This is a genomic window from Nocardioides humi (genome assembly GCF_006494775.1).
In the GTDB taxonomy this organism is placed as follows: Bacteria; Actinomycetota; Actinomycetes; order Propionibacteriales; family Nocardioidaceae; genus Nocardioides; species Nocardioides humi.
Genome location: NZ_CP041146.1, coordinates 5,069,431 through 5,124,963, shown reverse-complemented (window position 1 = coordinate 5,124,963; position 55,533 = coordinate 5,069,431). Strand labels below are relative to the sequence as shown.

The following is a 55,533-nucleotide window of genomic DNA, read 5'->3' as shown; positions in this document are numbered from 1 at the left end:
CAGGGCCGCGCGCAGCAGCTCGGAGCGGGCGCGGTACCACCAGTAGCCACTCTGCTCGATCGACGGCGAACCGCCTTCGGCAACCCGCGGCGTGGCACTCATCGCGCTCCCTTCCGGTTCGATTCGACCAAGGCCCCGGAGAAGACCTTGCCGGCTACATCATCCGCTGTGCGGTGGAACCCCGCAGGCAGGGGGGTCCGGATGTGGCGCTGCAGCTCGGGCCAGACCACGCTCCTCAGGCGCAGGTCCCGGACCTGGCCATGCGCGGAGCCGCTGATCACGCTCATCCGCGCCCGGCGGTGGAAGATCCGGTTCGACTCGCCGATCAGCTGCGCGACCGTCGTGCCCTGACCGGTCGCCATCACCTTGACGACCGATCGCTCGCCGGTCGTCTCCGCCCGCTCCCTGAGGCCGGCGAGGCCGGCGACGACCATGTCCGCGCAGTCCTCGACGTAGAGGTAGTCGCGGATCGTGTCGAGCGAGACGCGGACCGCCAGCGGCTCCCCGGTCAGGTGCACCACGCACAGGCGCGACATCAGGCCCTGCGGCTTGCTGAGGTCCTGGCCCGGCCCGTAGAGGTTGGCCAGCCGCCCGATGAGCGCCACCCCTGCCAGGTGGTCGAGTCGCTCGAGCAGCGCGTGCTCCATGGCGAGCTTCGCCTCGCCGTACGGCGTGAGCGGCTTCGGGACGGTCTCCTCGGTGAACGGCGGGCGCACCGAGCCGGCGTACACCCCTCCGGCGGAGGAGGCGAGGAAGAACGCGAGGTCGCTGTTCGCCGGCAGGACCTCGGCGAGGTCGTCGAGGATCTCGCGGAAGAGCAGGACCTCGGCCTCCAGCGCCTCCCTGGGCGTGGCGACGACGCCCGCGCCCGCGCACCAGAGGACGTCGATCGGCCCGCCCGCGGCCCGCGCCGCGATGTCCTCGAAGGACTGGCGCAGCGCCGCTCGCGCAGCATCGTGGTGGCTCCACGGCACCGGCACGCCGACGGCCGGGATCCCCTCGGCGCGCAGCGCTCCCAGGACGTGACTGCCGAGGAGTCCCCCGCCGCCGACGACGAGGGCGTGTGGCCGCTCAGTCACGACGGGCCTGCGTCGGACGAGGTCCCAACGGGCCCTCCGCAGGGTCGCCGACGATGACGTAGAGCGGCTTCCCGAGGGCCATGTTGACCGCCACGCCGAGGTACTCGGCGATCACGCCCAGCGACATCATGATCGCGCCGGTGCACAGGAGGATGGCCACCATGAGCGCGGTCCAGCCCTCGACCTCGATCGCCCCGACGACACGGGCGACGACGAGGTAGATCGCGAACACCACGCCGACCAGGGCCAGCGCGGCGCCGGCCAGGCTCACCACCCGCAGCAGGCGGGTGCCGCTGGTGAGCACCATGCGCCAGAAGTGCGAGAGGAGCGAGCGCAGGTTGTAGCCGGACGGGCGGTCGCCCTCGGCGCGCAGCGTGACCGGACTGGTCGCGACGCGCCCGGCGACCCAGCCGAGCGCGACGTCGAGGTAGACGCCAGCGGCGGCGTATGCCGACACGCTGCGGGCGTACTCGCCGGCCACGAGGCGGAAGCTGTGGAACAGGCGGGTGTCGTGCCCGCCCAGCAACGAGTCCACCACCCGCTTCGCCCCCTTGGACAGGAGGTTGCGGAGCGGTCCGTGCGGCGCCGGGTTGGTGGGCTCGGCGTAGACCAACGGGGCGTGCTCGCGCAGCGCGGTGTCGAGCATCGGACCGATGCCGGCCGGGTCGTGCTGGCCGTCCTCGTCCATGGTGACGATCCACTCGCCTCCCGACGACGCCATGCCCGCGAGTGTCGCGGCGTGCTGGCCGAAGTTGCGGCTCAGCCACACCGGACGCACGGCGTCGTGGGTGGCCGCGAGCTCGCGGATCACGGCGTCGGACTCGTCCGGTCCGTGGTCGTGGACCAGCACGATCTCGCTGATCTCCGCGTCGTGGCCGTCCGGCGTGCGGAAGCCTGCGGCGAGCCCGATGAGCTCGTCGACCACCGACGGGAGCGTGGTGGCGCCTCGATAGACCGGGACGACGACGGAGATAGTATGTGCGCGCGCGTTGGTCATGATGCGCCAAACTACAGGCTCATCGCCACGGTGCCGGCCGTGCGGACCGCTAGAGGAACCTAGAGAACGAGGGCCATGCCGACACCGACGAAACGCGACCTGACGTCGATCGCCCGTTCCGGTGTGTGGCCCGCAGGGATCGTTCTCGTCCTCGCCCTGGGGCTCGCCGCCGGCGTCTCGGACGTCCGGCCGGTCGACCTCGTCAAGCTGGTCGCGTACGTCGCCGTCTTCCTGACCCTGCCCGGCTCGGTGCTGTGGCGGCTGGCGGGCGGTGCCGGCCGTCCCCTGTTCGAGATGCTCGTCCTGGGCACCATCGTCGGGCTGGCCGCCGAGCTGCCGGTCTACCTGATCGGCCGCGCGATCGGGTTCCCCTGGCTGGTCGCGGCACTGCCGGCGGGCGCGATCGCGTACCTCGCGGCGACGCGGGGCCGCGACGTCCGGCTGACGCTCCGCGGCCCGGATCGCGAGGCGGACGACGGCGACGCGTCCCACGGCGGCTGGTGGACGTGGGCGTTGGGCGCACTGCTCGGGCTCGTCGCGGTCGTGACCGCCCGGAGCGTGTGGGCCGCGGAGCCGGTGACCCGGCTGCGGGCGCCGTACGTGGACGAGCCCTTCCACCTGGCGCTCGCCGGCGAGCTCAAGCACCACGTCCCGGCCGACTTCCCCTGGGTCGACGGAGTGCCGCTCTTCTACCACTGGCTGACGTACGTGCACGTGGCTTCGGCCAGCACGGTCACCGGCATCGAGCCGATCGTGCTGCTCCGGGTCGGATCGATCGCATTGTTCGTGTCGCTGACCGTGCTCGGCGCCGCGGCGGCGGTCAACCGGCTCACCCAGCGGCCGTGGCTCGGCGTCCTGGCCGCCGGCGTGCTCGCCTTGTCGGGAGCACCGGACGCGTTCGGCTGGACGACGGCGGTCGCTCCGCTCGCGTGGCCCGTGTACGCCGTCGACATCGCGTTCCAGAGCCCGACCCACGCGTTCGCGTCGGCGTTGGTGATCCCTCTGGTCGTCCTGCTGTTCGAGGCATTGCGTGACGATCGACTGAGCTGGCGGTCGTGGCTCCCCCTCGCCGGCCTGATGATCGCCGTCTCCGGCGCCAAGTCGTCGACGCTGCCCCCCATCGTGGCCGGCCTGTTCCTCGCGCTGGTCGTCCAGCTGGTGCTGCGCACCGGGCGGTGGCGCGTGCCGCTGGCCCTGTTCGGCACGTCGGCTGCGGTGTTCCTCATCGCGCAGCGCGTCTTCTACGGCGGCAACTCGCGCTCGATGGAGTTCGCTCCCCTGGACACCGCCGAGCAGATGGCGCGCGTTCTCGGCTGGACCGACGTCGACGAGGTCGTGCCCGGCTCGGTGACGGCGATCGTCGCCGTCACCTTCGTGGTCGCGCTGCTGCTGTCGGTCGTCGGCTTCGTCGGCCTGCTCCCCGGTGGCCGGTGGCGGCGGGCCGAGCACCAGCTGCTGATCGGTGTCATGGCGGCCGCGATCGGCGCGGGCTTCTCGTTCGGCCACCCGGGCTTCGCGCAGGTCTACTTCATCCGCGGGGCGGCACCGACGATGGCCATCACGTGCGCGATCGGGATCTCGGCGATGCTCGGCGACCGGTTGCCGCGCGCCCGGGCGTGGGGACTTCTCGGCGCGGGCGTCCTGGGTGCGCTGCTGACGGCGCTGGTCGCCGCGCTCACCGGCGACCAGGGGCCGAGCGGCGGCGCCGACGTGGTGTCGTCCGTCGCCCGGGCCATCGTGCTGCCGCAGGTGGTGGCCGCCCTCCTCCTGGGCGTCGCCGCCCTCGTCATGGCTCTCGTCGCCCACCGCCGCGGGTGGTCCCGCGGCCCGGTCGCCGCGCTCGTGGTCTTCACGATCCTGGGAGCGGGCTTCGTCCGCGCCGGCGGCGTGGTCGGGCAGCTCGGCGACTGGCCCGAGCCTCGTGCGGCGGACACCATGATCGCCAACGGCGGCATCGTCGCGGCGCGCTACATCCGCGACCACTCCGACCCCGACGACCTGGTCGCGACCAACGCGCACTGCCTCCGAGGACCGGAGCCGAACTGCGACCGGCGCAACTTCTGGATGTCGGCCTACACCGAGCGCCATGTCCTCGTCGAGGGTTGGGCCTACATCCCGCCCGAGATCGTCGGGCTGGAGTCCACCGCGATCAACAACTCGTCGTTCCTGCCGTTCTGGGACGACGAGCTGCTCGCGATCAACGACCGGGCCTTCGCCCAGCCCTCCGCGGAGTCGATCGCGGCCCTGCAGGAGCGCGGCGTCCGGTGGATGCTGGTCGACAGGCGCTACGAGTCGAGGGTCGGCCGACTGCGCGAGCTCGCCGAGCTTCGGTTCCGGTCGGGCGACTACGTCGTGTTCGAGATCGGCGGATGAGGCACGCCACTCCGGCGCCGCTGGCGGGCGATCATCGATCCGGAGCCTGGGAGATCGCCTCCCGTACGGCGTGGGCGGCCTCGGCGGCCCGGGTGTCCGACAGTGCGCCGGCCGCGGACTCCTGCACGTAGAACACGTCCACCGCCTGGGGGCCCAGCGTGGAGATGTGGGCGGAGCGGACGGTCATGTCGAGGGCGGCGAGGGCCGCGCTGACCAGGTGGACGACGCCGAGCCGGTCGGCCGCCCGCACCTCGATCACGGTCGCGTGGTCGCTCGCCTCCGGGCGCACGACGACCGCCGGGTCGAGGTCGCCCGGCCGGTGCCGCGGGGCGAGCCGGGCGGCGGGGTCGACCCGGCGCGAGGTGATCGCGTCCAGCTGGTCGCGCACTGCCCCGGGGTCGAGGCCGCCGTCGGCGACGTCCCAGACCGAGACGGCGTACTCCCCCTGCGCCCACAGCCGCGCCGCGCGCACCGTGACCCGGCGCAGCGCGAACACGGCGGCGACGTCGGCGAGCAGCCCGACCCGGTCGAGGGCGACGACCGTGACCCGGGAGCCGTCGGCCACCGGCTCGACGACGACCGACACCTCGCCGTCGGCGACACCGGGTGGGACGGGGATCTCGTCGACGCTGAACGCCGGCGGCACGCTCCCCCGCTCCAGGGCCGCGCGGGCGCGCCGGGAGAGGTCGAGGACGAGCCCGGCCCGCCACGACGACCACGCCTTGGCCGAGGCGGCCTTCGCGTCGGCCTCGGTGAGCGCGGTGAGCAGCGCCAGCGCGTCGAGGCTGTCGACGTGCTCGAGGAGCGCGTCGATGGTGGCGGGATCGTCGGGGTCGCGGGTGGTGGCGACGCCGGCGAGCAGCAGGTGCCAGCGCACGAGTCCGCCGATCAGATCGACCTCGGCGGGCCCGAAGCCCATCCGGGTGGCGATCGCCCGGGCGATCGGCGCGCCCGCGACGCTGTGCTCGGTCAGCTCGCCCTTGCCGATGTCGTGCAGCAGCGCCGCCACGACCAGCACGTCGGGACGGGAGACGTCCCGGATCAGCGTGGACGCCTCGACGCAGGTCTCCACGACGTGCCGGTCGACCGTGAAGCGGTGGATGGCCGAGGCGTGCGGCAGCAGCCGGATCCGCTCCCATTCGGGGAGGATCCGCGCCAGCGCGCCGGTCTCCTCCAGCGTCTCCCACACGGGCAGCAGGCCGGGCCCGGCGGCGAGCAGCCGGACCAGCTGCCGGCGCGCCTCGTCCGGCCAGGGGTCGGGCAGCGGCGGGCACTCGCGCACCAGCCGGGCCGCGGTCGGCGGCGCGAGGACGAGGTCGCGCACCGCCGCCTCGGCAGCGGCGCGCAGCAGCAGCACCGGGTCACCGGCCGGCTTGGCGGTCCGCTCCAGCACGATCTCGCCGCGGGAGAGCGCGATGCCGGGTGCGACCCGCTCCAGCTCCGGACGCCGGGGGCGCGCCGCCGGGGTGCGCCGCAGCGCGTCCTCGGTACGCCGCCAGGCCAGCCGCGAGAGGTGGGTGACCCGGCGCCCGAGCTCGCGGACGTACCGCTGCGCCGCCGTCTCGTCCGGCAGGCCCAGGCCCTCGGCCAGCGGAGCCCAGTGCTCGGGGGCGATCCGGTCGGTCGCGCGTCCGGCCGCGGCGTGGAGCACGTCCCGGACGTCGAGCAGCTGCTGTCGGCAGCGCTCCAGGTCGGCGGCCGGGACGTCGACCAGCCAGGTCGCGGTGAGGCTCTTGAGCACGGTGGCGTCGCGCAGGCCGCCCTCGGCCTCCTTCAGGTCGGGCAGCGAGAGGTGCGCGAGCTCACCGACCAGCCGGTGCCGGCTGCGGACCAGCTCGTGCAGCTCGGGCAGCCGCTCGCGGGCCTGCCGGCGCCACTGCGTCAGGGTCGTGGTCCGCAGCCGCAGCGCGACGCTGTGGTCGCCCGCGACGTGGCGGACGTCGAGCAGCCCCGAGGCGACCCGCACGTCGCCCTCCGCGGCGGTGAGCATCTCCGGCAGGGTGCGGACGGCGTGGTCCAGCCGCGCGCCGGAGTCCCACAGCGGGTACCACACCTGGCCCGCCAGCGCGGTCCACCGCTCCTCGTCGACGCCCTCGTCGGCCACGAGCACCACGTCGAGGTCGGAGTACGGCGCGAGCTCACCGCGACCGTAGCCGCCCACCGCGACCAGGGCCACCCCGGAGTCGGGACCGGCCGCGGAGTCGTACGCGCTGATGCAGAGGGTGTCGGCGGCCTCGGTCCGGGCCGCTCGCTCGCTCGCGGTCAGAGAGCGGCCGCGTCCGTGTCGCCGGTCCGCACGCGGACGACGGACTCGATGGGGCTCACCCAGACCTTGCCGTCGCCGATCCGGCCGGTGTGGGCGGTCTTGGTGATGATCCCGACGATGTCGGTCGCGTCGGCGTCGTCGACGACGATCTCGATCCGGATCTTGGGCACCAGCGCGATGTCGTACTCCGCGCCGCGGTAGACCTCGGTGTGGCCCTTCTGCCGGCCGTAGCCGCTGACCTCGCTGACCGTCATCCCGGTGACGCCGAACGCCTCCAGCGCCTCCCGGACGTCCTCCCACTTGTGCGGCTTGATGACCGCGGTGACCAGCTTCATGCGCTTACCTCCGAAGGGGTGGACGTGCTCAGGAGCGAGGTACGCCGGGCGGCGCCGCCGCCGGTGGTGAGATCGTAGGCCGCCTCGCCGTGCTCGACGAAGTCGATCCCCTCGACCTCGTCCTCCTCCTGGATCCGCAGGCCCACGACGGCCTTGACCAGCAGTGCGGCGATCAGGGTGGCGGCCGCGGACCAGACCATGGCGAAGAGGGCGACCACGACCTGCACGACCAGCTGGCGCGGGCCGCCGCCGGTGAGCAGGCCGCCGCTGTCGGAGGCGAGGAAGCCGACGCCGATGGTGCCGATCAGGCCGCCGACGAGGTGCACGCCGACGACGTCGAGCGAGTCGTCGTACCCGAACCGGTACTTCAGGCCGACGGCGAGCGCGCACACGCCGCCCGCGACCAGGCCGAGCACGATCGCGCTCCAGGGCACGAGGTTGCCGCAGGACGGGGTGATCGCGACCAGGCCGGCCACGACGCCGGAGGCGGCGCCGAGGGAGGTCGCGTGGCCGTCGCGGAGCTTCTCCACCAGCAGCCAGCCCATCATCGCCGCGCAGGTGGCGAGCGTGGTGTTGAGCCAGACCAGGCCGGTCTCGGTCGTGTAGTCGTCGAGGTTGACGATCGAGCCGACGTTGAAGCCGAACCAGCCGAACCACAGCAGCCCGGCGCCGATCATCGTCAGGGTCAGGTTGTGCGGCTTCATCGGCTCCTTGCCGAAGCCGAGCCGCTTGCCGAGGAGCAGCGCGAGGACCAGGCCCGCGACACCGGCGTTGATGTGGACGACCGTGCCGCCGGCGTAGTCGATCGGTGCCACCGCGGCCGCGCCGTCGCCGGCGAACAGCAGGTCGGCCAGGCCGTTCTCGACGTCGCTGAGCAGGCCGCCGCCCCAGACCATGTGCGCCAGCGGGAAGTACGACAGCGTCACCCAGATCGGCAGGAAGACCAGCCAGGCGGAGAACTTCATCCGGTCCGCCACCGCGCCGCTGATCAGCGCGGCGGTGATCACCGCGAAGGTCAGCTGGAAGGCGACGAAGACGTAGTTCTCGGGGTCGGTGCTCTCGAGTCCGAACTGCGTGAACGGGTTGGCGAAGAGCTTGCCGATCTCCGCGCCCGTCGCGCCGTCCGCGGTGGCGGTGCCCGAGCTGTAGGACATCGACCACCCCCACAGCGCGTACACGATGCCCACCACCCCGAGGGCGCTGAAGGACATCATCATCATGTTGAGCACCGACTTGGTCCGGCTCATGCCGCCGTAGAAGAGCGCCAGGCCAGGGGCGGTCATCAAGAGGACGAGCGAGGCCGACACCAACATCCAGGTGTAGTAGCCGTTTTCCACACCCGAACCCTCGTCGGACGAGATTTCGCGGCAGGCGACGCCATGTTTCAGGCAGGTAACGGGTGCGCCCGCCCGGTTACGGCGCCGTGAACTCCCCTCCGGCGCCGCGGGTCAGCCCAGGAGCGCGTCGACGAAGGCCGCCGGGTCGAACGGCGCGAGGTCGTCGGGGCCCTCGCCGAGGCCGACCAGCTTGACGGGTACGCCGAGCTGCCGCTGCACCGCGACCACGATCCCGCCCTTCGCCGAGCCGTCGAGCTTGGTGAGCACGATGCCGGTGACGTCGACGACCTCGGAGAACACCTTGGCCTGGATCAGGCCGTTCTGGCCGGTGGTGGCGTCCAGGACCAGCAGCACCTCGGTGACGGGCGCCTGCTTCTCGATGACCCGCTTGACCTTGCCGAGCTCGTCCATCAGGCCCTGCTTGTTCTGCAGCCGGCCGGCGGTGTCGACCACGACGGTGTCCACGCCGCGGTCCACGCCCTCCTTGACCGCGTCGAACGCCACGCTCGCCGGGTCGCCGCCCTCGGGACCGCGGACGACCTCGACGCCGACCCGCTCGCCCCAGGTCGCGAGCTGCTCGGTCGCGGCCGCCCGGAAGGTGTCGGCCGCCGCCAGCAGCGCCGTACGGTCGTCGGCGACCAGGATCCGGGCCAGCTTCCCGACGGTCGTGGTCTTGCCGGTGCCGTTGACGCCGACGACCAGGACCACGCCCGGGGCGTCGCCCTCGCCGCTCACCCTCAGCGCGCGGTCCAGGTCCTGGTCGACCAGGGCGATGAGCTCCTCGCGGAGCACGGCGCGGGCGTCCGGCGCCTGCCCGCCCTCGACGCGCAGCCGGGTGCGCAGCCGCTCGACGAGCTCCTGCGTCGGCGCGACCCCGATGTCGGCGCCGAGCAGCAGGTCCTCGATCGCCTCCCAGGTGTCCTCGTCCAGCTGCTCGCGGCTGAGCAGGCCGAGCAGTCCCCGGCCCAGCGCGTTGGACCCCGCCAGCCGCTGCCGCAGCCGCACCAGCCGCGACGCGGGCTTCTCGGGTCGCTCCAGCTCCGGGGCGGCCGGCTCCTCGACCTCGACCTCGGCGGTCGGTGGCACAGGGGTCGTCGGGGTCGCGGGCGCCTCGACGGTGTCGCTCGGCGCCGGCGTGATGACATCGGTGACGCCGGTGACGTCGGCGGGGGGCTGCTCGGGCGCGTGGCCGGGGCGTCGTACCCGCGTGGTGACGAAGCCGGCGACCGCCAGCACCGCGAGGACGGCGAGGCCGATGACGAGGTAGAGCCACTCCTGCATGCGGTCATCCCATCACGCCGCGCCACGGACGCGGAAGCGGGCGCGGTGGGAGCGAGCGACGCGCTCGCGGACGCGCTCGCGCCGGCCGGCTCAGCGTGTGCGAAGAGCTCAGCGTGTGCGGAGCAGGTCGCGCTCGTCGTCCTCGAGGACCGGCGCGGCGTCGACGGCGCGCTCCATGGCGCTGCCCAGCCACGGGACGACCGGCATCCGCTCCCCGCGGTGGGGGTAGGCGACGTAGAGCGCCACCACGGCGGAGACGACGAGGCTCAGCAGCACGGCCAGGGCGACGAACAGCACCTTCGACTCCTCCGAGTAGGGATCGGCTCACGATGGATGGCGCTTCCTCATGGTACCGACCGCACCAACCCGGCAGGCCCGCCGACGGGCCGGTGGTTCGGGGCTCGACGGGCTGGGGATGCTAGCGTCGATGGGTCGGATTCGACGGAGCAAGCGCATGGCGGAAGCGCGACGAAGAGGTCAGTACACAGTGGAGCCGGGTATCCCTGCGAACAGCGAGCACCAGACGTCCAGGCTCCAGGAGGCCCTCGACACCTGCCAGCGCGAGCTGGCGGCCGTCCGCAAGCAGCAGGAGGCCGACCGCGAGCTGATCGCGCGCGGCGCGCGGGCCGAGGAGCAGCTCGTCAAGCTGTCGACGGTCCTCGACGCGTACCTGGTCCAGCGGGAGCGCCGTGCCCGGTGGTGGGGACCGCTGCGCCCGCTGGTCCGTCCCGACGCCCCCACCCGGTCGGAGCGCGCGGACCTGGCGCTGATCCACGGCTCCGGCCTCGTCGACGGGCCGTGGTATCTCCGGACCTACCCGGCGACGGCGGACAAGGGGCTCTCCCCCGCCCTCCACTACCTGCGCCGGGGGCCGCCGCGGGCAAGGATCCCGGGCCCGGGTTCAGCACCCGCGCCTACCGCCGCCAGCACCCCGAGCTCCCCCTCGACGTCAACCCGCTCGTCCACCACCTGCGCTCGCGCCGATGACCCCCAGGAGTTCACGAGCGCCTGGCACGCCTTCGTCGCACGGTGGCACGCGCTGGCTCGGGACGACCGGCGAGCGGCGGCGGCGCTGGTGCGCGACGCCGTACGCTCCGGCCTGCCGTCGGACGGCCCCGACGCCCCGAACGCCCTCGACGCCCCCGACGCCGAGGCCCTGCTCGCCTGCGAGGTCGCCGTGATCAGGGCGGCCCGGGCGATGAGGGGCCGGCGCTACGCCAAGGCCAATGCGGACCTGAAGGTGCTGCGCGACAAGACCCTCGACCCGGTCGAGCACTTCTGCCGGATGGGCTGGCGGTGGCTGCGCAACCCGCGACCCGACTTCGACGTGTGGTGGTACTGGAACGAGTACCTCGACCCGACCCGGGACGACATCGACCCGCTGCTGTTCCACGTCCTGGTGGGCCGCCACGCCGGCAACGCCACCACGCCGCCGCCCACGCCGGAGCGGCACGACTCCGCCGCGCTCGCGGAGGGCGCCCGGCGGATCTGCCTGTACGCCGCCTACGACGCGGACGGCGTCATCGACGACTACGTCCTGCACTACCTGCGCGAGCTGAGCCGCCACGCCGACGTCTACTACCTCGCCGACGGCGTGATGCCCCGCGCCGAGCTCGACAAGCTCGCCGACGTGACCGTGGCCGCGTGGGCGATCCCGCACGCCCGCTACGACTTCGGGTCGTACTCCATGCTCGCCACCGAGCTGGTCGGCTGGGAGACCATCGAGCAGTACGACGAGCTCCTGTTCGCCAACGACAGCTGCTACCTGCTGCGCAGCCTCGACGAGACCTTCGCCCGGATGGACCGTCGGCCGGCCGACTGGTGGGGCATGCAGGCCACCAAGATGGACTTCTCCCGCGGCGAGGGACACACCCGACCCATCCCGCTCGCGGAGGCCAAGCGCCTCCACACGCCCGTCGAGGAGTGGAACCCGCACTACCGGATCCACCTGAGCTCCTACCTGCTCGCCTTCCGGCGGCCGGTGTTCACCGACCCCGGCTTCCGCCGGCGGCTCGGGGCCGTGGTCAAGCAGGCCTTCAAGGACCTCGTCATCTTGAAGTACGAGATCGGGCTCAGCGACTACCTCATCGACGCGGGCTTCGACTTCGACACCTTCATCCCCGACCTGTACCCCTTCCACCCGCTGTACTCCAGCGACTACTTCGACCTCCTGGCGCAGGGCTTCCCGCTGCTCAAGCGGAACTTCGTCGGCGAGTCCACCGGCACCCCCGACCTGGGGCGGTGGAAGGAGCGCGTCCTCGAGCACGCTCCCGACGCGCCGGTCGAGATGTTCGAGCGGAACCTGCGGCGCGTCGCTCCCGCCGACAAGCTGGCCCGGACCGCGCAGATCCGGACCGGCGAGGACGGCCGCATCGACTACCGGAAGCTCCTCAACCGCAAGGAGTTCCGCCTCGAGGACCGGATCGCGCCCAAGTTCGACCACTGGTGGGCCTTCCCGGTGTCGACGACCGAGCACGCCCTGACCGGCAACGAGCGGGCGGTCTTCGAGGAGGTGCGCCACGACCCGTCCGTCAAGAAGATCGTCCTCACCCGCTCGCGCGAGGTCGACCTCGACGGCGAGAACGTCGTCGTGCTCCCGCTCGCGAGCCGTGACGGCCAGGAGCACCTCGCCCGGGCCGGCCAGGTGTTCGTCCGGCACGCGGCCGACCTCACCCTGCCGTGGGAGATCGACCTGAGGCGGCACCGCGTGATCGACCTGGGCGAGGGCCTGCCGAAGCCCGGCGCCCCGGCCCCCGACCCGCTCTCCCCGCGGGCGTCCTCGGGCAAGCGGCCGGGACGCCACGTCGTCGTCTCCTCCGCCGGCGACACGCCGGGCGGCGAGGGGCGGGAGGCGAGCCAGGTCGAGGTGTGGCCCACCGGCCAGCCGCGGCACGCCTTCCTGCTGCGCCCCGAGAGCGACCTGCCCGACGACCTGCGTACGGCGCTCGCGGCCCTGCGGACCGAGCTGGCCGGGCGACGCCTGGTCCTGTGGCTCCCCGCACGGGCGGCGTCCTCCGACCTCGGCGACGCCGGCGTCGCGGCCCTCGGCGACTGGCTGCGCCGCCACGACGCGGTCGTCGGCGTCCGCGCGCCCCGCGACGCCCACCGGCTCGCCGATCTCGATCCCCTGCTGCTGATGCCGCGCCGGTGGCCCGACGTCGAGGTGCTCTACCGCGCGTCCGCGGTCCTCGTCACCGACGACCGCGCGCACCACCGCGCCGACTACGCCCTCACCGGCCGGCCGGTGGTGCTCCTGGACAAGGCGACCCGCGCCGACCTGCCGGCGGCGCTCGACCGGGCGCTCGAGGGGGCTCCGCCCGGCCCGGCGACGCCCCTGACCTCCGCGCCGACGACGGGGCGGCCTGGCGGGTGGTCCAGCGGGTCCGGCAGGCGGGTCTCAGCGACCCGGCTCCACCACCAGCGGCTCGACGGCCGAGCGGACGAGCGCGGGAACGGGCGTGACCGGACGCGCGGGATCGGTGTCGTCGACGTACACGTGGACGAAGCGGCCCTCCGCGCACGCCAGCGCCCCCTCGCCCTCCGGGTCGCCCTGGAAGAGGCCGACCCGGTAGACGACGGAGGAGGTGCCGAGCCGCTCGACCGCGAGCCCGAGGTCGATCGGCCGCGGGTAGCCCATCTCGGCGAAGTAGCGGCACGACACCTCCGCGACCACCCCGATCGCGGGCAGGCGGCGGATGTCGGTGCCGGTGGCGTCGTGCAGGTGGGCGTTGACGGCGGTGTCGATCAGGTCGAAGTAGCGGGCGTTGTTGAGGTGGCCGTAGACGTCGTCGTCGGACCAGCGCGTGGTGGCCGTGCGCCAGGCGACGTACGCCGACCGGGCGGGGCGCTCCTTGCTCAAGCGGACTCCTCGCGCAGCCGCTGGCTGATCACCGCCGAGACGCCGTCGCCACGCATGGTGACGCCGTAGAGCGCGTCGCCGACCTCCATGGTCCGCTTCTGGTGGGTGATGACGAGGAGCTGGGAGTTCTCGCGGAGCTCCTCGTAGATCTCCAGCAGCCGGCCGAGGTTGGTGTCGTCGAGGGCGGCCTCGACCTCGTCGAGGATGTAGAACGGCGAGGGCCGGGCCTTGAACAGGGCGACCAGGAAGGCGACCGCGACGAGCGACCGCTCGCCGCCGGAGAGCAGCGAGAGCCGCTTGACCTTCTTCCCGGGCGGGCGGGCCTCGACCTCGACGCCGGTGGCGAGCATGTCGGAGGGGTCGGTGAGGACCAGGCGGCCCTCGCCGCCGGGGAAGAGCCGGGCGAAGGTCTGGTCGAAGGCCCGGGTGACGTCGGCGTAGGCCTCGGTGAAGACCTGCTCGACCTTGTCGTCGACGTCCTTGACGATGTCGAGCAGGTCCTTGCGGGTGGCGCGCAGGTCCTCGAGCTGCTCGGAGAGGAACTGGTGGCGCTCCTCCATCGCGGTGAACTCCTCGAGCGCCAGCGGGTTGACCCGGCCCAGCATGCTCAGCGCCTTCTCGGCGGTCTTGAGTCGCTTGACCTGCTCCTCGCGGACGTAGGGCACGGTGCGCGGCGCGGGCTCGCCGGCGGCGTCGTCCGCGTCTTGCTCGGCGCTGCCGGCCGGCGTCTCGCCGGGGGCGGGCGTCTCGCCCTCGGCGGGCGGCTCGAGGACGGGCACCGGCTGGTCCGGGCCGTAGTCGGCGACCAGGCCGTCGGGCTCGAGCCCGAGCTCCTCGAGCGCCTTGGTCTCGATCTGCTCGATCCGCATCCGCTGCTGGGCGCGCGCCATCTCGTCGCGGTGGACGGAGCTGACCAGCTCCTGGTGCTCGCGGTCGAGGTCGCGGAGCGTCTGCCGGACGGTCATCAGCTCCTGCTCGCGGCCGCGGCGGGAGTCCTCGACGGACTGCCGGCGCTGCGTGGCCTCCTCGATGGAGGTCTCGAGCCGGGTGAGCACGTGGGTCACCGCGGTGGCGACGGCCTGGCCGGCGCGGCCCTCGGCGATGAGCCGGGCGCGGCGCTCGGCGGCCCGGGCCCGCGCCTGCCGCTCGGCCTCGGCGGCCTTGCGCATCTGGTCGACCCGGCCGTGGAGGGCGCGGGCGCGCTCCTCGGAGGTGCGCAGCGCGAGCCGGGCCTCCATCTCGCTCTGCCGAGCGGCGCGGGTGACCTCGACGAGCCGCTCCTGCTCGGTGGTGTCGGGCTCCTCCTCGGTGTCCTGCTCGGCCGCGGCCAGGCGCTGCTCGAGCTCGGCGAGGCCGACCAGGGCCTGCTCGCGCGAGGTCTCGGCCTGGGCGATGGCCTCGGTCATCCGCTCGGCCTCGGCGCGCGCGGCCCGGGCGAGGGAGCCGTGCTGGCCGAGCTCCTCGGCGACCGCGGCGAGGGTGGCGTCGGACTCGTGCAGCCGGGCCAGCGCGACGTCGACGCGCTGCTGGGCCTCGGCGCGCTCGCTCTCCAGCCGCGACAGGTCGAAGCCGAGCCGCTCGGCGGAGGCCACCGCCTCGGCGAGCGCCTCGGTGGCCTCGTCGACGGCGGCCTGGATCTCGATCAGGCTCTGGGTGGCGTGGGAGCCCCCGGAGGCGAAGTGGGCGCCGAGCAGGTCGCCGTCGCGGGTGACCGCGACGACATCGGCCAGGCCGGCGACGAGGGACCGGGCCGCGTCCAGGTCGTCGACCACGGCGACCTTGCGCAGCAGCCGGTTGAGGGCGGGACGGACCGTGGCGGGGCACTCGACCACGTCGACGGCGTACGACGTCCCGGGGGGCAGCGCGGGCCAGGACGCCGTGGTCTCGGCGGATCCCCCGCCGAGCAGCAGGCCGGCCCGGCCGAGGTCGTCGGCCTTGAGGTGGTCGATGGCGGCGACCGCGGTGTCGGCGTCGGTGACGGCCACGGCGTCCGCGGCGGCGCCGAGCGCGGCGGCGACGGCGCCTTCGTAGCCGCCCCGCACCGCGACCAGCGCGGCGACGGAGCCGAGCAGCCCCGAGATCGTGTCGGAGGCGGCGAGCAGGGCGCCGGCGCCGTCCTTGCGAGCCAGGCCGAGCTCGAGGGCCTCCTTGCGGGCGCTCAGGCCCGCCTTGTCGCGGTCGGCCTGCTGGGCCTCCTCGCGGACCTTGGTGAGCCGCTCGTCGAGGTCGTCGAGGGCCGCGACCGCGGCCTCGTGCTCGGCGTCGAGGCCCTCCTCGCCGGCGTCGAGGCCCGCGACCCGGGTCTCCAGCGCGGTGAAGTCGCGCTGCGACCGCTCGGCGCGGGTGAGCGCGTCGGCGCGGGCGGCCTCGAGCCGGCCGATCTCCTCCTGCGCGGCGTTGGCGCGCGACCGCAGCGTGTTGACCTGGCCGTGCAGCCGCGCCAGCCCCTCGCGACGGTCGGCCGCGGCGCGGAGCAGCCCGGCGACCCGGCGCTCCTCGTCGGCCGCGGCCTCCTCGGCGGAGCGGCGGGCGGCGACGGCCTGCTCGAGAGCGGCCTGCTGCTCGGTGACCTGGCCGCTGATCTCGGCCTCCTGGGCGGCCAGCCGCGCCGCCTCGGCCTCGATCTCGTCGGGATCGCGGCCGACGCCGGCCTGGTCGTCGTCGGCCTCCGCGCCCGCGGCGTTGCGGACCCGCTCCGCCGCCAGGCTCTGGGTGCCGCGGAAGCGCTCGCGCAGCGCGGTCAGCGACGACAGCGTCTCCTGCGCCGCCGAGAGCGCCGGCAGGTCCTCGCGCAGCGCCGCCTCGAGGGTCGCCTCCTGCTCCCGCGCGGACGCGATCCCGCTCTCGACCTCCGCGCGGCGGGCGAGCAGCACGCTCTCGTCGGCGAGCTCCTGCTCGAGCGACGTGCGCGCCGTCACCAGGTCGTCGGCCAGCAGCCGCGCCCGGGCATCGCGTACGTCGGCCTGGACCGTGGCCGCCCGGCGCGCCACCTCCGCCTGCCGCCCCAGCGGCTTGAGCTGGCGCCGGATCTCGGTCAGCAGGTCCTGCAGCCGGGTCAGGTTGCCCTCGGTGGAGTCGAGCTTGCGGAGCGCCTTCTCCTTGCGCTTGCGGTGCTTGAGGACGCCGGCCGCCTCCTCGATGAACCCGCGCCGGTCCTCGGGGGTCGCGTGCAGGATCGTGTCGAGCTGGCCCTGGCCGACGATGACGTGCATCTCACGCCCGATGCCGGAGTCGCTGAGCAGCTCCTGGACGTCGAGCAGCCGGCAGGAGGTGCCGTTGATGGCGTACTCCGAGCCGCCGGTGCGGAACATGGTGCGACTGATGGTCACCTCGGAGTACTCGATCGGCAGCGCGCCGTCGGAGTTGTCGATGGTGAGCACGACCTCGGCGCGGCCCAGCGGCGGGCGGCCGGACGTGCCGGCGAAGATGACGTCGTCCATCTTGCCGCCGCGCAGGCTCTTCGCGCTGGCCTCGCCCATCACCCAGGCGAGCGCGTCGACGACATTGGACTTGCCCGAGCCGTTGGGGCCGACGATGCAGGTGATGCCGGGCTCCAGCTGGAGGGTGGTCGCGGAGGCGAAGGACTTGAACCCCTTGAGGGTCAGGCTCTTCAGGTACACGCAGTCTCCCTTCGGGGTCGGGCAGTGGGTCCGACGCGGGGGAAGCTCGGCCGTCTCAGGCTACCCCGAGGGGTCGACGGATCCACGCAGGCCGGACCGACGCACGTTCACCCGAGACCGTCGGCTGACCGCCAAGCAACCCGGCACTGCGCGGACGTCAACCGCGTGGCCGACAGCGTGGCGGACGGCGGCGCAGCCGCATCGAGCGAAGCCCGTGGTCCGAGCGCAGCGAGGACCGGGCGGCGAGCTCGATATCCGACACGCTCGGCCGCTCAAGGGAGTCCTGCGTCAGGCCGGCTGCATCTCCGCGTCACCGGTCAGGATCTCGGCCGCGCGGGCCGACATCAGCTTGTCGTTCTCCTCCGAGAGGCGGAGGACGAGGGACTCCAGCTCAGCGACCCGGTTGCGCAGCCGAGCGTTCTCGACGGCGAGACGGGGGTCGCGGAGGTCGCTGTTCAGGTGACCGATCAGCGCCTTGGCCATGAAGTTGAGCCTTCCGGTTCGACAGGGGGTCGGCCCGAGGGGGCCGTCTCCAAGAGTCCCACTTCGAGGCAGCGGGGTCAAACCCGGGGAGACGGTGATGTCGAGCGTCGTGCTGAGTGCCGGGAAGGCCGCGGTCGCCGCAACGGGGAAGGCCCGGAGACCGGGCCTTCCCGACACGTTCAGGGGAGCTGCGCCCGGATCAGGGGCAGCTCTGCGTCACCTCGCCGCTGCAGCGGTCCTTGCCGCGACCGCCGTACACGATGTCGACGCCCTTGCCGCCCTTGAGCACGTCGTCGCCGCCCAGGCCGCGGATGATGTCGTCACCCTGCTTGCCCTTGATGGTCTCGGGACGCTCGCTGCCGATCAGGGTGTCGGGGCCGTCGCCGCCGGTGTACACCTCGAACTTGGCGAACGTGAGCTGGCCGCCCTCGTAGGAGGCGAGGCCGAGCCCGGCGTCGAGCCGCACGGGGACGGTGAGCGCCTTGAGGATCAGCGAGTCCTTGCCCTTGCCGCCCTTGAGCAGGGAGGTGGTCGTGGTGTTCAGCGCCGGCTCGTCGTCGGCCCGCTCCTCGTCCGGCGGGAGCGGCTGCTGCGCGGCCGCCGCGAACTTGTCGTCGCCCTTGCCGCCCTTGATCAGGCCGGAGGTGCGGTCGAACAGCACGGTGTCGTTGCCGGCGCCCATGCTCAGGGTGCTGGTCAGGAAGCTGACGACGGCGACGTCGTCGCCCGGGCCGCCGAAGATGTCGGAGACGGGGACGGTGATCCGGAAGGTGTCGTCGCCCGGGCCGCCGAGGACGCCGTCGTGGCCGGCGAAGACGCTGATGTCGTCATTGCCCTCGTTGCCGTTGACGAAGTCGTCGCCCTTGCCGCCGTTGATGATGTCGTTGCCGAAGCCGCCGTCGATCCAGTCGTTGCCGTCGCCGCCGAAGATCGTGTCGTTGCCGACGCCGGCGTCGATCCAGTCGTCACCGGCACCGCCGAAGATCCAGTCGTCGCCCTCCTCGCCGTAGATCGTGTCGTTGCCGTCGCCGCCGCAGATGGTGTCGTTGCCGCCGAGTCCGTGGAAGACGTCGTCACCGGCGCCCAGCCAGACGACGTCGTCGCCCGCCGTGCCGGTGAGGTTGTCGGCGTCGTCGGTGCCGACGATCGTGGCCGGCTTGCCGTTGCACAGCGGCGGGTCGTCGTCGGCCGCGGTCGCGGCGCCGGGCACGACCGCCGTCGCCCACAGGGCGCCGCCGGTCACGAGGGCGAGCACGCCCGCCGTTCGCCGAAGATGAGGGTGCATGGTTCGTACTCCTTGGATGTCGTCGAACATGACACCCTGCGCAGCGGATCGCAGCAGGGAGGGATTACAGCGTCAGCAGGAGTGCTTGGCCTCGGCCTTGCAACTGTCGCGCCCGGCGCCCCCGTAGGCGATGTCGGAGCCGGGACCGCCGCGGAGACGGTCGTCGCCCGCCTTCCCGCGCAGGACGTCGTCGCCGGCCTTGCCGCGGATCGTCTCGCCGCGCTTGCTGCCGAGCAGGATGTCGTTGCCGAGGCCGCCGACGTACTCCTGCATGCCCTTGAGGCGTGCCACGCTGCCCTGCCAGGTCGCGAGGCCGAGCTTCGCGTCGATGCGCACGGGCACCGACTGGGACGCCAGCGTGAACGTGTCGTCGCCCGCCCCGCCCTTCATCAGCGAGGTCGTCGCGGTGTTCAGGGTGGGGTCGTCGGTGAAGATCGGCTCCGGCGGGGCCGCGAGGAAGACGTCGTCGCCCTTGCCGCCCTTCAGCTCGCCCGAGGTGTTGCGGAAGACGACGGTGTCGTCCCCGGCGTTCATCCGCAGCGTCGAGGTCAGCCAGGTGGCGTAGACGATGTCGTTGCCGCCTCCGGCGTGGACGTCGGCCACCGGCACCCGCACGGTGATCGTGTCGGCGCCGTCGCCCCCGAACACGGTGTCGGCGCCGGCGAGCACGTTGACCTTGTCGTCGCCGGCTCCCGCGTCGACCCAGTCGTCGCCCACCCCCGGGTTGACGATGTCGTCGCCGTCGCCGGCGAGGATGACGTCCTTGCCCTCGCCCCCGCAGATGACGTCGTTGCCGGCGAGACCCTCGATCCGGTCGTCGCCCTTGCCCGCGAAGACGACGTCGTCGCCCGCCGTGCCGACGAGGGTGTCGTCGCCGTCGGTCCCGACGACGGTCGCGGGCCTCCCCCCGCACTCCGGCGGCGCGGCGGCGCCTGCCGTGGACGGGAGGCCGACGGCGGCCCCGAGCGCCCCGCCCGCCAGGAGGGCGGCCAGCCCCACGATGGCCCGAGAGTGACTGCGCATGGTCCGTGCTCCTTCGTGTCGTCGATCCCGGCGCGCGGCCCGGAGGGCCGGCGGTCGTCGAGGACCTTCCAGGCCCCTACCCCGGACGGGGCCGCCACACACCGGCACCGACACGCAGGCCGGGTGTAACGAAACGAGTGCGGCGTCCGCTCACCGGGATGTGTCAGGATCGATGGCGGTAGGCCAGCTGGGTGCAGTCCCCGAGCTGGGCTCCCTTCGTCTCCTGACCGCCGAGCGAGGAGGAATCCTGAGTCCGTCGGAGCGCAGGCGCGCCGTCGACCCACTCGGCGAGCCCCTGGCGCGAGCCCTCGACGGGGACGAGGACGCCTTCTCGGAGGTCTGGCGCCTGCTGCACCCGCCGCTGCTGCGCTACCTCCGGGTCCGCGACCGCGACACGGCCGAGGACATCGCCGCGGAGACCTGGCTGCACGTCGTGCGCGACCTGCGGCGGTTCACCGGCGGTCCCGCGGAGTTCCGGGCCTGGGTGTTCACGCTCGGGAGGCACCGGGCGATCGACGCCGGCCGGGCGCGCGCCGCCCGGCCGAGCACGCCGACGGCCGAGGTGATCGACATCGGTACGGCGCCGAGCGCCGAGGCCGCCGCGCTGGAGCGGGCCGACACCGACGCCGCCGTCCGCCTGGTGGCCACCCTCCCGGCGGCCCAGGCCGAGATGGTCATGCTGCGCATCGTCGCCGGCCTCTCGGTGGCGGAGGTCGCGGCGATCGTCGGCAAGAAGCCCGGCACGGTCGCCGTCAACGTCCACCGGGCACTGAAGAAGCTGGCGCACAGCCAGCAGGCACGGGCGGCGAGGGGGTGAGCATGGAGCACGACGGTCTGGAGGAGTTCGAGGACTCCCCCCTGGTGCAGGCGCTCCGCGCGCCCGGCACGCCGGCCGAGCTGGCCGGCGAGGCCGAGGTCGTGGCGGCGTACCGCCGCACCTTCCCGCCGCACCGCCCCCGCCGCCGGGGGCGGGTCGCCGGCCGGATCGGCGTCGGCGGCGCCGCGCTGCTCGCGACGGTCACCCTCACCGGCGGCGTCGCGGCCGCGGCCTACACCCAGCGCCTGCCGGACTCGGTCCAGGCGATCGCCCACGACGCCTTCGGGGGCGTCGGGGTGCCGCCGGCCCGGCCGCCCGCTCCCCCGACCGAGCCGCCGCAGGTCGCGCCGGCGCCCAGCGCGTCGCCCACCGACCGGCCGTCGAGCAGCCCGTCCGCCGCCCCCACCTCCGAGGCGTCCCCGTCGGGCCGTCCGGACGGACAGCTGGACACCGACGACCCGACGACGTCGTCCGCCCCCTCCTCCGACATCGAGACGTCGGACGCGCCGGCGACCGGCACGGGCGCGCCCGCCCCGGGACCGGCCCGTCCACGCCCGGCGGCTCGCCCGCCGGGCCCGACGAGCCGACCACCGGCTCGCCGGCGGACCCGGTCCCGACGACGGTGAGCGTGACCACCTCCGTACGACGGGTCGCCAGCGGCGGGCGCGCCACGGTGACCGGCGTGGTCCTCGACGAGGCCGGCAAGCCGGTCGTCGGCCGGCGGGTCTGGCTGTACCAGCGGCACCGCGGTGAGCGCTGGACGCGGGTGTCCAGCGCGGTCACCGGCTCGGGCGGGGGCTCGACCTTCGCCACCGGCTCGCTCGACGAGAACACCTTCTTCCGCTTCCGCGTCGACGCGGGCGACGCCGACGACCCGGACCGGGTGCTGCGCTCCCGGGTACGCCGCATCGGCGTGCAGCCGCTGCTCACCCTGACGGCGGACGGCACGGTCGTCTCGGCGCAGGTCGTCGGCGCCCGCCCCGGCGACGCGGTCACGGTGAGCCGGCGGATCGACGGCCGGCTGGTGCGCATCGGCATCCGCCAGCTCGACCAGGACGGCAACGCGAGCTACGACCTGTCGGCGTACTCCGGCCGGGTGCGGGTGCAGGTGCGGGTGCTGCGCACACCGACCCACACCGCCGTGCGCCGCTGGATCACCGTCCGGGTGCCGAAGCAGCCGCCCCCGACGCCTTCGCCCTCGCCGAGCGCGGAGCCGTCTGACAGCGCGGGCAGAAGTACGACGAGCGGTTCATGAAGGCGACCCGTCGGATCGGCGTTCCGCAGCGGTCGCAGGGCTGGTCCTCGCGCCCGTAGGCGTGCAGCGAGCGGTCGAAGTAGCCCGACTCGCCGTTGACGTTGACGTAGAGCGCGTCGAACGACGTGCCGCCCTGCCCGAGGGCCTCGTTCATGACGTCGCGGGCGTGCCCGAGCAGCGCGACCGCCTGGGCGCGGGTGAGCCGGTTGCCGGGGCGCTCGCCGTGCAGGCCGGCGCGCCACAGCGCCTCGTCGGCGTAGATGTTGCCGACGCCGGAGATCAGGCCCTGGTCGAGCAGCAGCCGCTTGACGCCGGAGGTGCGGGTGCGCAGCCGGGCGACGAAGGCGGCGTCGTCGAAGGCGGGGTCGAGCGGGTCGCGGGCGATGTGGGCGATCTCCGACGGCAGGTCGGCGCCGCCGACCGAGACGGACAGCCCGCCGAACATCCGCTGGTCGACGAAGCGCAGCTCCCGGCCGTGGTCGGTGCCGGTCAGCGCGAACCGCACCCGCAGGTGCCGCTCGGCCGGTGCGTCGACCGGCTGGACCAGCATCTGGCCGCTCATGCCGAGGTGAACGAGGAGCGCGTCGCCGCCCGCCGGCAGCGTGTCGGGAGGCGCCGACCGGGCAGCTTGCTGCCCCCCTTCGGCGCCGGAGACACGCTCGGCCTCCTGTTGATCAGTGAGGGGGAGCCAGAGGTACTTGCCGCGGCGGCGGGCGCCCTCGATCCGGCGGCCGGTCAGGGCGGCGACGAAGCCGGACGCGCCGGTCGGATGGCGCCGGACGGGCCGGTCGTGCAGCACCTCGACGCCGGCGATGGTCGCGCCGACGACATGACGCTCGAGGCCGGCGCGGACGACCTCGACCTCGGGGAGCTCGGGCATCGCGCGGAGCTCAGCTGCCGGGGGTGAGCGGACGGCCGTTGGCGTCGAGGCCGAGCGTGGTGGCGATCTCGCCGTACGCCGTCTCGGCGGCGCCCTGCTCGGCCTCCTTCTTGGAGCGGCCTGTGCCGTTGCCGTAGAGCTTGTCGCCCACCCGCACCTGGGCGGTGAAGGTCTTCATGTGGTCGGGGCCGTCGTCCTCGATGACGTACTCCGGCACGCCGAGCGACTGGTCGGCCGCCAGCTCCTGGAGCGAGGTCTTCCAGTCCAGGCCGGCGCCGAGGGCCGAGGCGGCCTCGATGAGCGGGTCGAACAGCCGGTGCACGACGGTCGAGGAGACCTCGATGCCGCCGCTGAGGTGGATCGCGCCGATCACGGCCTCGACGGTGTCGGACAGGATCGAGGCCTTGTCGCGACCACCGGTCGCCTCCTCGCCGCGGCCGAGCTTGATGTGGGCGCCGAGCCCGATGTCGCGAGCGACGCCGGCCAGCGCACGGGCGTTGACGACCGCGGCGCGCAGCTTGGCCAGCCGGCCCTCGGAGAGGTCCGGGTGCGCGAGGTAGAGGGTCTCGGTCACCACCACCCCGAGCACCGAGTCGCCGAGGAACTCCAGCCGCTCGTTGGTCGGGAGGCCGCCGTTCTCGTAGGCGTAGGAGCGGTGCGTCATCGCGCGCTCGAGCAGCTCGGGGTCCAGCGTGGGATCCCCGAGCGCTCGACGCAGCTCGACGTAGTTGGTGATGCCGCTGGCCTGACTCGACGGGCCTGGGTCGACCGGTGGGGTCAGAGGACCTGGCGACGGTCGGCGCGGGCGCCGTACTGGCCGCAGGTGCCGCAGGCGCGGTGCGGGAGGTGCTTGGCGCCGCACGCCGGGTTGGCGCAGGTGACCAGCACCGGGGCGACAGCCTTCCACTGCGAGCGACGGTGCCGCGTGTTGCTGCGCGACATCTTCCGCTTCGGAACAGCCACTGTCTTCTCCTTGGTTCGGGTGCGCTCGGGTCGAGCGCCTCTTCAGTCCGTGGGATCTTGCCTGAGCTCGGTCAGCGCCGCCCAGCGCGGGTCGATCGCAGCCTCGTGCCGGTGGCCCGGCTCGTCCGCCAGCCGCACCCCGCACTCGGGGCACAACCCGGGACAGTCGTCCTGGCACAAGGGCTGGAACGGCAGTGCGAGCACCACCGCGTCCCGCAGCAGGGGCTCCAGGTCGACCAGGTCGTCCTGCAGCATGCTGACCTCGTCGTCCTCCTCCGCCTCCGCGGAGTCCCGGATGTCGTCGTAGACGAACAGCTCCTGGAACGTCACCTCAAGATCGTCTCGGATCGGCTCCAGGCACCGTGCGCACTCCCCCTCCAGCACGGCCGAGGCCGTCCCGGTGACGAGCACGCCTTCCATGACCGCCTCCAGGCGCAGGTCGAGCTCGACCGGCGCGCCCTCGGGGACGGAGAGGACTTCGATGCCCAGATCTGCCGGGGCCGGCACTGTCCGCGACACCTGACGCTGGGACCCCGGGCGGCGGCCGAGCTCGCGAGTGTCGAGCACGAGCGGCGCTCTCGGGTCCAGGGTGTTCAGGGGTTCGCTTCCAGGTCCGGGCACAACAGATCAGGGCAATCGTAGTGGGGCGCCGGTGGGGCGACCAAATCAGACGCCGCGGGCCGCCAGCTTCAGCGTCAGCCGCGCGTGGACGGCCGGGGGCACCAGCTCGGCGACCTCGCCGCCGAGCGAGGCGACCTCCTTGACCAGGCTGGACGAGACGTACCCCAGGCTCGCGGTGGTCGGGATGAACACGGTCTCCACCCCGGTGAGGTGGGCGTTCATCTGCGCCATCGGCAGCTCGTACTCGTAGTCGTTGCCGCCGCGCAGCCCCTTCACGATCGCCTGGGCGTCGATCTCCCGGCAGAAGTCGACGATCAGGCCGGTGAACCCCCGCACGGTCACATTGGGCAGGTCCGCGCACGCCTCGCGGAGCATCTCCAGGCGCTCCTCGGGGTCGAAGAGGCGCGACTTGGAGATATTGGTGCCGGTCGCGACGACCAGCTCGTCGAAGAGCGCCGAGGCGCGCCGGAAGATGTCCAGGTGGCCGTTGGTGACCGGGTCGAAGGAGCCGGGGCACACCGCGCGGGTCATGGGGCGAGGCTATCGGCTGGCGTCGGGGCCGCCTCGGCCAGCCACAAGGTGGTCTCGCCGTACCTCTTCTGGCGGCGCTTGCCGGCCAGCGGCTCGAGGCCGTCCGGCCAGGACGGCTCGGGGCTGCGGCGGGAGCGCTCGACGACGACCAGTGCGCCGTCGGCCAGCCAGCCGTGGGCGGCGAGCGCGGCGAGATCGCCGGCGACGGCGTCGTCGGCCAGCGGGTAGGGCGGGTCGGAGAAGACGAGGTCGTACGGCGCCGGGGCGGGCTCGGCCAGCGCGGTGGCGACGGACCGCGCCAGCACCTCGGCGGCGTCGCAGCCGATGGCGTGGGCGTTGGCCCGGATCAGGTCGGCGGTGCGCCGGTCGGACTCCACGAGCGTGACGGCGACCGCGCCGCGGGACCACGCCTCCAGGCCGATCGCGCCGGACCCGGCGTACAGGTCGAGGAAGCGGAGGTCGTGCAGGGAGCCGGCCCAGGCCTCGATCGCCGAGAAGAGCGCCTCGCGGACCCGGTCGCTGGTGGGCCGGGTGGCGTCGCCCTTGGGGGTCTGCAGGCGGCGGCCGCCCGCGCGACCGGCGATGACGCGGGTCATGACTTGTCCACGAACTCGGCCTGCTGGGACTGCTCCAGGTCGCGGACGGCGGCGGCGAGCCCGGGCACCTGGCCGAGGTCGGCGTCCGCGTCGAGCAGCCCCTCGGCGGCGGTACGGGCGGCGACGATGGTGTCCTCGTCGCGGAGCACCCGGAGGTTCTCCAGGCTGGACCGGCGCCCGGCCTGGGAGGCGCCGAGCACGTCGCCCTCGCGGCGCTGCTCGAGGTCGACCCGGCTGAGCAGGAAGCCGTCGGTGGTGGAGGCGACCGCGTCCAGGCGCTCGCGGGCGGGCGTGGCGGCCTCGGCGTGGCTGACCAGCAGGCACAGCCCGGGCAGGCCGCCCCGGCCGACCCGGCCGCGGAGCTGGTGGAGCTGGGAGATGCCGAACCGGTCGGCGTCGAGGATCACCATGGCGGTGGCGTTGTGGACGTCGACGCCGACCTCGATGACGGTGGTGGAGACGAGCACGTCGAGCTCGCCGGCGGCGAACGCGCGCATGGTGGCGTCCTTCTCGTCGGCCGGGAGGCGGCCGTGGAGGCAGCCGATCCGCAGCCCGTTCAGGGGACCCTCGCCCAGCCGGGCGACCGTCTCCTCGACCGCCGCCGCGGGCGGGCGCGGGGTCTCCTCGGCGGGGGCCTCCTCGTCGGGGAGGTCGACGGCGTCGACCTGGCCGGCCTCGGCCTCGTCGCCGGAGATGCGGGGGCACAGGACATACACCTGGTGGCCCTTGCCGACCTCCTCGCGGACCCGCTCCCAGACCCGGCCGATCCAACCGGGCTGCTCGGCCAGCGGGACGACATTGGTCTGGATCGGCGCCCGGCCGGCGGGCAGCTCGCTCAGGGTCGACGTCTCCAGGTCGCCGAAGACGGTCATCGCGACGGTCCGCGGGATCGGCGTCGCGGTCATGACCAGCAGGTGGGGCGGCGCGGCGGCCTTGTCGGTGAGCGCGGCGCGCTGCTCGACGCCGAAGCGGTGCTGCTCGTCGACCACGACCAGGCCGAGGTCGGCGAACATGACCTGGTCCTGGAGCAGGGCGTGGGTGCCGATCACGATGCCCGCGTCGCCGCTGGCGATCCGGGAGAGCGGCTCGGTGCGCTGGGTCTTGGTCATCGAGCCGGTGAGCAGCTCGACACGGGTGCCCGCGCCGGAGCCGAAGATGGTGCCGCCCAGCGCGAGGTCGCCGAGCATCGTCACGATCGAGCGGTAGTGCTGCTGGGCGAGCACCTCGGTCGGGGCGAGCAGCGCCGCCTGGCCACCGGAGTCGACGACCCGCAGCATCGCCCGCAGCGCGACCAGGGTCTTGCCGGAGCCGACCTCGCCCTGGAGCAGCCGGTTCATCGGGTGCGGCTGCGCGAGGTCCTGTTCGATCTGCGCGCCCACCTCGACCTGGCCCGCGGTCAGCTCGAACGGCAGGGTCGCGTCGAAGGCCCCCAGCAGCGCCCCGTCTCCCCCGGTGCGGGCGGTCGCGCCCTGGGCCCGGACCGCGCGCCGGCGACGGCCGAGCACGAGCTGGGTGACCAGCGCCTCCTCGAACCGGAACCGGTGGTGGGCCCGCCCCACCTGGTCGCGGTCCTCGGGGCGGTGGACGTCGTCGTACGCCTGGCGGATCCCGATGACGTCGTACTCCCCGCGGAGCGCGGCGGGCAGCCGCTCCGGGATCTCCTCGACGACGTCCAGCGCGAACTTCACCGCGCGGGCGACGTCCCAGGTCTCCACGCCCTTGGTGAGCGGGTAGATCGGGTAGAGCGGGCCGAAGTCGAGCACGTCCTGGGCGCCGCCGTCCTCCGCTGCGTCGTCGGAGTCGCCCATGCCGAAGATGGTCATCGCCGGGTTGACCAGCTGCCACTGGTCGCGGAACCGGTCGGCCTTGCCGAGGAAGACGCCGCGGTTGCCCACGGCGACCCGGCGGGCGTGCCAGCCGGCGGTGCCCTGGTTCTTGGCGAAGAAGGTCATCCTCAGCCGCGGGCCGCCGGTGCGCAGCACCGCCTCGACGCGGTACGCCGGACGGCCGGTGCGGCGGTCCTTGTAGGTCTTGACGTCGCACTCCGCGATCTCGCCGACGACGCAGAGCATCTGGCCGATGCGCAGGTTGTCGACCCGGCTGAGCGAGCCGGTCTCGAGATAGCGGCGCGGGAGGTGGCGCAGCAGGTCGCCGACGGTGTGCAGGCCGAGGCCGTCGGCGAACTTCTTGCGCTTGGCCGGCGTGGTCGCGCCGAGGACGGCTGTCAGCGGGGAGTCGAGGGTGATCGCCACGGTTTCGCTCTCATTCGACGGACATCAGGAGCGGGTAGCGCTCCTGCCCACCGTCGTACACCACGACGTCGACATGGGGGTGGTACTCCTCGACCCAGGCGGTCGCCCGGTCGGCCAGTCCGGCGCTGTCCGCGCCGCTCACCAGGGTGACCAGCTCGCCGCCCGCGGCCAGCAGCCGGTCGAGGACGACGAGGGCGACCGCGCCGAGGTCCTCCCCCACGACCGCGAAGTCGCCGGCGATGACGCCCAGCGCGTCGCCCGGCTCGCACGGGCCGGCCATGGTCATCGCCTGGCGGGCGGCGATGGTGACGGCGCCGTGGCGGACGTGGCGGGCGGTCGCGGTCATCTCGGTGACGTCCTGGTCGAACGCGCGGCCGGGCTCGTGCACGGCGACCGCGGCCAGGCCCTGCACCTGGGCGTGGGTCGGGATCACCGCGACCCGCAGCCCGCGGGCGCCGTGGTCGGCCTCGGCGGTGCTCGCGGCGGCCAGCGCGGCCCGGACGGTCGGCTCGTCGTTGGGGAGCACGACCACCTCGCTCGCGCCGCAGGCCGTGATCGCGTCCAGCAGTTCCCCGGTCGAGGGCCGGCGGCCGGGCCCGCCGCGGACCACCTCCGCGCCCGCCTCCTCGAAGAGCGCGGCCAGCCCGGGACCGGCCGCGACGGCGACCACCCGGCGACCGGCCAGCGTGGGCAGGGCGGGGGTCTCGGCCTTCTCGGCCTTCTCTGCGATCTGCTCGGCGAAGTGGGTGACCCGGATCCGGTGCGGGCGGCCGATCCCGAGGCCGGCCTCGATCGCGGCGCCGACGTCGTCGGTGTGCACGTGGACGTTCCACAGGCCGTCGCGCCCGACCACGACGACCGAGTCGCCGAGCGTGCCGAGGCGCTCGCGCAGGCTCGGGGCCCGCGCGTCGTCGGTGTCGAGGAGGTACATCACCTCGTACGCCGGGCCCTCCTCGCTCAGCTCGTCCCCGGCGTGCTCGACGTGCGGCACCGGGATCGCGTGGCTGCCCAGCGGGGCGGTGACCGGGATCGGCCGGCGGCCGGTCAGCACCGTCTCCGCGGCGTCGAGGATCACCGACAGCCCGCGCCCGCCGGCGTCGACCACACCCGCCTGGGCGAGGACGTCGAGCTGCTCGGGCGTGTGGCCGAGCGCCTCCCGCGCCGCGGCGGCCGCGGCGGTGAGGACGTCGCTGCTGCGCGCACCGTCGGGAGCCGCGGCCGTCGTACCGGCCTCGGCGGCGGCGCGCATCACGGTCAGCATGGTGCCCTCGACCGGCTCCCCCACGGCGGCGTAGCTCGCCGCGGACGCCTGGGCCAGCGCCTCCGCCATGACCACGGCATTGCGCTCGTCGGGCCGGGACGCGCCGATCCGGCGGGCGGCGGCGCCGAGCATCTCGCTGAGGATGACCCCGGAGTTGCCGCGGGCGCCGAGCAGCGCTCCGCGGGCGAGCGCCGCGAGCGGCACGCCGGCGTCCGCCACCAGGTCGGGGCGGTCGGCGTGCTCGCCGAGGGCCGCCCGGATGGCGTCGCGGGCGGCGACCACGGTGAGGTACATGTTCGTGCCGGTGTCGCCGTCGGGCACCGGGTAGACGTTGAGCGCGTCGACCTCCTCGCGGGCGCCCGCCAGGGCGTCGACCGCGATGTCGACGAACCGGACGACCGACGCCAGCGCGATCCCGCTCCGCCCCTCCCCGGGCGCCGTACGCTCGTCCATCGAGGTCACCCTAGGGCACTCCCACCGGGCTGCGTCGATTTCGGCGTCGGCCGACGGGTCGGCTATTCTCTTCCGGTTGCCCGAAGCGCCTTCTTGCGCGCCCGGCACACCCGACTTAGCAACGAGCAATCTCCCAGGAGTGACAACCATGGCCGCCGTGTGCGACATCTGCGACAAGAAGCCGACCTTCGGCAACAACCGGCCGTGGTCGCGCAAGATCACCAAGCGCCGCTTCAACCCGAACATCCAGCGCGTACGCGCCGTCGTCAACGGCACCCCGAAGCGCCTCAACGTGTGCACCGGCTGCCTGAAGGCCGGCAAGGTCACCCGCTGACCTGACGCTCGAACCCAACCGACCCGTCGCGTCTGAACGCGACGGGTCGCTGTCTTTCCGCGACCCGGCGCATCCTGACCTCGGGATCGCACCGACCCGGCTCATCCTGACCCAGCGGCAGGTAAGGATGAGCCGGGTCGGCGGGATTTGCAGGGGAGGATGAGCCGGGTCGGCGTGTCAAAAATGCGTCCAGCCGGTGGGGCCGTCGTAGGCGGCGCCGTCGACGGTGACGGGGAGGTCGCCGGTGGGTCCGACGGAGCCGATCCGGGTCCAGCCGTCGGGCAGCGCGACGTCGGGCGGGAAGGTGGCGAGCAGGGCGTGGTCGTCGCCCCCGCCGAGGACGAACTGCAGCGGGTCGGCGCCGGTGGCCTGGCCGACCGCCAGGAGCGGCTCGGGGACCTCGAAGGCGTCGGTCTCGACGTCGATGCTCACCCCGGAGTCCTCGGCGAGGTGGCGGGCCTCGGCGAGCAGGCCGTCGGAGACGTCGATCATCGCGGTGGCGCCCGCCTCCGCGGCGGCCGGCCCGGCGTCGTACGGCGGCGCGGGGCGGCGGTAGGCGTCGACCAGGACGCGGGGCGAGCGGAAGCCGCGGCCGAGGACGGCGAGCCCGCCCGCGGCCCATCCCTGGCGCCCGCAGAGCGCGAGGACGTCGCCGGGCGAGGCACCCGAGCGCACCACCGGGGACACGGTGCAGGCGCCGAGGACGGTGACCGAGACGACGATCTGGTCGGCTCGGGTGACGTCGCCGCCGACCAGGCCGGCGCCGACCAGGGCGCACTCCTCGGCGAAGCCGCGGGTGAAGTCCAGCGCCCACCGGGCCGGGAGGTCGGCGGGGCGGCGAGCCCGACGGTGAGCCACTGCGCCCGGCCGCCCATGGCGTTGACGTCGGAGAGGTTCTGGGCGGCAGCCCGGTGGCCGACGTCGGCCGCCTCGGCCCAGTCGCGGCGGAAATGCCGGCCCTCGACCATCACGTCGGTCGACACGACCACATGGCCCTTGCGGACCCGGACCACGGCCGCGTCGTCGCCGGGTCCGAGCAGCACGTCCTCGCCCGGCGCGGTCGCGGCGACCACCTCGCCGATCCGCCCGATCAGCCCGAACTCGCCGAGGTCCGCCAGCGTCGTGTCCCCGTCGATCGCGTCAGCCATGGCCCCATCCCACCAGACGTACCCGGCAGTAGGGTCCTGCGGCTCGCGAGTTCTGCTCATGCCGTGGCGCGCGGTAGGTTGGGGCGTTCGACAAACTTCTCCGGCGGGAGCGTGACCCATGGTGGTTCAGGCCTACATCCTCATCCAGACCGATGTCGGCAAGGCGGCCGAGGTCGCCCGCGAGGTCGGCGCGATCAGCGGCGTCACGCTGGCCGAGGACGTCACCGGTCCGTACGACGTGATCGTGCGCGCGGAGGCCCGCAACGTCGACGAGCTCGGCAAGCTGGTGGTCTCGAAGGTGCAGAACCTCGAGGGCATCACCCGCACCCTCACGTGCCCCGTCGTCCACATCTGAGGCTGCTCGGGGGCGCCCTGCCGCTCGCCGCCGTGCTGGCCGGGTGCAGCGGACCGGTGCAGGTCGACGTACCGGAGCTGTCGGCGGCCGACCGTGCCGCCTGCGAGGCCGTGGCCACGGGCCTTCCCGACACGCTCGCCGGTGAGGAGCGCGTCGACATCGAGCCGGACGACGCCCCCGCCGCGGCGTACGGCGACCCCGCGATCGTGGTCCGCTGCGGCGTCGCGAAGCCGGAGGGCTTCGACCTGGCCGCGTCCTGCGAGTCCGTCGACGGCGTCGGCTACTACATCCCCGACGAGCAGTACGACGACCAGGGACTCGACGTCACCCTGACCGCCGCCGGGTACCGCCCCGGGTGGAGGTGCGGATCCCGTCCCGCTACCGGCCCAACGCGGTCCAGGCCGCGATGGCGGCCCTCGCGCCGCTGGTCGAGCAGCACCTGGCCCGGGTCGACGACTGCGACTGACTCCTGGCGTTCCCCGCGCTCCTAGCCTGTCAGGTTGAAGCAGGACACTAGCGCAGGCCGGTGTCGCGCTGCAGCGCCAGCGTCAGCAGCCGGTCGACCAGCTCGCCGTACGAGACGCCCGTGGCGGCCCACATCTGCGGGAACATCGACAGCGGGGTGAAGCCCGGCATCGTGTTGAGCTCGTTGACGACCAGCGCGCCGTCGGGCATGAGGAAGAAATCGACGCGGGCCAGGCCCTCGCAGCCGACGGCGAGGAAGGCCCGGGCGGCCATCTCCCGCATCCGCGCCTCGACGCCCTCGGGCAGCACGGCGGGGACGTCGAGCTCGGTGTGCTCCTCGGGGAGGTACTTCGCCTCGAAGTCGTAGAACTCGTGGTCGCCGGTGATCCGGATCTCCGCGGGCAGGCTGGTCTCGGCACCGCCGTCGAGGGACTCCAGGACGCCGCACTCGACCTCGCGCGCGCCCTCGGCGGAGACCTCGACCAGCACCTTCGGGTCGTGCACGAGCGCGCCCTCGATCGCTTCGTCGATCTCGTCGGGCGTGTGCGCCTTGGCGATGCCGATGCTGGAGCCGCCCCGCGCGGGCTTGACGAACAGCGGGTAGCCGAGGGCGCTGAGCCGCGCGCGTACGGCGACGGGGTCGCGGCGCCACTCGCGGGCGGTGACGGTCTCGCTCGGCATGACCGGCAGCCCGGCGTCCCGGAGCACGATCTTCATGAACGCCTTGTCCATGCTGACCGCCGACGCGAGCACCCCGGAGCCGACGTACCGGACGTCGGACATCTCGAAGAGGCCCTGGATGGTGCCGTCCTCGCCCCAGGGGCCGTGCAGCAGCGGGAAGACGACGTCGACCTCACCGAGCGCACGCGGCGTCTCGGCCGCGTCGCTGACGACGAGGTCGGTGCCCTCGGTCGTACGGGCCAGGGTGACCGGGGCGCGGTCGGCGTCGACCGAGGGCAGCTGCCCCGGACCGGTGATCCGGTGCCGCTGCGGGTCGTCGGCCTCCAGCACCCAGCGGCCGTCGGTGGCGATGCCGATGGGGACGACGTCGTACTTCTCTCGGTCGATGGCCTGGAGCACACTGCCCGCCGTCACGCACGAGATGGCGTGCTCGCTGGAGCGACCGCCGAAGACGACAGCGACGCGGACACGGCGGCCGGTGGGAGAGCTCATCGGCGAAGACCCTACCTTTGGGGCATGTCCTCCAGCCCTCGCACCCTCCGCCCGGCGACCGTCGCGGTGACCGCCGGACGGCCGCCGCACGACCCCGACGAGCCGCTCAACGTCCCGGTCACGATGACGTCGACGTACGTCGCGACGGGCGAGCTGGAGTACGGCCGCTTCGGCAACCCGACGTGGTCGGCGTTCGAGGAGACGCTCGGCGCGCTGGAGGGCGGCCGGGCGCTGGCGTTCGCGTCCGGCATGGCCGCGGTGACGACAGTCCTGGACCTGGTCGGCATCGGCGGCAGCGTGATCGCCCCGCGGCACGCCTACAACGGCACGGTGACCGCCCTCGGCGACGCCGAGTCCCGCGGCCGGCTGCGCGCGACCCTCGTCGACACGAGCGACACCGCCGCCGTCGTGGCCGCGCTGGAGGCCGACGAGGACTGCGCGCTGCTGTGGCTGGAGTCCCCGACCAACCCCGCGCTGGAGCTCGCCGACATCCCCTCGCTGTGCGCCGCCGCCCACGAGCTCGGCATCCGCGTCGTCGTCGACAACACCTTCGCCACTCCCCTGCTCCAGCAGCCCCTGTCGCTCGGCGCCGACATCGTCGTGCACTCCGCGACGAAGTACATCGCCGGCCACAGCGACGTCCTGATGGGCGCCCTGGTGGTGGACGACGACGAGGTGCACGCCGCGCTCAAGGGGCGCCGCGACCTCGCGGGCGCCGTACCCGGGCCGTTCGAGGCCTGGCTGGCGCTGCGCGGCCTGCGCACCCTGCACGTGCGGCTGGAGCGGGCCGCCGCCAACGCCACCGAGCTCGCCCGCCGGCTCGCCGACCACCCCGCGGTCGAGGAGGTGCGCTACCCGGGCTTCGGCGCGATCGTCGCTCCCGTCCTCGCCGGCGGCGCCGACGCCGGCGACTTCCTGGTCCGCGCGACCTCCCTGTGGGTGCACGCCACCTCCCTCGGCGGCGTCGAGTCGACCTTCGAGCGGCGCCGGCGCTGGAAGCTGGAGCCGTCGACCATCCCCGAGGGCCTGGTCCGGCTGTCCGTCGGCATCGAGGACGTCGAGGACCTGTGGGCCGACCTCCAGCAGGCCCTCGACCGCATCGACGCGTGAGCGACCTCGCGGCACGCCTGCGCGCCGACCTCTCCGCGGCGCTGCGATCCCGGGACCTGCCGCGCACGAAGGTGCTGCGGACGGTGCTCTCGGTGATCGCGAACGCCGAGGCCGTTCCTCTCGCCGAGGACCCCGGTGCCGGCCCGGCCGGCGAGGGACCGATCGCGGGTGCGGCGGTGGGCCTGGGTGCGGCCGAGGCGGCGCGGCGCGAGCTCACCGACGCGGAGGTGCGCGACCTCGTCGTGGGCGAGCGGGACGAGCTGCTCGCCGCGGCTGCGCAGGTCGGCGACCACGCTCCGGATCGTGCGGACGAGCTGCGGGCAGCGGCGGCGCTGCTGGCGTCGTACCTCTAGCGAGGGTTCGGCCGGAGCGGTCCCACTCGTCCCTCTGGTCACAGCGGAGACGTGTTTCATGCGCTTGTCAGGGGTTGCAACCCCTGACAAGCGCATGAATCCCCGGACATCCGGGGATCCATGCAGCAGCAGCGCCTCAGCTCAACTCGGCCTTCGTGTCCCGCGAGATGAACGCATCCATCAGCTGCGAGGTGGTGAGCCGGCCCTGGACGACCTCGTCGACGGCGTCGACGATGGGGGCCTCGACGCCGGTGCGGGCGGCGAGGGCGCGCAGGGAGGAGCAGGACTTGGCGCCCTCGGCGACCTGGCGGGTGGAGGCGTAGATCTCCTCGACGGTCATGCCCTGGCCGAGCTTCTCGCCGAAGGTGCGGTTGCGCGAGAGCGGCGAGGAGCAGGTGGCGACGAGGTCGCCGAGGCCCGCGAGGCCCATCAGGGTGAGCGGGTTGGCGCCGAGGTTCATCGCCAGGCGCGCGGTCTCGGCGAGGCCGCGCGTGATCAGCGAGGCGGTGGTGTTGTCGCCGAAGCCCTGGCCGACGGCCATGCCGACGCAGAGGGCGACGACGTTCTTGTACGCGCCGCCGTACTCGCAGCCGAGGACGTCGACGCTCGTGTACGGCCGGAACGCCGGCGAGTGCACCCGCTGCTGGAGCATCGTCGCGACCGACTCGTCGGCGCACGCGACGACCGACGCGGCGGGCTCGCGGCGGGCGATCTCGCGCGCGAGGTTGGGGCCGCTGACGACGGCGATCCGCTCGGCGCGGATGTCGCCGACCTCCTCGATCACCTCCGACATCCGCTTGAGGGTGCCGAGCTCGACGCCCTTCATCAGCGAGACGAGGACGGCGTCCCTCGCGACGTACGGCAGGAAGGTCGGCAGGTTCTCGCGCAGGGACTGCGACGGCACCGCGAGGACGACGACGTCCGCGCCCGCCAGCGCCTGCTCCGGGTCGTGGGTCGAGGTGATGGTGCGGGGCAGCTCGATGCCCGACAGGTAGTCGGTGTTCTCGTGCTGGTCGTTGATCGCCGCGGCGACCTCCTCGCGCCGGGCCCAGATGCACACGTCGTTGCCGGCGTCGGCCAGCACGATCGAGAACGCCGTCCCCCACGATCCGGCGCCGAGCACCGCGATCTTGTCGCCCATCGCGCTCACTCCGCCTTCTTCTTCTTGAACCGGTCGCCGTGCACGGCCATGTCGTAGCGCTCGGCCGGCGCGGTCTCGCCGCGCACCAGCTCCAGCTGGTGGGTGATCGCGGCCATGATCCGCGCGGTCGCCTCGTTGACCACCGCGCCGGTGCGGGGCCGCGCCCGCAGGTCCTCCAGCTCGACCGGCGGCCCCACCCGCATCACGACCTTGCGGCGGGGTACGACGTGCGGCCGCTTGGTGTACGGCGGCAGGATCTCGTGGGCGCCCCACTGCCCCACCGGGATCACCGGACAGCTGGTCTCCAGGGCGATCCGCGCGGCGCCGGACTTCCCCTTCATCGGCCACATGTCGGGGTCGCGGGTGATCGTGGCCTCCGGGTAGATCACGACGCACTGCCCGGCCCGCACCGCGTCGACCGCGGCGGAGTAGGCGCCGACGGCGTCCTTCGTCTCGCGACGGACCGGGATCTGCCCGGCGCCGCGCAGGAAGAAGCCGAGCGCTCTGTTGTCGAAGAGCCCCGACTTGGCGAGATAGCGCGGCTTGTAGCCGTGGTCGTAGACGAGGTGTGCGGCCGTCAACGGGTCGGCGTGGGAGATGTGGTTGAGGGCGATGATGAAGCCGCCGCTCGTCGGGATGTTCTCGCCCCCGATCCACTCCCGTCGCGTCGTCGCCAGCAGGGTCGGCTTGAGGATGGGTACGGCGATGTTGAAGGCCCAGCCTCGCTTCTCCTGCAGCTTGCGAACGGTCACGAGAATGCAGGCTACCGGTCGGTCGGGGCTCATGAGACCGGCCACTCCGGGGCGCGACACACCGGCCTGCGAGGATTCAGGGGTGTTCAGACGTCCGGGCCCATTCGCCGTGGTGCTGCCGGTGAAGTCGCCGGGCACCGGCAAGTCGCGGCTCTCGATGCTGCGTGACGCCGAGCGCGCCCTGCTGGCGGCGGCGTTCGCGACCGACGTGGTCGACGCATGCCTGCGGACCGACGGCGTGGCGGGCGTCCTGGTGGTCAGCGACGACGAGGAGTTCGCGGCCACGCTGGCGGTGCGGGGCGCCGGCACCTGCGCCGATCCGGGCGGTGGGCTCAACGCCGCGCTGCGCCACGGAGCGGCGGTCGCGCACGACGTACGGCCGGACCTGCGGCCCGTCGCGTTGTGCGCCGACCTGCCTGCGCTCGTGCCCGCGGACCTGGCGGCCGCCCTGGCCGTCGTCGCGGCCGAGGCCGGTCCGTGCTTCGTGCGCGACACCGACGGGACCGGGACGACGCTCTACACCGCGGCGTACGACGACTTCGACCCGCGCTTCGGGGCGGGCTCCGCCGACGCCCACGCCGGCGCGGGCGCGCGGCCGCTGCCGGGCGCGCTGTCGACCCTGCGCCGCGACGTCGACGACGCCGACGGCCTGGCGGCGGCGATCGCCCTGGGAATGGGGCCTTCCTCGACCGCTGCGCTCCACGCGATCGGGCCGGTGCCCGGACCCGCACGATGACGAACGGGCCGCCCTCCCTGAGGAGAGCGGCCCGTACGGGTGATCGTCGAAGCCGGCGTCAGGCCTTCTTCGCGGTCTTCTTGGCCGGCGCCTTCTTGGCGGGGGCCTTCTTGGCCGGAGCCTTCTTCGCGGCCGGTGCCTTCTTCGCAGGCGCCTTCTTGGCCGGTGCCTTCTTCGCAGGCGCCTTCTTGGCGGGGGCCTTCTTGGCCGGAGCCTTCTTCGCGGGAGCCGCCTTCTTCGCGGTGGCGGCTGCCTTCTTCGCCGGAGCAGCGGCCTTCTTGGCCGCGGTGGTGGCGGCCTTCTTGGCAGGAGCAGCGGCCTTCTTCGCGGTGGCGGCTGCCTTCTTCGCCGGAGCAGCGGCCTTCTTCGCCGGCTTCGGCAGGGCCGGGAGCTTCTTCGCGCCGGAGACGACGTTCTTCAGGTCGGCGCCGGCGCTGAACTTCGGGACCGCCTTCTTCTTGGTCTTCACCCGCTCGCCGGTCTGCGGGTTGCGGACCCAACGGGCGTTGCGTACGGCCTTCTCGAAGGAGCCGAAGCCGGTGATGGCGACCTTCTCGCCCTTCGCGACCTGACGGGTGATCGTGTCGAGAACGGCGTCGAGAGCATGAGCCGCGTCCTTGCGGCTGCCCTCGAACCGGTCAGCCAGCGCGTCGATCAACTGAGACTTGTTCACTACCTGTCCTTCCGAAACGCCGCGCTGGGCGTCCCTTGAGCTGTTGCGGCCGAGCCCGCGCCCAGCCGTCCTTTCATGGGAACGCTAGGCACTAGTAGGCACACTCACAATCACCACGCCGAAGTTGTTGCGTCTTTTTTCGCGATTTCGTCGTTATTTCGGCCGATTCGGCCCGCTTTTCGCTCTCGAGGCCCTCGCGGGGCCGTTCGGGCGAAGACCGGGAACGCGAACGGGCCGACCCGCGAATGTCGCGGATCGGCCCGTCGTAGAGCGGTTTCTACGCCCTTCAGGCGTGCTGCGTGACCGGCTTCCAGCTCGGTCGACCGCTCTCGTACGACGCGATGTCGGCCTCGTGGCCGAGGGTGATGCCGATGTCGTCGAGGCCCTCGAGCAGGCGCCAGCGCGTGTAGTCGTCGATGTCGAAGGAGTCCTCGACCTCGCCGCCGGGCGTGGTGACCGTCTTGTTCTCGAGGTCGACGGTGATCTGGCCGCCCGGGTTCTCCTCGAGGTAGACCCACAGCCGCTCGACGACCTTCTCGTCGACCTGGCCGGCGACGAGGCCGGCCTTGCCGGAGTTTCCGCGGAAGATGTCGGCGAAGCGCGGGGACAGCACGACCTTGAAGCCGTAGTTCTGCAGGGCCCACACGGCATGCTCGCGCGAGGAGCCGGTGCCGAAGTCCGGACCGGCGACGAGCACGGAGCCCGCACTGTAGGCGGGGTTGTTGAGCACGAAGTCCGGGTCGCCGCGCCAGGCGGCGAACAGCCCGTCCTCGAAGCCGGTGCGCGTCACGCGCTTGAGGTAGACCGCCGGGATGATCTGGTCGGTGTCGACGTTGCTGCGGCGCAGCGGGACGCCGATACCGGTGTGGGTGGTGAACTTCTCCATGACTGCTCTCTCCGTTCAGACCGTGGCCGGCACGAGGTCGGCGGGCGAGGACAGGGTGCCGCGGACGGCGGTCGCGGCGGCGACGGGCACGGACACCAGGTGGGTGCGACCGCCCTTGCCCTGCCGGCCCTCGAAGTTGCGGTTGGACGTCGACGCGCTGCGCTCGCCCGGCGTGAGCTGGTCGGGGTTCATGCCCAGGCACATCGAGCAGCCCGCGCCGCGCCACTCGGCCCCGGCGTTCTTGAAGATCTGGTCGAGACCCTCGGCCTCGGCCTGCATCCGCACCCGCACCGAGCCCGGTACGACGAGCAGGCGGGTGCCCTCCGCGACATGGTGGCCCTCGATGATCTGCGCGGCGAGGCGCAGGTCCTCGATCCGGCCGTTGGTGCACGAGCCCACGAACACCGTGTCGACCTTGATCTCGCGCATCGGCGTGCCGGCCTCCAGACCCATGTACTCCAGCGCCTTCTCGGTCGCGATCTTGTCCGTCGCCTCCTCGAAGTCGTCGGGGCTGGGGACCGTCGCGCCGAGGGCGACGCCCTGGCCGGGGTTGGTGCCCCAGGTGACGAACGGCGTCATCTCGGAGGCGTCGAGGACGATCTCCTTGTCGAAGACCGCGTCGGCGTCGGTGACCAGGGTGCGCCAGTGCGCGACGGCGGCGTCCCAGTCGGCGCCCTTCGGAGCCTCGGGCTTGTCCTCGAGGTAGGCGAAGGTCGTCTCGTCCGGCGCGATCATGCCGGCCTTGGCGCCCCACTCGATGGACATGTTGCAGACCGTCATCCGGCCCTCCATCGAGAGCTCCTCGATGGCCTGGCCGCGGTACTCCACGATGTAGCCCTGCCCGCCGCCGGTGCCGGTGTGCGCGATCAGGGTGAGGACGAGGTCCTTCGCGGTGACGCCCTCGGGCAGCGAGCCGTCGACGGTGACGGCCATCGTCTTCGGCCTGGCCTGCGGCAGCGTCTGCGTGGCGAGGACGTGCTCGACCTCCGACGTACCGATGCCGAACGCGATCGACCCGAAGGCCCCGTGGGTGCTGGTGTGCGAGTCGCCGCACACGATGGTCATGCCGGGCTGGGTGAGGCCGAGCTGCGGGCCGACGACGTGGACGATGCCCTGCTCGACGTCGCCGAGCTGGTGCAGCCGCACGCCGAACTCCTCGGCGTTCCTGCGCAGGGTGTCGACCTGGGTCTTGCTGACCGGGTCGGCGATCGGCTTGTCCCAGTCGATGGTCGGGACGTTGTGGTCCTCGGTCGCGAGGGTCAGGTCGGGGCGGCGCACGCGGCGCCCGGCCAGGCGCAGGCCGTCGAAGGCCTGCGGGCTGGTGACCTCGTGGATGAGGTGGAGGTCGATGTAGAGGAGGTCCGGCTCCCCCGGGGTCGACCGGACGACGTGCTCGTCCCACACCTTCTCCGCCAGGGTCTTGCCCATGACTCGCTCCTCCTCGTTCGGGTCGTCGACGGCACCTCTGCCGTGAACTGAGACGCAGCCTACTCTTGCATCCCAGGATCCGAGACGGCAGTATTGACATATGGACAACTCGAGCGGCGTCGGCGTACTCGACAAGGCAGCCCTGGTGCTGACCGCACTGGAGTCCGGGCCGGCCACGCTGGCCGGGCTCGTGGCGGGCACCGGCCTGGCCCGGCCGACCGCGCACCGGCTGGCGGTCGCGCTGGAGCACCATCGCCTGGTCGCGCGCGACATGCAGGGCCGCTTCGTGCTCGGCCCGCGCCTGGCCGAGCTGTCCGCCGCCGCCGGCGAGGACCGCCTGCTCGCCACGGCCGGCCCGGTGCTCGCGCGGCTGCGCGACATCACCGGCGAGTCCGCCCAGCTCTGGCGCCGCCAGGGCGATCACCGCGTCTGCGTCGCCGCCGCCGAGCGCCCCTCCGGCCTGCGCGACACCATCCCGATCGGCTCCCAGCTGACCATGCGCGCCGGCTCCGCCGCGCAGGTGCTGCTCGCCTGGGACGACCCGGAGCGGATCCACCGCGGCCTGCAGAACTCCGCCTTCTCCGCCGCCGAGCTCTCCGCGATCCGCCGCCGGGGCTGGGCGCAGTCGGTCGGCGAGCGCGAGCAGGGCGTCGCCTCCGTGTCCGCGCCCGTCCGGTCCCCCGGCGGCAAGGTCATCGCGGCGGTCTCCGTCTCCGGCCCGCTCGAGCGCCTGTCCCGCCAGCCCGGCCGGATGCACGCCCCCGCCGTCCTCGCCGCCGCCGAGCGGCTCTCGGAGTCCCTGCGCCGCGCCGCCGCGGAGTGACCGGAGCAGCTCCCGCCAGGCTGGGGCCGACGAAACTGCCTCCCAGTGCGATCTAGAACAAGGCGTCCTGCTCGAGCTCGAGCAGCAGCTGCTTGCGGTCCAGGCCGCCGGCGTACCCGGTGAGCGTGCCGTTGGCGCCGATCACCCGGTGGCAGGGGATGACGATGGGGATCGGGTTGGCGCCGTTGGCGGTGCCGACGGCTCGGGAGGCGGCATTGGTCTTGCCGAGCCGGGCGGCGATCTGGCCGTACGACGCGGTCTCGCCGTACCCGATGGCGACCAGCTGCGCCCACACCGAGCGCTGCCAGGCGCTGCCGGTGGGCGCGAGCGGGAGGTCGAACTCGGTGCGCTCGCGGGCGAAGTACTCCCCAGTTGGCGCGCGGCCTCGACCAGCAGGGGCGCGTCGTCGGCGCGGTCGCCGAGGGGGCGGCCGGTGCCGTCGCGGAACGGCGAGAACTCGATGGCGGTGATCGCGCCGTCCTGCTCCACGATGCGCAGCGGCCCGATGGGCGATTCGATGACGGTCCACATGGTCAGCTCATCCTTCCAGCGTTCTCGGACAGGGACGTCCACAGGTGCAGGAGGGCGTACGAGCGCCAGGGCGCCCATTCCTCCGGGGTGATCTCGGCGGCGCCGTGGCCGGCGAGGGCGTTGCGCACGCCGACGTCGGTGGGCAGCCAGATGTCGGGGTGGCCGAGCGCGCGCAGCGCGATGTAGTCGGCCGTCCAGGGCCCGATGCCGGGCAGCGCGAGCAGCGCCTGTCGTACGTCGCCGCGGTCCGGCCCGCGGTCGAGCACGACGTCGCCGGCCGCGATCGACGCGGCGAGCCCGACGAGCGCACGCCCGCGGGCACGGGGCATCCGGAGCTCCTCGGGCGCCAGCTCGGCGACGGTCGCGGCGTCCGGGAAGAGATGGGTCAGTCCCTCGATCCCCGTCGTCACCGGGCGTCCGTGGGCGGCGACGAGCCGCGCGGCAGCCGTCCGCGCCGCGACGACGGTGACCTGCTGGCCGAGGACCGCACGCACCGCGATCTCCGAGCCGTCGACGTGACCGGGCACCCGCAGTCCCGGTCGCGCCGCCACGAGCGGCGCGAGCACGGGATCCCCGCCCAGATGGGCGTCCACGGCGACCGGGTCGGCGTCGGCGTCGAGCAGTGCGCGCATCCGCGCCAGCGCCGCCGTGGTGTCGCGGAGGTCGTCGAGCACCAGCCGCAGGGGCAGGTACGACGACCCGACCCCGTCGAGGTCCGCGAGCGCGACGCGGGCGACGCCCGGTCCGTGCGGCAGGTCGAGGGTGCGGGCGTACCAGCCGCCACCGTCGGCCGCGACCTCGGCGACCTCGATGCCGGGCACCGCCCGGTCGGCGAGGAAGCGGAGCAGGGCGCTGCCGCGGAAGGGGGTACGGACGGCGATCCGCAGGTCGATCGCACCCGGCGCCGGGGACCCGCCCGCCGGCGCCTTCCGCCCGCGCAGCTGGCTGGGCGCGGCGTCGTACACCTCGAGCATGGTGTCGTTGAACTGCCGCACGCTCGAGAAGCCGGCTGCGAACGCGACATCGGCGAGGCTGAGCGTCGTGCTCTCGACGAGGGCGCGGGCGGTCTGGGCGCGCTGGGTGCGCGCGAGCGCGAGCGGACCGGCGCCGAGCTCGCCGGTCAGCAGCCGCGACAGGTGGCGCGAGGTGTACCCGAGCCGCGCGGCCAGTCCCTCCACGCCCTCGCGGTCGACGACGCCGTCGGCGATCAGCCGCATGGCGCGGCCGGCGACGGTGGCGGCGACATCCCACTCCGGGCTGCCGGGCGTCGCGTCGGGCAGGCAGCGCTTGCAGGCGCGGTAGCCGGCGGCCTGCGCGGCGGCGGCCGTGCGGTGGAAGGAGACGTTGCGGGAGGCGGGGGTCCGCGCCGGGCACGAGGGCCGGCAGTAGATGCCGGTCGTGCGCACCGCGGTGTAGAAGACCCCGTCGAAACGGCGGTCCCGCGACTGCACGGCGGTGTAGCAGCGCTCGAAGTCGAGCCGCTCCGACGTGGTCACCGTTGTCTCCATGTCCTCCATCCTGCCTCTCGCCGCCGACACTCTCTCGCGGGAATCGGACATGACGATGGGCGGGCCGATGCGACATGGATCACACGACTCCGCCCTTCCCTCGCCCTTTTCGGCAGATAAGGTTTGCCTTACCTAATCGATCGAGAGGGAGACATGCGCGAGATCCGCATCGCCGTCGTCGGAGCAGGACCCGCCGGCATCTACGCCGCCGACATCCTCACCCGCGAGCACCCCGGCGCCACGGTCGACGTGATCGAGCGGTTGCCCGCGCCGTACGGCCTGGTCCGGTACGGCGTCGCGCCGGACCACCCGCGGATCAAGGAGATCATCAAGGCGCTGCACCGGGTGCTCGGCCGTGACGAGATCCGCTTCCTCGGCAATGTCGACTACGGCACGGACATCAAGCTCGACGAGCTGCGCCGGTTCTACGACGCGGTGATCTTCGCGACCGGCGCGATCGCCGACCGGCCGCTGGACGTCCCCGGCATCGACCTGCCCGGCTCCCACGGCGCGGCGGACTTCGTGTCGTGGTACGCCGGCCACCCCGACGTACCGCGCACGTGGCCGCTCGACGCGGAGTCCGTCGCCGTGATCGGCGCCGGCAATGTCGCGCTCGACATCGCGCGGATGCTCGCCAAGCCCGCCGACGAGCAGCTCACGACCGAGATCGCGCAGAACGTGTACGACGGGCTGCGCGCCAACCGCGCGCGGGACGTCCACGTCTTCGCGCGCCGCGGCCCGGCGCAGATCAAGTTCTCGCCGATGGAGCTGCGCGAGCTCTCCCACTCCCCCAGCGTCGACGTGATCGTGCACCCCGAGGGCTTCGAGATCGACGAGGCCGGCCAGCAGGCGATCAGCCGCAACAAGGGCACCCGGCTGGTGGTCGACACGCTGCTGAAGTACCTCGAGGCGGAGCCCACCGGCGCGCCGAACCGGATCCACATCCACCTGTGCCAGGCGCCCGTGCGGGTCCACGGCACCGAGCGCGTCGAGGGACTGCGCACCGAGCGCACCGAGCTCCAGGGCGACGGCACCGCCCGGCGCACCGGCGAGTTCACCGACACCGACGTGCAGGCGGTCTACCGCGCCGTCGGCTACCTCTCCACGCACCTGCCGGACGTGCCCTTCGACCACGGCGTGGGCGTCGTACCCAACGACGCGGGGCGGGTCCTCGACCTCGACGGTACGGCGGTCCCGGGCGCCTACGTCACCGGCTGGATCAAGCGCGGGCCGGTCGGCCTGATCGGGCACACGAAGTCCGACGCGGCCGAGACCGTCGCCAGCCTGCTCGCCGACCTCGACGGCCTGCTCGCCGACCTCGACGGCCTGCCCGGTCCCGAGATGCCCGCCCGCAGCGCCGTGATCCAGCACCTCGCCGCCGGCGGCACCGAGGTCGTCACCTGGGACGGCTGGCAGCGGCTCGACGCGCACGAGGCGGCCCTCGGCACGGCCGCCGGGCGCGAGCGGATCAAGGTCGTGCCGCGCGACGAGATGCTCCGCCGCGCCGCGGGATAGCCCTCCGACCACCCTCCCCGGTTCACGCACCGGGGAGGGTCCGGCGGACGGCCGGGTTGACGCCACACACGCCCCGGCCGTCCGCCGTCCTTTCCGAGCCCCACGGGCGCTCCGGGTCTGGCAGGCTGCGTCCATGGCGGACGCTCCCCTCAACCCCATCGACCTGCTCCTGAAGTCCCAGCAGGTCGCGCTCAAGCTGACCACCGACGTGCTGCGCACCGTCCGCGACACCGCGGTCACCGGCGTCACCCAGCCCGACGAGCTCGCCCACCAGGTCGGCGAGCTCGCCGGCGCCGTGGCGGGGATGGCCGGCGCGGTCACGAGCCTCGCGAGCTCGACCGCCCAGCCACTGCAGGACTTCATCGTCCGCCAGCGCGAGCTCGCTGACACCGTGCACACGCTCGCCGAGGCCCAGGCCGAGCTCGCCGGCGTCGTCGCGAAGCTCGCCGAGCGGCATGCCGAGGCGGTCGCCGCGCTGGAGAAGGTCACCGCTCCGGTGTTCGCGATCGTCGGCACGGAGGTCACGCCGCCGAAGACCCGCGCGGCGCGGAAGACCGCCGCCGCGAAGGACGCGGCGGCGAAGGGCGTCAGCGACGAGCAGCCTCGTCGACCTCGCTGATCTCCTCGCCCGTGACGTCCTCGGCCGCGGCGTCCTCCAGGGCGAGGCCGCCCAGGGGCTCGGCGTGCCAGGTCGCGAGATCCCAGCCCGCGTCGGGGTCGCCCTCGAGGACGGCCATGCCGGTGTTCATGATGCCCAGCTCGACAGCGACCTCCTGCGGGAGGCGCGCGGCCATGGTCGTGAACACCCGGATCGCGGCGCCGTGGCTGAACACGGCGACGGTCTCCTCGTCGTGGCGGGACGCGATGGCGCCGATCGCCGCGTTGTAGCGCGTCCAGAAGTCGCCTCCCGTCGGGCCGCCCGGCATCGTCGCGTCGAGGTCGCCCTGGATCCACGCCGACAGGCACCCCACGTAGGCGCGGACGGCGTCGGGGTCGCGGCGCAGCTCGAGGTCCCCGGCGGAGATCTCCTCGAGCCCGTCGCGCACGACGACGTCGAGTCCCCGCGCCGTCGCGAGCGGCGTCGCCGTCAGCTGGGTCCGCACGAGCGGGGACGCGTAGACCGCGGTGACCCGCTCCTCACGCAGTGCGTGCGGGACGGCCGCGGCCTGGCTCCGGCCGAGCGGCGTGAGCCCCGCACCCGGGTAGGCGGTGTCGAGCGCGCCGTTGACGTTGTGGGGCGTCTGGCCGTGACGGACGAGGAGGAGGCGCACGTCCTCAGCCTACGAAGCGGACAAGCCGCCCTCGCCCCCGGGCGGGCTCAGCGGAGCAGCAGCAGGACGAGTACGCCGAGCATCGCGACGCCGATGCCGAAGAGCACGGCCCGGCCGACGTCCAGGACTCCGTCACCTGCCTTCCGCGCGTCGTAGGCGTAGCCCGTCTCCTCCGTGATCACCCGCACCACCTCCGCCACCGCGGCCACCGCCGCCTGCTCGCGGCCCAGGACGCTGACGAGCGCGCTGCCGTCGTACAGGCTGACCCGGACGCCACCCTCCTCGGCGGTGAGCCGACCGACGAGCGGGCCGACCGCCGGGTCGTGCCGCTCCCAGCCACCGAGAAGTCCCGCCAGCCGAGCGGCGATCCGGTCGAGCACGCCGACCAGGGCGGCACGGCGCTCGGGCGTGAGCTCCCTCCGGCCGGGCCGGGACGGACCGAGAGCGATGTCGTAGCTCATGCCGGACGGGCGCCGGCGAGCATGTCCCTCACGGCGTCGACCAGCAGCGCGACGTCCTCGTCGTCGGCGACCAGCGGCGGCGCGAACCGCACCGTCGAGCCGTGGGTGTCCTTGGCCAGCACGCCGCGCTCCATCAGCTCCTCGCAGGCCTGGCGCCCGGTCATCAGGGCGGGGTCGATGTCCACCCCCGCCCAGGCGCCGCGGATCCGCACGGCCACGAGGCCCTTCCCGACCAGCGCCGAGAGCCCGGCGTCGAGGAGGTCGCCGATCTCGCGGGCGCGTGCCTGGAAGGTGCCCTCCTCGAGCAGGGCCACGACCTCGGTGCCGATCGCGGCGGCGAGCGGGTTGCCGCCGAAGGTCGAGCCGTGCGAGCCGGGCGTGATCACGCCGAGGACATCGCGGTCGGCGGCGATCGCGGAGACCGGGTAGATCCCGCCGCCCAGCGCCTTGCCGAGCACGTAGACGTCGGGCACGACGTCCTCGTGGTCGCAGGCGAAGGTCCGGCCGGTGCGGCCGAGTCCCGACTGGATCTCGTCGGCGACCATGAGCACGCCCCGCTCGGTGCACAGCGCCCGCAGGTCGCGCAGGAAGCCGTCGGGCGGTACGACGACGCCCGCCTCGCCCTGCGCCGGCTCGAAGAGCACCGCCACCACGGTGTCGTCCGCGTCGTCGATCGCGTCGGCGACCGCGGCCACGTCGCCGTACGGGACACTGCGGAAGCCCGGCGTGAAGGGGGCGTACCCGTGGCGGGCGACGTCGTCGTCGGAGAAGCCGATGATGGTCGTCGTCCGGCCGTGGAAGTTGCCCTGCATGGTGATGATCGTGGCCCGCTCGGGCGGCACGCCCTTGACCATGTAGCCCCAGCGGCGGCTGACCTTGATCGCCGTCTCGACCGCCTCCGCGCCCGAGTTCATCGGCAGCATCATGTCCTTGCCCGTCAGCCGGCACAGCGCCTCGGCGAAGCCGCCGAGCCGGTCGTTGTAGAACGCGCGGCTGGTGAGGGTCAGCCGCTGCAGCTGCTCGGCCGCCCGGGCGACCAGGCGGGGGTGGCCGTGCCCGAAGTTGAGCGCGGAGTACCCGGCGAGGCAGTCGAGATAGCGACGGCCCTCGACGTCGGTGACCCAGGCGCCGTGTCCCTCCGCGATCACCACCGGCAGCGGGTGGTAGTTGTGCGCCGCGAAGCGCTCGGTGGCCTCGATCTGCCGGGCGGTCGCCGCGCTCGTGCTCGGCTCCGTGGTCGCGTCGTTCCTCACGTCCGTCATGTCGTCACCCTCATGCTCACATTGTCAACGGCGGGTGGTCGCCGCCGGCGCTGCGCCGCCCCGGGCGTGGCGCTCACCCCGCGCTCCGGGCGGCGTGCGCCGGCCGGGCGAGGCGCTGCCGGACGATCCGGCCCGCGGCCTCTCCGGTCGTGAGGCCGTCGCGACCCGCCACCTCGAGGATCTCGCGGGTGGTGTCGCCGATCGCGCGAACACCGCGGAGCACCTGCTCCGGCGTGTGCCCCAGGAGCTCGCCGCCGACCTGCACCAGGCCGCCGGCGTTGGCGACGTAGTCGGGCACCCAGGTGACGCCGCGGCCGGCGAGGGCGCCGTCGACCTCGGGTACGGCGAGCTGGTTGTTGGCCGCGCCGCACACCAGGCTCGCGCGCAGCTCGGCCACCGCCGCGGCGGTCAGCGTCGCGCCGAGCGCACAGGGCGCGTACACGTCGACGTCCGCGTCCCGCACCCGCGGGAGGACCGCGACGGCACGACCGTGCAGCGCGCGGATCCGGTCCGTGGCGGCGCGGGAGGGGTCGGCGACGACCACGGAGGCGCCGTCCTCGAGGAGCAGCCCGACGAGGTGCCGGCCGACCTTGCCGACCCCCTCGACGCCGACCCTCCGGCCGGCCAGCGACTCGCTCCCCCACAGCCGCCCGGCGGCGGCGCGCATCGCCTCGAAGACCCCGCGCGCCGTGGCGGGCCCGCTGTCGCCCGAGCCGCCGGCCGCGGTCGTGCGCCCGACGACGTGGCGGGTGGTCTCTCCGATGACGTCGAGGTCCTCGGCGGTCGTGCCGACGTCCGCGGCGGTGACGTACCAGCCGCCGAGGCGCTCGACGAACCGGCCGTAGCTGCGCAGCAGCGCCGGTGTCTTGTCCCGCGCCGGGTCCCCGATGACGACGGCCTTGCCGCCCCCCAGGGGCAGCCCGGCGGCGGCCGCCTTGCAGGTCATCCCCTCGGCCAGCCGCAGGCCGTCGGCGAGCGCCTCGGCCTCGCCGGCGTACGGGTGGAAGCGGGTGCCGCCGAGCGCCGGTCCGAGGGTGGTGTCGTGGATCGAGATGATCGCCCGCAGGCCGGTGCTCTCGTCGCGGCAGAAGACGACCTGCTCGTGGCTCCGCCCGGTCTCGGCCCGGTCGAAGACGCCGGAAGGGCGTACGTCGTGTGTGGTCATGTCGGTGCACCTCACTCGCTGTCGGGACCGGCACGTCGGTGGGGCGCCGCTCCGCTGCGCAGCCGATGGATCTCACCTGCTGCTCGACAGGTCGATCGTCCGGCCGGCGACGGAGGTCCGTCAAGCCGCCCTGCGCGCCGGCGCGCCGGTCGATCGCGGCGTACCCGCGAAGCCGGGACGGATCGTCCCTGTGCACCGGGACGCCGGGACGGCGAGGTTGGAGCCTCCGACCAGCGAAAGGGCTCTCACCATGACCATCACCGAATCCGCGGCCACGTCCGGCGTCGCGGCCCGCGCGAAGACCGCGACCTGGCTCTTCCTCGGCTCGTTCGTCGCCTGCGTCGGCGTCATCGTCGTCTCCATGCTCCTGTTCAACCGGGACTACCAGACGGCCCTCTACGACAGGGCCGACGAGCTGGGCGTCAACCAGAACCACCTGCCGGCCGAGGTGATGGCCGACCTCGGCCGCGCCCACCCCGATGCCCTCGGGGTCCTCGTCGCCACCGCGGCGCTGTTCCTGCTCAGCGGCGCGCTCCTCGCGTGGGGCACCGGCCTCCTCGGGGGCGTCGCGGGACGGCGGGCATCCACGCAGGCCGCCATCGTCCTCGCGCTGCTCGGCGGCCTGGCGATGGCGGTGATGACCTTCCTGCCCCGGCGGCTCTCCGGCGGCAGCGCCTGGCTGGCGGACAACTGGTGGGTCTACCTGACGCTGGTCAACACCGCGGTGATCGCCGACGCGCTGGCGTTGATCCTCGTCGCGATCGGCGTTCGGAGCGCCGGGCTGGCGCGGCGCACCGCGGTCGTGGTGATCGCACTGTGCGCGCTCACGGTCGTCGCCCAGCTCGTGGCCAGCGCCCCGCCGATCGTCCCGATGCTCCTCGGGACGGTCCTCGCCTTCAACGTCGAGCGCGCTGCGCGGAGGACCGGGCCCGGGACTTCCTGACAGACTCCTGTTCGATGCGCCTCCCGGCCCGGACCCCGGTCGCCGGCGGCCTCGTGGTCGCCGGCGTCTCGGTCGCGCTCGCGGCGCTGGCGACGCCCGCGCACGTCGATGCGCTCTCGAGGGTCTGCGCGAGAGGTCTCTGCGACACGCTGGAGCAGCCGAGTCGCGAGCTGCTCGATCAGGTGGCGACCGTCGGGCTGACCGCAGGGGGCTGGGCGATCCTCGTCGTGGTGGCCCAGTGGGCGCGGCTCCTGGCGTTCTGCGCACTCGGCATCGTGATGATGCTGCGCCGTCCGTCGGCGCTCGCCACGGTGACCGGGATCGGACTCATGATCGTCGCGCTCACCGACTTCCTGCCGGCGTTCGACGCGCACGGCCCGGCTAAGGCCCTGCTCGTCGTCGTCGCGGGGCTCAACCAGCTCTCCCTGTTCCTCATCCTCGCCCTGTTCCCGGACGGTCACTGGCATCCCGCGTTCCTCCGCCGCTGGTGGATCCTTCCCGCCGTGTCGGTCTCGGCCGCGTCGGTCCTCCACGAGGCCGGATCGGCCGTGCCCGTACTCGACGCCCTGCAGACGCCGGCGATCCTGCTCCTGGTCCTCGCCCAGGTGCACCGCTACGTCCGCCGCTCGGACTGGGTGGCGCGGCAGCAGGCGAAGTGGGTGCTGGTCGGCTTCCTGGCGCTGGTGAGCCTGATGGTGGTCTCGGCCGTGCTCGACGTCGCCGGCCTGCTCGCCCGCTTCCAGCTCGTCGTCGTGGCCGGGGCGCATGTCTCGTTCCTGCTGATCGGCGTCGGGTTCACCTTCGCGGTCCTGCGCTACCGGCTGTTCGACGTCGGCGTGGTGCTCTGGCGGACCTTCCTCTACGGCGCGGGCACGGTCGGCGTGCTGGCCGCCTATTTCGCTCTCGTCGCGTTCGCGGGCATGTCGCTCCCCCTCCAGACCGCGTCCGCGGTGGGCATCGCCGTCATCGCCGTCGCCGTGCTCGGCGGCGCCTGGCTCGCCGGCCGGGTCGAGGAGCGGCTGCGCCGCAGGCTGTACGGCGACGCCAACGTCGCGGCCGCCCTCGCGAGCAGCATCGCCGCGCCCGACGGTGGCGGCGGGCTCGCCAGGGTGATCGCACGATCGCTGGCGATTCCGTTCGTCGAGGTGCGCGGCGCCGACGGAGAGGTCGTCTCGACGGCCGGCGACGAGAAGGCGGGCGGGCTCGTGCGCCAGGACGTCGTCGACGGCCCGACCGTCGTCGGCACCCTCCTCCTCGCCCCGGCCTACGGCAGCGAGCTCGACGCTCGAGACCTGCGCGCACTCGACGAGGTGATGCCGTTCGTCGTCCTCGTGCTCCGGGCGCAGCGCGAGACCGAGCAGCTGCGTCAGGCCCGGATCGCCGCGGCGACCTCCCGCGAGGACGAGCGCCGGCGGCTGCGCCGGGACCTGCACGACGGCGTCGGGCCCCTGCTGGCGAGCCAGCTCGTCACCCTGGACACGATCCGGGTGGCCCGCGAGAGGGGCCTGCCCGCCCCTCAGCTCCACGCATCCCTCGAGGAGCAGATCCGAGCGGCCATCGGGGAGATCAGGACGCTGACCCACGACCTTCGTCCGCCGGCGCTCGACGCGGGCGGGCTGGCGTCGGCGCTGAGGTCCGAGAGCGACCGGGCCGCGGTCGCCGGGCTCGTGGTGGAGAGCCGGGTCCAGCTCGGGGACGGCCCCCTCCCCGCAGCGGTCGAGGTCAACCTGCTCCGCATCGTGCGGGAGGCGGTGACCAATGTCGTACGCCACGCGAACGCCCGGCAGGTGGAGATCCAGGTCGGCGTGGGCGACGGCACGATCGAGCTGTCCGTGACCGACGACGGCGGCGGGCGCGGCGACGCCGTACCCGGGGTCGGCACGTCGTCCATGTGCGAGCGGGCCGAGGAGCTCGGCGGGACCCTCGCCATCACGCCCGGCCCCGGTGGCCACGGCACCCGCGTCCACGGACGGATCCCACTGTGAGCGAGCCTGTCGCGATCATGCTGGTCGAGGACCACCCGACGTTCCGGCTCGGGCTAAGGACCCGCATCGATCTCGAGGACGACCTGGAGGTCGTGGCCGATGTCGGCACCGCGGAGGAGGCGCTCGACATCCTCGCCGACACCCTGCCCGACGTCGCCGTGGTGGACCTCAACCTGCCCGGGATGGACGGCCTCGGCCTGACCCGGGAGCTCGCCGCGCGCGCACCCAGTCTGCGCGTCCTGATCCTCACCATGCTCGACGACGAGCACGTCTTCTCCGCGGTCCGGGCCGGCGCGAAGGGCTACCTGCTCAAGGACGCCGAGCCGGCCCAGATCGTCGCCGCGATCCGGACCGTCGCCGTCGGCGGCGCCGTCTTCTCCGCGGGCATCGCCGAGCGGCTGATCGCCGCATCGGCCTCCTCGCGCAGGACCTTCGGCGACCTGAGCGCCCGCGAGACCGAGATCCTCGGCCTGATCGCCCAGGGCCTCACCAACGCCGAGATCGGCCGCCGGCTCTTCCTCTCGCCCAAGACCGTCCGCAACTACGTGTCCAATGTCATCGGCAAGCTCCAGGCGGCCGACCGCACCGACGCGATGCTCCGCGCCCGGGAGGCCGGACTGAGCGACTAGGAGCGCGCCGAGCGCGGTGAGAACGAGGAACGGGCTCCGATCAGCCTGCTGATCGGAGCCCGTCTCCCTGTGTACCCCGACCGGATTCGAACCGGCGCTACCTGCGTGAGAGGCAGGCGTGCTAGGCCGCTACACAACGGGGGCATGTCGCTCTTGCGAGCAACCTGCGGAACTCTAGCGATCCGGCCTCGTCAGCGCCAAATCGGCGTCTGCTTCGGCCTTCCTGCGAGAACTCGCTGGTCTACTAGGACTCGAACCTAGACTAACTGGACCAGAACCAGTCGTGCTGCCAATTACACCATAGACCACTGCATCTCCGGCCCGGATCCCGGAGGACCGGACCGACGGGAAACATTACACAAGCCCGCGCCGCGCCTCCAAAATGGCCCCGCCCGGCGTCGTACCGGTGCGGTGCGCGACACCCAGCCGGCGGGCCGCCCCGACGGCCAGGACGAGATAGCTGACCGACTGCACGAGGGTGACCGGGACCGCCCACCAGGTGCCGCCGGTGGGGTTGAGGGCCTCGGTCATGTCACTGAACGCGAGGGCCAGGCCGAAGGCCAGGAAGTTGTTGAGGACGTGCATCGCGATGCCCGCCTCGAGGCCGCCGGTGAGCACGACGAGGAGTCCGGCGACGAGCCCGAAGGCGAACCGGTCGAAGAAGATCGGCAGGTCCTGGCCGAGACCGTGGGCGAGCGCGAACAGCAGCGCCGGTACGACGACCGCCACGCCCGCCGCCACCCGGCTCCCGAGCCGGGCGGTGAGGCCGCCGAACGCCTGCGCGAGGTACCCCCGGAACACGTACTCCTCCCCTGCCGCCTGCAGCGGGGTCAGCAGCACGATCACGAGCAGGAAGTCGCGCACGGTGGAGGTCCACGGGTTCAGCGTGCCGTCGGTCTCGATGCTGCCCGCGCCCTGGTCCGGCAGCACCGTGGAGACCGCGACGGTGATGCCGAGGGCGACCAGGGCGAGGCCGAGGCAGACCAGGAACCAGCGCCAGCGCAGGGCGCCGGTGACCGAGGTGACCCACCCGGGCGTCTGGCCGTGCAGCAGCCGCGCGACCGCCCAGACGGCGGGGATGGCCGCGGCCCAGCCGAGGTTGACCAGCGCCAGGAACGACGGGGTGGCGAGGTCGCCGGTGAGCTTGTCGATCGCCTGCTCGGTCGAGTCGCCGCCGGCGACGAGGACGAGGGTGACCACGATGCTCAGCACCAGCTGGGAGGCGAAGAAGATCACCACCAGCAGCGGGATGCCGACGAGCGGGCGCCAGGGGCCGGCCGGGCCGCGGCGGTGGAGCTCGTCGTACCGCAGCCCGGTCGGTGCGGGGACGCTCTCAGCCGAGGGCACGCTGCAGCCGCCCCAGGCTGCGGTCGCGGCCGAGGAGCTCCAGCGACTCGAACAGCGGCGGGGAGACCCGCTTGCCGGTGACGGCGACCCGGACCGGCCCGAAGGCGTTGCGCGGCTTGAGGCCGAGCCCGTCCACGAGGGCCTCCTGCAGCGCGGTCTGGATCGCGTCGGTGGACCAGGTCGCGAGGCCCGCCAGCGCGTCGTACGCGGCCTGGACGACCGGGCGCCCGGTCTCGCCGAGCTGCTTCGCGGCGTCCTCGGGGTCGACCTCGAAGGCCGCCTCGTCGACGAACAGGAACCCGAGCATGGCGCTGGCCTCGGTGAGCTTGTTGATCCGCTCGGCCACCAGCGGCATCGCCAGCTCCAGCAGCTGGGCGTCGGCGTCGGTGACCGGGTCGGACACGACGCCGTCGCGCTTGAGGAAGGGCAGCGCGCGGTGGGTGATCTCGTCGGTCGAGAGCCGGCGCATGTGGGCGGCGTTGATGGCGTCGCACTTCTTGAGGTCGAAGCGCGCCGGGTTCGGGACGACGTCGGAGATGTCGAAGGCCTCGACCATCTCCTCGAGGTCGAAGACGTCGCGGTCCGCGGCGATCGCCCAGCCCAGCAGGGCGAGGTAGTTGAGCAGCCCCTCGGGCAGGTAGCCCTGGTCGCGATAGGCCAGGGCGTGCGCCTCGGGGTCGCGCTTGGAGAGCTTCTTGTTGCCCTCGCCCATGACGTAGGGCAGGTGGCCGAACGCCGGCGTCGCCTTGGCGATGCCGATCTCCTTCAGCGCCTCGTAGAGCGCGATCTGACGCGGGGTGCTGGACAGGAGGTCCTCGCCGCGCAGCACGTGGGTGATCTCCATCAGCGCGTCGTCGACCGGGTTGACCAGGGTGTAGAGCGGGTCGCCGTTGGCGCGGCACAGCGCGTAGTCGGGCACGAACTCGGTCTCGAAGCTGACCTCGCCGCGGACCAGGTCGTGCCAGGTGATGGTGCCGTCGGGCATCCGGAAGCGTACGACGGGCTGCCGGCCCTCGGCCTCGAACGCCGCGACCTGATCGGCGCTGAGCTCACGGCAGAAGCCGTCGTACCCCTGCACCTTGGAGCCGGCGGCCTTGCGGCGCGCCGTCGCCTCCTCGGTGGTGCAGTAGCAGTCGTAGGTGAAGCGGCTCTCCCTGAGCCGGGCCAGCGCGTCGGCGTAGAGGTCGCCTCGCTCGCTCTGCTGGTAGGGCGCGAACGGGCCGTCCACGCCCGGGCCCTCGTCCCAGTCGAGGCCGAGCCAGCGCATCAGGTCGATGATCGAGCCGAGCGACTCGTCGGTGCTGCGCTCCTTGTCGGTGTCCTCGATGCGGAAGACGAAGGTGCCGCCGTGGTGGCGCGCGAACGCCCAGTTGAAGAGGGCGGTGCGGACCAGGCCGACATGAGGGCTGCCGGTCGGGGACGGGGCCATCCGGACGCGGACCGGGCTGCCGGGGGTGCTCATGCGCGTGCTTCCACCTTGTTCGTGAGGGTTCCGAGGCCGTCGATCGAGACTTCCACCTCGTCGCCGACCTGCATCGGGCCGACGCCCTCGGGGGTGCCGGTGAGGATGACGTCGCCGGGCAGCAGCGTCATCACGCTGGAGACGTGGGCGACGAGGGCGGGGACGTCGAAGACCATGTCGGCCGTCGTACCGTCCTGGACGACGTCGCCGTTGAGGAAGGTCTGCACCCGCCGGCCCTCGGCGAAGTCGTTCGGGTCCAGATCGGTCTCGATCCACGGGCCCAGCGGGCAGAACGAGTCGAAGCCCTTGGCGCGGGTGAACTGCCCGTCGGAGCGCTGCAGGTCGCGCGCGGTGACGTCGTTGGCGAGCGTGTAGCCGTGGATGACGTCGGTCGCCTGCTCGGCGGGGACATCGCGGCAGATCCGGCCGATGACCACGGCGAGCTCGCCCTCGTACTGCAGGTCCCGGGTCTGGCGCGGGTAGAGGATCGCGTCGTCGGGCCCGATGACG

52 protein-coding genes, 2 tRNA genes and 2 pseudogenes (2 of these 56 cut by a window edge) are annotated in these 55,533 nt (G+C 73.4%); 17 read left to right on the top strand and 39 right to left on the bottom strand.

Annotation, left to right across the window (positions count from 1 at the left end; all coding sequences use genetic code 11):
- The 3 genes in view from FIV44_RS24730 to FIV44_RS24720 are tightly spaced (each overlapping or abutting the next) and all read right to left on the bottom strand, a layout consistent with a single transcriptional unit that may run on beyond the window.
- Window positions 1-102, bottom strand: the start of a protein-coding gene (locus tag FIV44_RS24730) for a class I SAM-dependent methyltransferase (protein WP_141006768.1). It extends 642 nt beyond the left edge of the window; only the first 102 of its 744 coding nucleotides appear in the window; it begins with the start codon at window positions 100-102; the stop codon falls past the left edge of the window.
- Window positions 99-1,079, bottom strand: coding sequence for an SDR family oxidoreductase (locus FIV44_RS24725; protein WP_181410809.1), 981 nt, complete (start codon window positions 1,077-1,079; stop codon window positions 99-101). Before FIV44_RS24725 ends, FIV44_RS24730 begins: the two co-directional genes overlap by 4 nt.
- A complete protein-coding gene (locus FIV44_RS24720; RefSeq protein ID WP_181410808.1) occupies window positions 1,072-2,076 on the bottom strand; it encodes a glycosyltransferase in 1,005 nt (334 codons plus the stop codon). The genes FIV44_RS24725 and FIV44_RS24720 overlap by 8 nt, the downstream gene beginning before the upstream one ends.
- Before the next feature lie 75 nt (window positions 2,077-2,151).
- Here FIV44_RS24720 and FIV44_RS24715 point away from each other — a divergent pair, with 75 nt between their 5' ends.
- Window positions 2,152-4,449, top strand: a complete 2,298-nt coding sequence (locus FIV44_RS24715; RefSeq protein ID WP_141006766.1) for a hypothetical protein — start codon at window positions 2,152-2,154, stop codon at window positions 4,447-4,449.
- Window positions 4,450-4,480: 31 nt separating this feature from the next.
- On the opposite strand, the gene FIV44_RS24710 is transcribed toward FIV44_RS24715, so the two are convergent.
- From FIV44_RS24710 to FIV44_RS24695, 5 genes are all read right to left on the bottom strand, one after another.
- Entirely contained in the window at window positions 4,481-6,664 is a 2,184-nt protein-coding gene (locus tag FIV44_RS24710) for a [protein-PII] uridylyltransferase (protein WP_246087065.1), read from the bottom strand.
- 47 nt (window positions 6,665-6,711) lie between these two features.
- Window positions 6,712-7,050, bottom strand: coding sequence for a P-II family nitrogen regulator (locus FIV44_RS30840; protein ID WP_181410807.1), 339 nt, complete (start codon window positions 7,048-7,050; stop codon window positions 6,712-6,714).
- Window positions 7,047-8,363 carry an ammonium transporter gene (locus tag FIV44_RS24705; protein WP_141008050.1) on the bottom strand — a complete coding sequence of 439 codons (1,317 nt, stop codon included), beginning with the start codon at window positions 8,361-8,363 and terminating at the stop codon, window positions 7,047-7,049. The genes FIV44_RS30840 and FIV44_RS24705 overlap by 4 nt, the downstream gene beginning before the upstream one ends.
- 135 nt (window positions 8,364-8,498) lie before the next feature.
- The gene (gene ftsY / locus FIV44_RS24700) at window positions 8,499-9,668 is read right to left on the bottom strand and encodes a signal recognition particle-docking protein FtsY (protein ID WP_141006764.1); all 1,170 of its coding nucleotides are present in this window, start codon (window positions 9,666-9,668) and stop codon (window positions 8,499-8,501) included.
- Between the two features lie 108 nt (window positions 9,669-9,776).
- Window positions 9,777-9,965, bottom strand: a complete 189-nt coding sequence (locus FIV44_RS24695; protein ID WP_141006763.1) for a hypothetical protein — start codon at window positions 9,963-9,965, stop codon at window positions 9,777-9,779.
- 49 nt (window positions 9,966-10,014) lie between these two features.
- On the opposite strand from FIV44_RS24695, the pseudogene FIV44_RS33725 reads away from it, so the two are divergent.
- Window positions 10,015-11,970: pseudogene (locus FIV44_RS33725) on the top strand (rhamnan synthesis F family protein); the annotation flags it as partial.
- A gap of 1,095 nt (window positions 11,971-13,065) precedes the next feature.
- Here FIV44_RS33725 and FIV44_RS30835 read toward each other — a convergent pair.
- From FIV44_RS30835 to FIV44_RS24670, 5 genes are all read right to left on the bottom strand, one after another.
- Window positions 13,066-13,527: an acyl-CoA thioesterase gene (locus FIV44_RS30835; RefSeq protein WP_181411257.1), complete on the bottom strand. Its 462-nt coding sequence runs from the start codon at window positions 13,525-13,527 to the stop codon at window positions 13,066-13,068.
- Window positions 13,524-17,147 (bottom strand): chromosome segregation protein SMC, encoded by a 3,624-nt coding sequence (smc, locus tag FIV44_RS24685; protein WP_141006761.1) that lies wholly within the window; start codon window positions 17,145-17,147, stop codon window positions 13,524-13,526. The genes FIV44_RS30835 and smc overlap by 4 nt, the downstream gene beginning before the upstream one ends.
- Window positions 17,148-17,435: 288 nt before the next feature.
- Entirely contained in the window at window positions 17,436-17,630 is a 195-nt protein-coding gene (locus FIV44_RS24680; RefSeq protein ID WP_141006760.1) for a hypothetical protein, read from the bottom strand.
- Window positions 17,631-17,829: 199 nt separating this feature from the next.
- Entirely contained in the window at window positions 17,830-18,915 is a 1,086-nt protein-coding gene (locus tag FIV44_RS24675; protein ID WP_181410806.1) for a calcium-binding protein, read from the bottom strand.
- Window positions 18,916-18,987: 72 nt separating this feature from the next.
- Complete coding sequence (locus FIV44_RS24670; protein WP_141006758.1) at window positions 18,988-19,938, bottom strand: calcium-binding protein; 951 nt, start codon at window positions 19,936-19,938, stop codon at window positions 18,988-18,990.
- A 172-nt stretch (window positions 19,939-20,110) separates the two neighbouring features.
- Between FIV44_RS24670 and FIV44_RS24665 the strand changes: the two genes are divergently transcribed.
- Genes FIV44_RS24665 through FIV44_RS24655 form a run of 3 tightly spaced genes read left to right on the top strand, consistent with a single transcriptional unit; the run spans window position 20,111 to window position 22,010 of the window.
- Complete coding sequence (locus FIV44_RS24665; RefSeq protein WP_141006757.1) at window positions 20,111-20,755, top strand: RNA polymerase sigma factor; 645 nt, start codon at window positions 20,111-20,113, stop codon at window positions 20,753-20,755.
- Window positions 20,756-20,757: 2 nt separating this feature from the next.
- Window positions 20,758-21,381, top strand: coding sequence for a hypothetical protein (locus tag FIV44_RS24660; RefSeq protein WP_141006756.1), 624 nt, complete (start codon window positions 20,758-20,760; stop codon window positions 21,379-21,381).
- Between the two features lie 2 nt (window positions 21,382-21,383).
- Window positions 21,384-22,010 carry a hypothetical protein gene (locus FIV44_RS24655; RefSeq protein WP_141006755.1) on the top strand — a complete coding sequence of 209 codons (627 nt, stop codon included), beginning with the start codon at window positions 21,384-21,386 and terminating at the stop codon, window positions 22,008-22,010.
- Here FIV44_RS24655 and mutM read toward each other — a convergent pair.
- From mutM to FIV44_RS24615, 8 genes are all read right to left on the bottom strand, one after another.
- Window positions 21,910-22,890: a bifunctional DNA-formamidopyrimidine glycosylase/DNA-(apurinic or apyrimidinic site) lyase gene (mutM, locus tag FIV44_RS24650; protein WP_141006754.1), complete on the bottom strand. Its 981-nt coding sequence runs from the start codon at window positions 22,888-22,890 to the stop codon at window positions 21,910-21,912. The two genes, FIV44_RS24655 and mutM, sit on opposite strands and share 101 nt — an antisense overlap.
- A gap of 10 nt (window positions 22,891-22,900) precedes the next feature.
- Entirely contained in the window at window positions 22,901-23,554 is a 654-nt protein-coding gene (gene rnc, locus FIV44_RS24645; RefSeq protein WP_425465139.1) for a ribonuclease III, read from the bottom strand.
- 113 nt (window positions 23,555-23,667) lie between these two features.
- Complete coding sequence (gene rpmF / locus FIV44_RS24640; RefSeq protein WP_141006753.1) at window positions 23,668-23,853, bottom strand: 50S ribosomal protein L32; 186 nt, start codon at window positions 23,851-23,853, stop codon at window positions 23,668-23,670.
- 42 nt (window positions 23,854-23,895) lie between these two features.
- Window positions 23,896-24,450, bottom strand: a complete 555-nt coding sequence (locus tag FIV44_RS24635; protein WP_181411255.1) for a YceD family protein — start codon at window positions 24,448-24,450, stop codon at window positions 23,896-23,898.
- Between the two features lie 69 nt (window positions 24,451-24,519).
- Window positions 24,520-25,005: a pantetheine-phosphate adenylyltransferase gene (gene coaD / locus FIV44_RS24630; protein WP_141006751.1), complete on the bottom strand. Its 486-nt coding sequence runs from the start codon at window positions 25,003-25,005 to the stop codon at window positions 24,520-24,522.
- Entirely contained in the window at window positions 25,002-25,601 is a 600-nt protein-coding gene (gene rsmD, locus FIV44_RS24625; protein WP_141006750.1) for a 16S rRNA (guanine(966)-N(2))-methyltransferase RsmD, read from the bottom strand. The genes coaD and rsmD overlap by 4 nt, the downstream gene beginning before the upstream one ends.
- Entirely contained in the window at window positions 25,598-27,853 is a 2,256-nt protein-coding gene (locus FIV44_RS24620; protein WP_141006749.1) for an ATP-dependent DNA helicase RecG, read from the bottom strand. The genes rsmD and FIV44_RS24620 overlap by 4 nt, the downstream gene beginning before the upstream one ends.
- A 10-nt stretch (window positions 27,854-27,863) precedes the next feature.
- Window positions 27,864-29,567 (bottom strand): DAK2 domain-containing protein, encoded by a 1,704-nt coding sequence (locus tag FIV44_RS24615; protein ID WP_181410805.1) that lies wholly within the window; start codon window positions 29,565-29,567, stop codon window positions 27,864-27,866.
- A gap of 148 nt (window positions 29,568-29,715) precedes the next feature.
- Here FIV44_RS24615 and rpmB point away from each other — a divergent pair, with 148 nt between their 5' ends.
- A complete protein-coding gene (gene rpmB, locus FIV44_RS24610) occupies window positions 29,716-29,901 on the top strand; it encodes a 50S ribosomal protein L28 (protein WP_141006748.1) in 186 nt (61 codons plus the stop codon).
- 177 nt (window positions 29,902-30,078) lie between these two features.
- Here the strand turns inward: rpmB and FIV44_RS24605 are convergent.
- Window positions 30,079-31,049, bottom strand: a pseudogene (locus tag FIV44_RS24605) (thiamine-phosphate kinase).
- A gap of 118 nt (window positions 31,050-31,167) precedes the next feature.
- On the opposite strand from FIV44_RS24605, the gene FIV44_RS24600 reads away from it, so the two are divergent.
- Window positions 31,168-31,404 carry an Lrp/AsnC family transcriptional regulator gene (locus FIV44_RS24600; protein ID WP_141006747.1) on the top strand — a complete coding sequence of 79 codons (237 nt, stop codon included), beginning with the start codon at window positions 31,168-31,170 and terminating at the stop codon, window positions 31,402-31,404.
- Window positions 31,383-31,895: a DUF3515 family protein gene (locus FIV44_RS24595; RefSeq protein ID WP_141006746.1), complete on the top strand. Its 513-nt coding sequence runs from the start codon at window positions 31,383-31,385 to the stop codon at window positions 31,893-31,895. Before FIV44_RS24600 ends, FIV44_RS24595 begins: the two co-directional genes overlap by 22 nt.
- 22 nt (window positions 31,896-31,917) lie before the next feature.
- Here the strand turns inward: FIV44_RS24595 and FIV44_RS24590 are convergent, their stop codons facing one another.
- The gene (locus tag FIV44_RS24590) at window positions 31,918-33,042 is read right to left on the bottom strand and encodes a D-alanine--D-alanine ligase family protein (RefSeq protein ID WP_141006745.1); all 1,125 of its coding nucleotides are present in this window, start codon (window positions 33,040-33,042) and stop codon (window positions 31,918-31,920) included.
- A 24-nt stretch (window positions 33,043-33,066) separates the two neighbouring features.
- On the opposite strand from FIV44_RS24590, the gene FIV44_RS24585 reads away from it, so the two are divergent.
- Together FIV44_RS24585 and FIV44_RS24580 are read left to right on the top strand one after the other, a co-directional pair.
- Window positions 33,067-34,152 carry a trans-sulfuration enzyme family protein gene (locus FIV44_RS24585; RefSeq protein WP_141006744.1) on the top strand — a complete coding sequence of 362 codons (1,086 nt, stop codon included), beginning with the start codon at window positions 33,067-33,069 and terminating at the stop codon, window positions 34,150-34,152.
- On the top strand, window positions 34,149-34,505 hold the full coding sequence (locus FIV44_RS24580) for a hypothetical protein (RefSeq protein WP_141006743.1): 357 nt from the start codon (window positions 34,149-34,151) through the stop codon (window positions 34,503-34,505). Before FIV44_RS24585 ends, FIV44_RS24580 begins: the two co-directional genes overlap by 4 nt.
- Window positions 34,506-34,641: 136 nt before the next feature.
- Here the strand turns inward: FIV44_RS24580 and FIV44_RS24575 are convergent, their stop codons facing one another.
- Complete coding sequence (locus FIV44_RS24575; RefSeq protein ID WP_141008047.1) at window positions 34,642-35,646, bottom strand: NAD(P)H-dependent glycerol-3-phosphate dehydrogenase; 1,005 nt, start codon at window positions 35,644-35,646, stop codon at window positions 34,642-34,644.
- Window positions 35,647-35,651: 5 nt separating this feature from the next.
- Window positions 35,652-36,398, bottom strand: a complete 747-nt coding sequence (locus tag FIV44_RS24570; protein ID WP_141006742.1) for a lysophospholipid acyltransferase family protein — start codon at window positions 36,396-36,398, stop codon at window positions 35,652-35,654.
- Window positions 36,399-36,480: 82 nt separating this feature from the next.
- On the opposite strand from FIV44_RS24570, the gene cofC reads away from it, so the two are divergent.
- Complete coding sequence (gene cofC / locus FIV44_RS24565; RefSeq protein WP_246086602.1) at window positions 36,481-37,134, top strand: 2-phospho-L-lactate guanylyltransferase; 654 nt, start codon at window positions 36,481-36,483, stop codon at window positions 37,132-37,134.
- Window positions 37,135-37,192: 58 nt separating this feature from the next.
- Here cofC and FIV44_RS24560 read toward each other — a convergent pair whose 3' ends face one another.
- From FIV44_RS24560 to leuC, 3 genes are all read right to left on the bottom strand, one after another.
- Entirely contained in the window at window positions 37,193-37,807 is a 615-nt protein-coding gene (locus FIV44_RS24560) for an HU family DNA-binding protein (RefSeq protein WP_141006740.1), read from the bottom strand.
- Window positions 37,808-38,093: 286 nt separating this feature from the next.
- Window positions 38,094-38,693: a 3-isopropylmalate dehydratase small subunit gene (gene leuD, locus FIV44_RS24555; protein WP_141006739.1), complete on the bottom strand. Its 600-nt coding sequence runs from the start codon at window positions 38,691-38,693 to the stop codon at window positions 38,094-38,096.
- A gap of 15 nt (window positions 38,694-38,708) precedes the next feature.
- The gene (leuC, locus tag FIV44_RS24550) at window positions 38,709-40,121 is read right to left on the bottom strand and encodes a 3-isopropylmalate dehydratase large subunit (RefSeq protein ID WP_141006738.1); all 1,413 of its coding nucleotides are present in this window, start codon (window positions 40,119-40,121) and stop codon (window positions 38,709-38,711) included.
- 100 nt (window positions 40,122-40,221) lie between these two features.
- Here leuC and FIV44_RS24545 point away from each other — a divergent pair, with 100 nt between their 5' ends.
- Window positions 40,222-40,944, top strand: a complete 723-nt coding sequence (locus FIV44_RS24545; protein ID WP_139622247.1) for an IclR family transcriptional regulator — start codon at window positions 40,222-40,224, stop codon at window positions 40,942-40,944.
- A gap of 52 nt (window positions 40,945-40,996) precedes the next feature.
- On the opposite strand, the gene FIV44_RS33715 is transcribed toward FIV44_RS24545, so the two are convergent.
- Both FIV44_RS33715 and FIV44_RS24535 read right to left on the bottom strand, forming a co-directional pair.
- Window positions 40,997-41,239 (bottom strand): methylated-DNA--[protein]-cysteine S-methyltransferase, encoded by a 243-nt coding sequence (locus FIV44_RS33715; RefSeq protein ID WP_342778849.1) that lies wholly within the window; start codon window positions 41,237-41,239, stop codon window positions 40,997-40,999.
- Between the two features lie 238 nt (window positions 41,240-41,477).
- Window positions 41,478-42,983 carry an AlkA N-terminal domain-containing protein gene (locus FIV44_RS24535; RefSeq protein WP_219996158.1) on the bottom strand — a complete coding sequence of 502 codons (1,506 nt, stop codon included), beginning with the start codon at window positions 42,981-42,983 and terminating at the stop codon, window positions 41,478-41,480.
- Window positions 42,984-43,136: 153 nt separating this feature from the next.
- On the opposite strand from FIV44_RS24535, the gene FIV44_RS24530 reads away from it, so the two are divergent.
- Window positions 43,137-44,498, top strand: coding sequence for an FAD-dependent oxidoreductase (locus tag FIV44_RS24530; RefSeq protein ID WP_141006736.1), 1,362 nt, complete (start codon window positions 43,137-43,139; stop codon window positions 44,496-44,498).
- A 133-nt stretch (window positions 44,499-44,631) separates the two neighbouring features.
- The gene (locus FIV44_RS24525; RefSeq protein WP_141006735.1) at window positions 44,632-45,117 is read left to right on the top strand and encodes a hypothetical protein; all 486 of its coding nucleotides are present in this window, start codon (window positions 44,632-44,634) and stop codon (window positions 45,115-45,117) included.
- Here FIV44_RS24525 and FIV44_RS24520 read toward each other — a convergent pair.
- The 4 genes from FIV44_RS24520 to FIV44_RS24505 all read right to left on the bottom strand — a co-directional run bounded on the left by FIV44_RS24520 (window position 45,086) and on the right by FIV44_RS24505 (window position 48,657).
- Complete coding sequence (locus tag FIV44_RS24520; protein ID WP_141006734.1) at window positions 45,086-45,769, bottom strand: histidine phosphatase family protein; 684 nt, start codon at window positions 45,767-45,769, stop codon at window positions 45,086-45,088. The two genes, FIV44_RS24525 and FIV44_RS24520, sit on opposite strands and share 32 nt — an antisense overlap.
- Window positions 45,770-45,816: 47 nt before the next feature.
- Window positions 45,817-46,230, bottom strand: coding sequence for a hypothetical protein (locus FIV44_RS24515; RefSeq protein ID WP_141006733.1), 414 nt, complete (start codon window positions 46,228-46,230; stop codon window positions 45,817-45,819).
- Window positions 46,227-47,492, bottom strand: a complete 1,266-nt coding sequence (gene rocD / locus FIV44_RS24510; protein ID WP_141006732.1) for an ornithine--oxo-acid transaminase — start codon at window positions 47,490-47,492, stop codon at window positions 46,227-46,229. Before rocD ends, FIV44_RS24515 begins: the two co-directional genes overlap by 4 nt.
- Window positions 47,493-47,565: 73 nt before the next feature.
- Window positions 47,566-48,657 carry a Glu/Leu/Phe/Val dehydrogenase dimerization domain-containing protein gene (locus FIV44_RS24505; protein ID WP_141006731.1) on the bottom strand — a complete coding sequence of 364 codons (1,092 nt, stop codon included), beginning with the start codon at window positions 48,655-48,657 and terminating at the stop codon, window positions 47,566-47,568.
- 250 nt (window positions 48,658-48,907) lie between these two features.
- On the opposite strand from FIV44_RS24505, the gene FIV44_RS24500 reads away from it, so the two are divergent.
- Genes FIV44_RS24500 through FIV44_RS24490 form a run of 3 tightly spaced genes read left to right on the top strand, consistent with a single transcriptional unit; the run spans window position 48,908 to window position 52,214 of the window.
- Entirely contained in the window at window positions 48,908-49,600 is a 693-nt protein-coding gene (locus tag FIV44_RS24500) for a hypothetical protein (protein ID WP_141006730.1), read from the top strand.
- Window positions 49,601-49,614: 14 nt separating this feature from the next.
- Window positions 49,615-51,585: a sensor histidine kinase gene (locus FIV44_RS24495; protein ID WP_141006729.1), complete on the top strand. Its 1,971-nt coding sequence runs from the start codon at window positions 49,615-49,617 to the stop codon at window positions 51,583-51,585.
- Complete coding sequence (locus FIV44_RS24490) at window positions 51,582-52,214, top strand: response regulator (RefSeq protein WP_219996157.1); 633 nt, start codon at window positions 51,582-51,584, stop codon at window positions 52,212-52,214. The genes FIV44_RS24495 and FIV44_RS24490 overlap by 4 nt, the downstream gene beginning before the upstream one ends.
- Before the next feature lie 71 nt (window positions 52,215-52,285).
- Here the strand turns inward: FIV44_RS24490 and FIV44_RS24485 are convergent.
- The 5 genes from FIV44_RS24485 to FIV44_RS24465 all read right to left on the bottom strand — a co-directional run.
- Window positions 52,286-52,359, bottom strand: a tRNA-Glu gene (locus FIV44_RS24485).
- A 91-nt stretch (window positions 52,360-52,450) separates the two neighbouring features.
- Window positions 52,451-52,522 (bottom strand) — tRNA-Gln (locus FIV44_RS24480).
- 46 nt (window positions 52,523-52,568) lie between these two features.
- Window positions 52,569-53,561 (bottom strand): CPBP family intramembrane glutamic endopeptidase, encoded by a 993-nt coding sequence (locus tag FIV44_RS24475; RefSeq protein ID WP_141006728.1) that lies wholly within the window; start codon window positions 53,559-53,561, stop codon window positions 52,569-52,571.
- Window positions 53,548-55,023, bottom strand: coding sequence for a glutamate--tRNA ligase (gene gltX, locus FIV44_RS24470; RefSeq protein WP_141006727.1), 1,476 nt, complete (start codon window positions 55,021-55,023; stop codon window positions 53,548-53,550). The genes FIV44_RS24475 and gltX overlap by 14 nt, the downstream gene beginning before the upstream one ends.
- Window positions 55,020-55,533, bottom strand: the 3' portion of a protein-coding gene (locus tag FIV44_RS24465; protein WP_141006726.1) for a fumarylacetoacetate hydrolase family protein. The gene runs 314 nt beyond the window's last position; 514 of the gene's 828 nt are visible here — the last part of the coding sequence; its start codon lies beyond the right edge, outside the window — the gene reads right to left on this strand; its stop codon occupies window positions 55,020-55,022. Before FIV44_RS24465 ends, gltX begins: the two co-directional genes overlap by 4 nt.

Excerpts from the sequence above, each read along its gene's own strand:
- FIV44_RS24720 (WP_181410808.1), bottom strand. The coding sequence starts at position 2,076 with ATGACCAACGCGCGCGCACATACTATCTCCGTCGTCGTCCCGGTCTAT.
- FIV44_RS24715 (WP_141006766.1), top strand. The coding sequence starts at position 2,152 with ATGCCGACACCGACGAAACGCGACCTGACGTCGATCGCCCGTTCCGGT.
- FIV44_RS30840 (WP_181410807.1), bottom strand. The coding sequence starts at position 7,050 with ATGAAGCTGGTCACCGCGGTCATCAAGCCGCACAAGTGGGAGGACGTC.
- FIV44_RS24705 (WP_141008050.1), bottom strand. The coding sequence starts at position 8,363 with ATGTTGGTGTCGGCCTCGCTCGTCCTCTTGATGACCGCCCCTGGCCTG.
- ftsY (WP_141006764.1), bottom strand. The coding sequence starts at position 9,668 with ATGCAGGAGTGGCTCTACCTCGTCATCGGCCTCGCCGTCCTCGCGGTG.
- FIV44_RS24680 (WP_141006760.1), bottom strand. The coding sequence starts at position 17,630 with ATGGCCAAGGCGCTGATCGGTCACCTGAACAGCGACCTCCGCGACCCC.
- FIV44_RS24675 (WP_181410806.1), bottom strand. The coding sequence starts at position 18,915 with ATGCACCCTCATCTTCGGCGAACGGCGGGCGTGCTCGCCCTCGTGACC.
- FIV44_RS24670 (WP_141006758.1), bottom strand. The coding sequence starts at position 19,938 with ATGCGCAGTCACTCTCGGGCCATCGTGGGGCTGGCCGCCCTCCTGGCG.
- FIV44_RS24665 (WP_141006757.1), top strand. The coding sequence starts at position 20,111 with ATGGCGGTAGGCCAGCTGGGTGCAGTCCCCGAGCTGGGCTCCCTTCGT.
- FIV44_RS24660 (WP_141006756.1), top strand. The coding sequence starts at position 20,758 with ATGGAGCACGACGGTCTGGAGGAGTTCGAGGACTCCCCCCTGGTGCAG.
- mutM (WP_141006754.1), bottom strand. The coding sequence starts at position 22,890 with ATGCCCGAGCTCCCCGAGGTCGAGGTCGTCCGCGCCGGCCTCGAGCGT.
- rnc (WP_425465139.1), bottom strand. The coding sequence starts at position 23,554 with ATGACGCACCGCTCCTACGCCTACGAGAACGGCGGCCTCCCGACCAAC.
- coaD (WP_141006751.1), bottom strand. The coding sequence starts at position 25,005 with ATGACCCGCGCGGTGTGCCCCGGCTCCTTCGACCCGGTCACCAACGGC.
- rsmD (WP_141006750.1), bottom strand. The coding sequence starts at position 25,601 with ATGACCCGCGTCATCGCCGGTCGCGCGGGCGGCCGCCGCCTGCAGACC.
- FIV44_RS24615 (WP_181410805.1), bottom strand. The coding sequence starts at position 29,567 with ATGGACGAGCGTACGGCGCCCGGGGAGGGGCGGAGCGGGATCGCGCTG.
- rpmB (WP_141006748.1), top strand. The coding sequence starts at position 29,716 with ATGGCCGCCGTGTGCGACATCTGCGACAAGAAGCCGACCTTCGGCAAC.
- FIV44_RS24600 (WP_141006747.1), top strand. The coding sequence starts at position 31,168 with ATGGTGGTTCAGGCCTACATCCTCATCCAGACCGATGTCGGCAAGGCG.
- FIV44_RS24590 (WP_141006745.1), bottom strand. The coding sequence starts at position 33,042 with ATGAGCTCTCCCACCGGCCGCCGTGTCCGCGTCGCTGTCGTCTTCGGC.
- FIV44_RS24585 (WP_141006744.1), top strand. The coding sequence starts at position 33,067 with ATGTCCTCCAGCCCTCGCACCCTCCGCCCGGCGACCGTCGCGGTGACC.
- FIV44_RS24575 (WP_141008047.1), bottom strand. The coding sequence starts at position 35,646 with ATGGGCGACAAGATCGCGGTGCTCGGCGCCGGATCGTGGGGGACGGCG.
- leuD (WP_141006739.1), bottom strand. The coding sequence starts at position 38,693 with ATGGAGAAGTTCACCACCCACACCGGTATCGGCGTCCCGCTGCGCCGC.
- leuC (WP_141006738.1), bottom strand. The coding sequence starts at position 40,121 with ATGGGCAAGACCCTGGCGGAGAAGGTGTGGGACGAGCACGTCGTCCGG.
- FIV44_RS24545 (WP_139622247.1), top strand. The coding sequence starts at position 40,222 with ATGGACAACTCGAGCGGCGTCGGCGTACTCGACAAGGCAGCCCTGGTG.
- FIV44_RS24535 (WP_219996158.1), bottom strand. The coding sequence starts at position 42,983 with ATGGAGACAACGGTGACCACGTCGGAGCGGCTCGACTTCGAGCGCTGC.
- FIV44_RS24530 (WP_141006736.1), top strand. The coding sequence starts at position 43,137 with ATGCGCGAGATCCGCATCGCCGTCGTCGGAGCAGGACCCGCCGGCATC.
- FIV44_RS24525 (WP_141006735.1), top strand. The coding sequence starts at position 44,632 with ATGGCGGACGCTCCCCTCAACCCCATCGACCTGCTCCTGAAGTCCCAG.
- FIV44_RS24515 (WP_141006733.1), bottom strand. The coding sequence starts at position 46,230 with ATGAGCTACGACATCGCTCTCGGTCCGTCCCGGCCCGGCCGGAGGGAG.
- rocD (WP_141006732.1), bottom strand. The coding sequence starts at position 47,492 with ATGACGGACGTGAGGAACGACGCGACCACGGAGCCGAGCACGAGCGCG.
- FIV44_RS24505 (WP_141006731.1), bottom strand. The coding sequence starts at position 48,657 with ATGACCACACACGACGTACGCCCTTCCGGCGTCTTCGACCGGGCCGAG.
- FIV44_RS24500 (WP_141006730.1), top strand. The coding sequence starts at position 48,908 with ATGACCATCACCGAATCCGCGGCCACGTCCGGCGTCGCGGCCCGCGCG.
- FIV44_RS24495 (WP_141006729.1), top strand. The coding sequence starts at position 49,615 with ATGCGCCTCCCGGCCCGGACCCCGGTCGCCGGCGGCCTCGTGGTCGCC.
- gltX (WP_141006727.1), bottom strand. The coding sequence starts at position 55,023 with ATGAGCACCCCCGGCAGCCCGGTCCGCGTCCGGATGGCCCCGTCCCCG.